The organism is Candidatus Thermoplasmatota archaeon (genome assembly GCA_035540375.1).
Classification (GTDB): domain Archaea; phylum Thermoplasmatota; class SW-10-69-26; order JACQPN01; family JAJPHT01; genus DATLGO01.
This window is the reverse complement of the sequence record DATLGO010000098.1, coordinates 1-54,796: the sequence shown is the minus strand read 5'-3', so window position 1 is coordinate 54,796 and position 54,796 is coordinate 1. Positions and strand designations below refer to the sequence as shown.

At 70.3% G+C, this 54,796-nt stretch carries 60 protein-coding genes and 2 tRNA genes (1 of these 62 cut by a window edge); 31 read left to right on the top strand and 31 right to left on the bottom strand.

The genetic code is table 11. From position 1 onward, the window contains the following. From VM889_11680 to VM889_11655, 6 genes are all read left to right on the top strand, one after another. Nucleotides 1-282 carry the 3' portion of an endonuclease/exonuclease/phosphatase family protein gene (locus VM889_11680; GenBank protein ID HVL49209.1) on the top strand. It extends 504 nt beyond the left edge of the window, so 282 of the gene's 786 nt are visible here — the last part of the coding sequence; the start codon falls outside the window, past its left edge; the stop codon is at nt 280-282. Between the two features lie 186 nt (nt 283-468). Further along, nucleotides 469-1,326, top strand: coding sequence for a complex I NDUFA9 subunit family protein (locus VM889_11675; GenBank protein ID HVL49208.1), 858 nt, complete (start codon nt 469-471; stop codon nt 1,324-1,326). Nucleotides 1,327-1,363: 37 nt separating this feature from the next. Then, nucleotides 1,364-2,056 carry a lysophospholipid acyltransferase family protein gene (locus tag VM889_11670; GenBank protein ID HVL49207.1) on the top strand — a complete coding sequence of 231 codons (693 nt, stop codon included), beginning with the start codon at nt 1,364-1,366 and terminating at the stop codon, nt 2,054-2,056. A 92-nt stretch (nt 2,057-2,148) separates the two neighbouring features. After that, the gene (locus tag VM889_11665) at nt 2,149-2,952 is read left to right on the top strand and encodes a nucleotidyltransferase family protein (protein HVL49206.1); all 804 of its coding nucleotides are present in this window, start codon (nt 2,149-2,151) and stop codon (nt 2,950-2,952) included. Between the two features lie 3 nt (nt 2,953-2,955). Continuing rightward, entirely contained in the window at nt 2,956-3,663 is a 708-nt protein-coding gene (locus VM889_11660; protein ID HVL49205.1) for a metallophosphoesterase, read from the top strand. Nucleotides 3,664-3,725: 62 nt separating this feature from the next. Then, entirely contained in the window at nt 3,726-4,577 is an 852-nt protein-coding gene (locus tag VM889_11655; GenBank protein HVL49204.1) for a hypothetical protein, read from the top strand. Here VM889_11655 and VM889_11650 read toward each other — a convergent pair. From VM889_11650 to VM889_11615, 8 genes are all read right to left on the bottom strand, one after another. Further along, nucleotides 4,570-5,346: a class I SAM-dependent methyltransferase gene (locus tag VM889_11650; GenBank protein HVL49203.1), complete on the bottom strand. Its 777-nt coding sequence runs from the start codon at nt 5,344-5,346 to the stop codon at nt 4,570-4,572. The genes VM889_11655 and VM889_11650 overlap by 8 nt on opposite strands. Nucleotides 5,347-5,369: 23 nt before the next feature. Next, complete coding sequence (locus tag VM889_11645) at nt 5,370-5,561, bottom strand: hypothetical protein (protein HVL49202.1); 192 nt, start codon at nt 5,559-5,561, stop codon at nt 5,370-5,372. Nucleotides 5,562-5,667: 106 nt separating this feature from the next. Continuing rightward, nucleotides 5,668-5,814, bottom strand: coding sequence for a hypothetical protein (locus tag VM889_11640; protein HVL49201.1), 147 nt, complete (start codon nt 5,812-5,814; stop codon nt 5,668-5,670). 79 nt (nt 5,815-5,893) lie between these two features. Further along, nucleotides 5,894-6,865: a hypothetical protein gene (locus VM889_11635; protein HVL49200.1), complete on the bottom strand. Its 972-nt coding sequence runs from the start codon at nt 6,863-6,865 to the stop codon at nt 5,894-5,896. Between the two features lie 103 nt (nt 6,866-6,968). Then, the gene (locus VM889_11630) at nt 6,969-7,676 is read right to left on the bottom strand and encodes a hypothetical protein (protein HVL49199.1); all 708 of its coding nucleotides are present in this window, start codon (nt 7,674-7,676) and stop codon (nt 6,969-6,971) included. An 82-nt stretch (nt 7,677-7,758) separates the two neighbouring features. Continuing rightward, nucleotides 7,759-9,000: a hypothetical protein gene (locus VM889_11625; protein HVL49198.1), complete on the bottom strand. Its 1,242-nt coding sequence runs from the start codon at nt 8,998-9,000 to the stop codon at nt 7,759-7,761. A 300-nt stretch (nt 9,001-9,300) separates the two neighbouring features. Further along, the gene (locus VM889_11620) at nt 9,301-10,347 is read right to left on the bottom strand and encodes an electron transfer flavoprotein subunit alpha/FixB family protein (GenBank protein HVL49197.1); all 1,047 of its coding nucleotides are present in this window, start codon (nt 10,345-10,347) and stop codon (nt 9,301-9,303) included. A 1-nt stretch (nt 10,348) separates the two neighbouring features. Then, nucleotides 10,349-11,314: an electron transfer flavoprotein subunit beta/FixA family protein gene (locus VM889_11615; protein HVL49196.1), complete on the bottom strand. Its 966-nt coding sequence runs from the start codon at nt 11,312-11,314 to the stop codon at nt 10,349-10,351. 175 nt (nt 11,315-11,489) lie between these two features. On the opposite strand from VM889_11615, the gene VM889_11610 reads away from it, so the two are divergent. Continuing rightward, nucleotides 11,490-12,446, top strand: a complete 957-nt coding sequence (locus VM889_11610) for a hypothetical protein (GenBank protein ID HVL49195.1) — start codon at nt 11,490-11,492, stop codon at nt 12,444-12,446. On the opposite strand, the gene VM889_11605 is transcribed toward VM889_11610, so the two are convergent. After that, entirely contained in the window at nt 12,447-13,145 is a 699-nt protein-coding gene (locus tag VM889_11605) for a radical SAM protein (GenBank protein HVL49194.1), read from the bottom strand. It abuts the gene before it with no gap. A 75-nt stretch (nt 13,146-13,220) separates the two neighbouring features. Between VM889_11605 and VM889_11600 the strand changes: the two genes are divergently transcribed. Both VM889_11600 and VM889_11595 read left to right on the top strand, forming a co-directional pair. After that, complete coding sequence (locus VM889_11600) at nt 13,221-13,712, top strand: hypothetical protein (protein ID HVL49193.1); 492 nt, start codon at nt 13,221-13,223, stop codon at nt 13,710-13,712. A gap of 40 nt (nt 13,713-13,752) precedes the next feature. Beyond that, complete coding sequence (locus VM889_11595; GenBank protein HVL49192.1) at nt 13,753-14,508, top strand: alpha/beta hydrolase; 756 nt, start codon at nt 13,753-13,755, stop codon at nt 14,506-14,508. Between the two features lies 1 nt (nt 14,509). Here VM889_11595 and VM889_11590 read toward each other — a convergent pair whose 3' ends face one another. From VM889_11590 to queC, 3 genes are read right to left on the bottom strand one after another with little or no spacing between them, the layout of a single operon-like run. Continuing rightward, the gene (locus tag VM889_11590) at nt 14,510-17,857 is read right to left on the bottom strand and encodes an FtsX-like permease family protein (protein HVL49191.1); all 3,348 of its coding nucleotides are present in this window, start codon (nt 17,855-17,857) and stop codon (nt 14,510-14,512) included. Further along, a complete protein-coding gene (locus VM889_11585) occupies nt 17,854-18,606 on the bottom strand; it encodes an ABC transporter ATP-binding protein (GenBank protein HVL49190.1) in 753 nt (250 codons plus the stop codon). The genes VM889_11590 and VM889_11585 overlap by 4 nt, the downstream gene beginning before the upstream one ends. Nucleotides 18,607-18,664: 58 nt before the next feature. Next, nucleotides 18,665-19,342 carry a 7-cyano-7-deazaguanine synthase QueC gene (queC, locus tag VM889_11580; protein ID HVL49189.1) on the bottom strand — a complete coding sequence of 226 codons (678 nt, stop codon included), beginning with the start codon at nt 19,340-19,342 and terminating at the stop codon, nt 18,665-18,667. Nucleotides 19,343-19,734: 392 nt separating this feature from the next. Between queC and nadX the strand changes: the two genes are divergently transcribed. Both nadX and VM889_11570 read left to right on the top strand, forming a co-directional pair. Then, nucleotides 19,735-20,499, top strand: a complete 765-nt coding sequence (gene nadX, locus VM889_11575; GenBank protein HVL49188.1) for an aspartate dehydrogenase — start codon at nt 19,735-19,737, stop codon at nt 20,497-20,499. Between the two features lie 80 nt (nt 20,500-20,579). After that, on the top strand, nt 20,580-20,882 hold the full coding sequence (locus tag VM889_11570; protein ID HVL49187.1) for a TrmB family transcriptional regulator sugar-binding domain-containing protein: 303 nt from the start codon (nt 20,580-20,582) through the stop codon (nt 20,880-20,882). Between the two features lie 40 nt (nt 20,883-20,922). Here VM889_11570 and VM889_11565 read toward each other — a convergent pair whose 3' ends face one another. Further along, nucleotides 20,923-21,714 carry an NAD(P)-binding protein gene (locus tag VM889_11565; GenBank protein ID HVL49186.1) on the bottom strand — a complete coding sequence of 264 codons (792 nt, stop codon included), beginning with the start codon at nt 21,712-21,714 and terminating at the stop codon, nt 20,923-20,925. 7 nt (nt 21,715-21,721) lie between these two features. Further along, on the bottom strand, nt 21,722-22,816 hold the full coding sequence (gene nadA / locus VM889_11560; GenBank protein ID HVL49185.1) for a quinolinate synthase NadA: 1,095 nt from the start codon (nt 22,814-22,816) through the stop codon (nt 21,722-21,724). A gap of 255 nt (nt 22,817-23,071) precedes the next feature. On the opposite strand from nadA, the gene VM889_11555 reads away from it, so the two are divergent. Further along, nucleotides 23,072-23,830, top strand: coding sequence for a hypothetical protein (locus tag VM889_11555; protein HVL49184.1), 759 nt, complete (start codon nt 23,072-23,074; stop codon nt 23,828-23,830). Here VM889_11555 and VM889_11550 read toward each other — a convergent pair. Beyond that, nucleotides 23,814-24,839, bottom strand: coding sequence for a hypothetical protein (locus tag VM889_11550; GenBank protein HVL49183.1), 1,026 nt, complete (start codon nt 24,837-24,839; stop codon nt 23,814-23,816). The genes VM889_11555 and VM889_11550 overlap by 17 nt on opposite strands. Before the next feature lie 37 nt (nt 24,840-24,876). Then, the gene (locus VM889_11545) at nt 24,877-26,049 is read right to left on the bottom strand and encodes a hypothetical protein (protein ID HVL49182.1); all 1,173 of its coding nucleotides are present in this window, start codon (nt 26,047-26,049) and stop codon (nt 24,877-24,879) included. A 106-nt stretch (nt 26,050-26,155) separates the two neighbouring features. Here VM889_11545 and VM889_11540 point away from each other — a divergent pair, with 106 nt between their 5' ends. Further along, nucleotides 26,156-26,647 (top strand): hypothetical protein, encoded by a 492-nt coding sequence (locus tag VM889_11540; GenBank protein HVL49181.1) that lies wholly within the window; start codon nt 26,156-26,158, stop codon nt 26,645-26,647. Here VM889_11540 and VM889_11535 read toward each other — a convergent pair. Next, nucleotides 26,601-28,262 carry a helix-turn-helix domain-containing protein gene (locus VM889_11535; protein HVL49180.1) on the bottom strand — a complete coding sequence of 554 codons (1,662 nt, stop codon included), beginning with the start codon at nt 28,260-28,262 and terminating at the stop codon, nt 26,601-26,603. The two genes, VM889_11540 and VM889_11535, sit on opposite strands and share 47 nt — an antisense overlap. A 430-nt stretch (nt 28,263-28,692) precedes the next feature. Between VM889_11535 and VM889_11530 the strand changes: the two genes are divergently transcribed. From VM889_11530 to VM889_11515, 4 genes are all read left to right on the top strand, one after another. Continuing rightward, on the top strand, nt 28,693-28,962 hold the full coding sequence (locus VM889_11530) for a hypothetical protein (GenBank protein ID HVL49179.1): 270 nt from the start codon (nt 28,693-28,695) through the stop codon (nt 28,960-28,962). A gap of 40 nt (nt 28,963-29,002) precedes the next feature. Further along, a complete protein-coding gene (gene tgtA / locus VM889_11525) occupies nt 29,003-30,961 on the top strand; it encodes a tRNA guanosine(15) transglycosylase TgtA (protein ID HVL49178.1) in 1,959 nt (652 codons plus the stop codon). An 86-nt stretch (nt 30,962-31,047) separates the two neighbouring features. Further along, nucleotides 31,048-31,566 (top strand): DUF892 family protein, encoded by a 519-nt coding sequence (locus tag VM889_11520; GenBank protein HVL49177.1) that lies wholly within the window; start codon nt 31,048-31,050, stop codon nt 31,564-31,566. Nucleotides 31,567-31,663: 97 nt separating this feature from the next. Beyond that, nucleotides 31,664-32,647 carry a winged helix-turn-helix transcriptional regulator gene (locus VM889_11515; protein HVL49176.1) on the top strand — a complete coding sequence of 328 codons (984 nt, stop codon included), beginning with the start codon at nt 31,664-31,666 and terminating at the stop codon, nt 32,645-32,647. Here VM889_11515 and mptA read toward each other — a convergent pair. After that, a complete protein-coding gene (gene mptA, locus VM889_11510) occupies nt 32,637-33,518 on the bottom strand; it encodes a GTP cyclohydrolase MptA (GenBank protein ID HVL49175.1) in 882 nt (293 codons plus the stop codon). The genes VM889_11515 and mptA overlap by 11 nt on opposite strands. 422 nt (nt 33,519-33,940) lie before the next feature. Between mptA and VM889_11505 the strand changes: the two genes are divergently transcribed. From VM889_11505 to VM889_11490, 4 genes are all read left to right on the top strand, one after another. Beyond that, nucleotides 33,941-34,423: a 6-pyruvoyl tetrahydropterin synthase family protein gene (locus tag VM889_11505; GenBank protein ID HVL49174.1), complete on the top strand. Its 483-nt coding sequence runs from the start codon at nt 33,941-33,943 to the stop codon at nt 34,421-34,423. Next, a complete protein-coding gene (gene nadC, locus VM889_11500) occupies nt 34,420-35,256 on the top strand; it encodes a carboxylating nicotinate-nucleotide diphosphorylase (GenBank protein HVL49173.1) in 837 nt (278 codons plus the stop codon). Before VM889_11505 ends, nadC begins: the two co-directional genes overlap by 4 nt. 39 nt (nt 35,257-35,295) lie before the next feature. Further along, nucleotides 35,296-35,454: a hypothetical protein gene (locus VM889_11495; protein HVL49172.1), complete on the top strand. Its 159-nt coding sequence runs from the start codon at nt 35,296-35,298 to the stop codon at nt 35,452-35,454. A gap of 123 nt (nt 35,455-35,577) precedes the next feature. Continuing rightward, complete coding sequence (locus tag VM889_11490) at nt 35,578-36,684, top strand: hypothetical protein (protein ID HVL49171.1); 1,107 nt, start codon at nt 35,578-35,580, stop codon at nt 36,682-36,684. On the opposite strand, the gene VM889_11485 is transcribed toward VM889_11490, so the two are convergent. Genes VM889_11485 through dut form a run of 4 tightly spaced genes read right to left on the bottom strand, consistent with a single transcriptional unit; the run spans nt 36,685 to nt 38,501 of the window. Continuing rightward, nucleotides 36,685-37,299 carry a helix-turn-helix domain-containing protein gene (locus VM889_11485; GenBank protein ID HVL49170.1) on the bottom strand — a complete coding sequence of 205 codons (615 nt, stop codon included), beginning with the start codon at nt 37,297-37,299 and terminating at the stop codon, nt 36,685-36,687. 3 nt (nt 37,300-37,302) lie between these two features. Beyond that, on the bottom strand, nt 37,303-37,572 hold the full coding sequence (locus VM889_11480; GenBank protein ID HVL49169.1) for a hypothetical protein: 270 nt from the start codon (nt 37,570-37,572) through the stop codon (nt 37,303-37,305). 33 nt (nt 37,573-37,605) lie between these two features. Next, nucleotides 37,606-38,052: a YkgJ family cysteine cluster protein gene (locus VM889_11475; GenBank protein ID HVL49168.1), complete on the bottom strand. Its 447-nt coding sequence runs from the start codon at nt 38,050-38,052 to the stop codon at nt 37,606-37,608. Further along, nucleotides 38,052-38,501, bottom strand: a complete 450-nt coding sequence (gene dut, locus VM889_11470; GenBank protein ID HVL49167.1) for a dUTP diphosphatase — start codon at nt 38,499-38,501, stop codon at nt 38,052-38,054. The genes VM889_11475 and dut overlap by 1 nt, the downstream gene beginning before the upstream one ends. A 1,062-nt stretch (nt 38,502-39,563) precedes the next feature. On the opposite strand from dut, the gene VM889_11465 reads away from it, so the two are divergent. After that, on the top strand, nt 39,564-39,698 hold the full coding sequence (locus VM889_11465) for a hypothetical protein (GenBank protein ID HVL49166.1): 135 nt from the start codon (nt 39,564-39,566) through the stop codon (nt 39,696-39,698). Nucleotides 39,699-39,737: 39 nt separating this feature from the next. On the opposite strand, the gene VM889_11460 is transcribed toward VM889_11465, so the two are convergent. Then, nucleotides 39,738-40,025, bottom strand: a complete 288-nt coding sequence (locus VM889_11460; GenBank protein HVL49165.1) for a hypothetical protein — start codon at nt 40,023-40,025, stop codon at nt 39,738-39,740. Between the two features lie 58 nt (nt 40,026-40,083). Between VM889_11460 and VM889_11455 the strand changes: the two genes are divergently transcribed. From VM889_11455 to VM889_11430, 6 genes are all read left to right on the top strand, one after another. Next, on the top strand, nt 40,084-40,989 hold the full coding sequence (locus VM889_11455) for a hypothetical protein (GenBank protein ID HVL49164.1): 906 nt from the start codon (nt 40,084-40,086) through the stop codon (nt 40,987-40,989). Nucleotides 40,990-41,036: 47 nt separating this feature from the next. Next, a tRNA-Arg gene (locus tag VM889_11450) sits at nt 41,037-41,111 on the top strand. A gap of 70 nt (nt 41,112-41,181) precedes the next feature. Beyond that, complete coding sequence (locus VM889_11445; GenBank protein HVL49163.1) at nt 41,182-42,354, top strand: hypothetical protein; 1,173 nt, start codon at nt 41,182-41,184, stop codon at nt 42,352-42,354. 87 nt (nt 42,355-42,441) lie between these two features. Then, nucleotides 42,442-43,626, top strand: a complete 1,185-nt coding sequence (locus VM889_11440; GenBank protein HVL49162.1) for a hypothetical protein — start codon at nt 42,442-42,444, stop codon at nt 43,624-43,626. A 132-nt stretch (nt 43,627-43,758) separates the two neighbouring features. Continuing rightward, nucleotides 43,759-44,214 (top strand): hypothetical protein, encoded by a 456-nt coding sequence (locus tag VM889_11435; protein ID HVL49161.1) that lies wholly within the window; start codon nt 43,759-43,761, stop codon nt 44,212-44,214. Between the two features lie 55 nt (nt 44,215-44,269). After that, complete coding sequence (locus tag VM889_11430; GenBank protein HVL49160.1) at nt 44,270-44,815, top strand: hypothetical protein; 546 nt, start codon at nt 44,270-44,272, stop codon at nt 44,813-44,815. A 2-nt stretch (nt 44,816-44,817) separates the two neighbouring features. Here VM889_11430 and VM889_11425 read toward each other — a convergent pair whose 3' ends face one another. Further along, nucleotides 44,818-44,940 (bottom strand): hypothetical protein, encoded by a 123-nt coding sequence (locus VM889_11425; GenBank protein ID HVL49159.1) that lies wholly within the window; start codon nt 44,938-44,940, stop codon nt 44,818-44,820. A 111-nt stretch (nt 44,941-45,051) separates the two neighbouring features. Here VM889_11425 and VM889_11420 point away from each other — a divergent pair. Continuing rightward, nucleotides 45,052-45,126, top strand: a tRNA-Arg gene (locus VM889_11420). Between the two features lie 232 nt (nt 45,127-45,358). On the opposite strand, the gene VM889_11415 is transcribed toward VM889_11420, so the two are convergent. From VM889_11415 to VM889_11405, 3 genes are read right to left on the bottom strand one after another with little or no spacing between them, the layout of a single operon-like run. Next, nucleotides 45,359-46,699, bottom strand: coding sequence for a protein kinase (locus tag VM889_11415; GenBank protein HVL49158.1), 1,341 nt, complete (start codon nt 46,697-46,699; stop codon nt 45,359-45,361). Nucleotides 46,700-46,704: 5 nt separating this feature from the next. Next, a complete protein-coding gene (locus VM889_11410; GenBank protein ID HVL49157.1) occupies nt 46,705-47,142 on the bottom strand; it encodes a response regulator in 438 nt (145 codons plus the stop codon). 5 nt (nt 47,143-47,147) lie between these two features. Further along, nucleotides 47,148-48,641, bottom strand: a complete 1,494-nt coding sequence (locus VM889_11405) for an ATP-binding protein (GenBank protein ID HVL49156.1) — start codon at nt 48,639-48,641, stop codon at nt 47,148-47,150. 167 nt (nt 48,642-48,808) lie between these two features. Here VM889_11405 and VM889_11400 point away from each other — a divergent pair, with 167 nt between their 5' ends. Beyond that, the gene (locus VM889_11400) at nt 48,809-50,182 is read left to right on the top strand and encodes a hypothetical protein (protein ID HVL49155.1); all 1,374 of its coding nucleotides are present in this window, start codon (nt 48,809-48,811) and stop codon (nt 50,180-50,182) included. A gap of 2 nt (nt 50,183-50,184) precedes the next feature. On the opposite strand, the gene VM889_11395 is transcribed toward VM889_11400, so the two are convergent. The 4 genes from VM889_11395 to VM889_11380 form a co-directional block, all read right to left on the bottom strand. Continuing rightward, nucleotides 50,185-51,288, bottom strand: a complete 1,104-nt coding sequence (locus tag VM889_11395; GenBank protein ID HVL49154.1) for an ABC transporter permease — start codon at nt 51,286-51,288, stop codon at nt 50,185-50,187. Beyond that, a complete protein-coding gene (locus VM889_11390; protein ID HVL49153.1) occupies nt 51,278-51,991 on the bottom strand; it encodes an ABC transporter ATP-binding protein in 714 nt (237 codons plus the stop codon). The genes VM889_11395 and VM889_11390 overlap by 11 nt, the downstream gene beginning before the upstream one ends. A gap of 149 nt (nt 51,992-52,140) precedes the next feature. Next, nucleotides 52,141-53,838 carry a hypothetical protein gene (locus VM889_11385; protein HVL49152.1) on the bottom strand — a complete coding sequence of 566 codons (1,698 nt, stop codon included), beginning with the start codon at nt 53,836-53,838 and terminating at the stop codon, nt 52,141-52,143. Then, the gene (locus tag VM889_11380) at nt 53,835-53,969 is read right to left on the bottom strand and encodes a hypothetical protein (protein ID HVL49151.1); all 135 of its coding nucleotides are present in this window, start codon (nt 53,967-53,969) and stop codon (nt 53,835-53,837) included. The genes VM889_11385 and VM889_11380 overlap by 4 nt, the downstream gene beginning before the upstream one ends. A gap of 482 nt (nt 53,970-54,451) precedes the next feature. Between VM889_11380 and VM889_11375 the strand changes: the two genes are divergently transcribed. Continuing rightward, complete coding sequence (locus tag VM889_11375) at nt 54,452-54,697, top strand: DUF378 domain-containing protein (GenBank protein ID HVL49150.1); 246 nt, start codon at nt 54,452-54,454, stop codon at nt 54,695-54,697. Nucleotides 54,698-54,796 lie beyond the last annotated feature (99 nt).

Genomic DNA, 54,796 nt, shown 5'->3' with positions numbered 1-54,796 from the left:
ACGGGCGACTTCAATTCGCTTCCGAAGAGCCGCGTGTACCGCATCCTCGAGCGCGCGGGCTTCGTCGACGCCCTCCGTCTCGCGGAGGAGCGCAAGCCCGAGCGCTGGGGCGCGACCTTCCACCACTGGACAGGCCGCGGCCTCTACCGCATCGACTACATCTTCCTGAAGCAGGTCATCCGCGTCCCGCGCCTCGTGACGGTCAAGGAGCGGGAAGCGGGCATGCTTCCGAGCGACCACTTCCCCGTCTTCGCGGACGTGGAGCTCGCGCCGGCGTCGTGACAGCGACACTCCGTGGCATGCGGTGGACACCTTTGCCGGACGTGCTCCGCGAACGGGGGGGCGAGATCCGTCCCTCCCTTGGTGCCGACGTGATGCCATTCCTCCCCGATGCGTGAGGGGATCCGCCCCGTCGGCTGCGGCAAGCATGGCGGAGGGCTTTTCCGTTCTTGCGGCTTCGCGTCCAGCGTGCGCGTCTTCGTCACCGGAGGGACGGGCTTCGTTGGACCCTCGATCCTCGACGCGATCCTGGCGCGCGGCCACAGGGTCACCGCGCTCGTGCATCGGCAACCGCCGCCGGCCCGGCCCGGCCTCTCGACCGCGAAAGGCGACGTCGCGCGCGGCGAGCTTCCGGACCTCGCCGGGCACGACGCCGTCGTGCATCTCGTAGGCATCATCGACGAGAAACCGTCGAAGGGGTTGACGTTCGAGCGCCTCCACGTCGAGGCGACGCGCCACGTCGTCGAAGCCGCGAAACGGGTGGGCATCCGCCGCTTCCTGCACATGAGCGCGAACGGCGCCGACCTCGCGCTGACCCCCTACCAGCGCACGAAACTCGCGGCTGAGCAGGTCGTGAAGGACGCAGGCCTCGACGCGACGATCTTCCGCCCCTCGTTCATCGCCGGTCCCGGCGAGGGCTTCCACGCGAAGCTCGCGCCGGTCATCCGGTACGCGCCCGTGGTGCCGGTCCTCGGCGGCGGGAGCGCGGTCATGCAACCCGTCGCCGCGGGCGACGTCGGCCTCGCATTCGCGAAGGCCCTCGACGAGCCGGTCGCCGTGGGGAAGACCTACTGCGTCGCGGGCCCCGAGACGCTGACGTTCAGGCAGTATCTCGAGCGGCTCGCGAAGCTCATGGGACGGAAGCGCGCCTACGCCCCCGTGCCCGAAGGTCTCGCCCTCGCCATGGCGAAGCTGCCAGGCTTCCCCGCGACGCCCGACCAGCTGCGGATGCTTTTCGCCGGCAATGCCTGCGCGGATGCGCGTTGGGCGGAGGATCTCGGGATCACGCCGACCCCGTGGGAAGCCGCGATGACGGACCTCCGATAGCCGGCCTTTATGTCGCGGTCCCGCCTTCGCGGCGCGGATGCTCCGCTACGACGGGCCGGATTGGCGTGACGTCTCCCTCTTCTACCGGGCGACGTACCGTCTCGGTCGCCGGCCCCTCATCGCCCTCGTGCCGCTCTTCGCGAAGGGCGCGGAGAACATGCCGAGGTCCGGCGGCGTCATCATCGCGCCGAACCACCAGACGTACGCGGACCCGGTCCTCGTCGCGGCCGTGATGCCTCGTCCGTCCTTCTTCCTCGCGAAGGCCGAGCTTTTCCGCAACCGCTTCACGAACTGGTTCTTCCGCTCGAACGGGGCCGTCCCCGTCTTCCGGGGGGCGCGCGAGGGCAACCCGGACGCCGTCCGGTTCGCGCGCGAGAAGCTCGAATCGGGCCACGCCGTCATGGTCTACCCCGAAGCGACACGCGCGGGCCCCGACGCCCTGCTCGAGTTCCGAACCGGCGTCGCCCGCCTCGCGCTCGAGACCGGATGCCCGATCCTCCCGGTCGGCCTCGACCTCTACCGCTTCTGGCCCCACGACCGGACGTTCCCGCGGTTCGGGCGCGGCGCCTGGATCGCGGTCGGCGAGCCATGGACGCCCGCGCGCGACCTCGATGTCGTGCGCGAGGCCGACCCTGCGCGCGCCGCGACCCGCGCCCTCGCGGAGCGCGTGGGCGGCCTCGTCGCGGAATGCCGCGCGGCACGCGCGCGCCGCGACCGATGGAAGCCCTGAGGGCCCGCCTGCCCGCCCGCCTCCCCGGGGCGCGGAGGGCCGATCGCGTCGGCAAGATTGAAACGGGACGGCCGACGAATAAGTGACCTCTCATGGGCGCGCGCAGGCCGGAAACCGGAACGAAGCTCCTCCCGACGCGGCTCGAGCCGCCGCGCTTCAATTCGCGCGAGCGCGAGGCCTATGCGAGGGCGCTCGACGTGCTTTCCGCGGCGAAGGTGGATTACCTGCTCGGGGGCGCGGTCGCGCTGAATGCGCACACGGGCATCTGGCGCGAGACGAAGGATCTCGACGTGTTCGTCCGCCCGGACGACGTCGCGAAGACGCTCGAGGCCTTCGAGCGCCGCGGTTTCGAGGTGGAGACGGTCGATCCCGTCTGGCTCTCCAAAGCCTGGCTCGGGAAGTTCTTCATCGACGTCATCCACCGGAACGCGAACGGAACGGGGCCCGTCGACGACGGCTGGTTCGAACGCGCGCCGCGCATGGAGGTGCTCGGCCGCGTCGTGCCCGTCGTCCCCGTCGAGGAGCTCTTCCTCTCGAAGATGTTCGTGGGAACGCGCGACCGGTGGGACGGCGCCGACGTGCTGCACATCATGTTCGCCGCGAACGGGGTCATGGACTGGGCGCGCGTGCTCGAAAAGGTGGGGGAGCACTGGGAGCTTCTCCTGTCGTACCTCCATCTTTTCGGCTACGCCTACCCGGGTCACGTCGACCGCGTCCCGGCCTGGGTGTTCGACACGCTCGTCGAGCGCTTCCGCGAGCACGCCGGGGAGCGGCAGACGGGGCTCGCGTTCAGGGGCACCATGCTCGACCCCGTGAGCTTCCTCGTCGACGTGCGCGAATGGGGGCTCCCCGACGCGCGCGCCGAGGCCCGCCGCGCGGCGCACGAGGAGGGTTGAAGCGTGCGCATCGCCGCGGTCGCCGACCTGCACGCGCGCGCCGACGACGCCGAGCGGCTCGCGAAGACCTTCGAGGGGGTCGACGACGAGGCCGACGTCCTCGTCCTCCCGGGCGACCTCACCGACCACGGGCGCCCCGAGGAGGCCGAGGCGCTGCTTGCGGCGCTCGACGGCGTCGAGATCCCTATCGTGGCGGTCTTCGGCAACCACGATCACGAGTTCGGCGCCCTCGACGACGTGGTGCGCATGCTCGAGGGTCGCGGCGTGAAGCTCGTCGACCGCGCTTCCGCCGTCGTGGACGGCGTTGGGTTCGCGGGCGCGAAAGGCTTCGCGGGCGGTTTCGCCGAGCGCGTCGTCCGCGCCTTCGGGGAGACGCCGCTCAAGGCCTTCGTCGCCGAGAGCGTCATCGAGGCCGACGCGCTCCGCAACGCGCTTCGGGCCCTCGGCACACGCAAGCGCGTCGCCGTCCTGCACTACGCCCCCGTCCAGGCCACCCTCGACGGCGAGCCCCTCGAGATCGTCCCTTTCCTGGGGACGAGCCGCCTCGGCGCCGCGATCGACGAGGCCGGTTGCGAGCTCGCGCTCCACGGCCACGCCCACGGCGGCGCCTTCTCGGGCGCGACGCCCGGGGGCGTGCCGGTCTACAATGTCTCGAAGCCGGTCCTGGAGCGCTCGGGGCTCGAACGCGGATACGCGGTCTTCACCGTGTAGGCGACCGGACTTTCACGCTCCGCTCCACAAAGGCTTAACCCGCGTCGCCGGACGGGCGGCGGATGCGCGCCCTCCCCGCGCTTCTCGTCGCCATCGCGCTCGTCCAGCTCGCGCCCGCGGCGGACGCGGTGCCGGGGGACGTCGTGATGCTCGAGATCAACGGACCCTCCACCCTGCCGCCCGGCCGCGCGGTCGCGTTCGACGTCAACGTCACCATGTGCGCGACGGCGCTCGCGCCCGGTGCGCGGCAGGTCACGCTCAGCCTCGCCGATCCGCCGGCATGGCTCAAGGGGGTCTTCGAGCCCGATCGCCACCCGTTCGCGCTCGTGCTGCCCAACCAGTGCGGTCGCGCGACGGGCGTCCTGCGCGTGAACGTCTCCCACGACGCGCCCGGCCTCGCGATCTCCAACCTGACGATCCGGGCGGCCGAGGCCGACGGGTCGTGGACGTACGGCCACCAGGAGCACATCTTCCGGGTCGGCTACCGCGGCGCGGTCGAGACGAAGCCGGCGCGCCTCGACGTCGAGGCGCCCCGCGGCGGCTACGCGGAAGCCGTCCTCGCCGTCAAGAACACGGGAAACGCGATCTCTCGCATCGGCGTCAACCAGGCCTCGTCGATTCGCGGCGTGAGCCTCGCGCCCGCACACGCAATCGTGCTCGAGCCCGGGGAGACCGGGAGGCTCTCCATCGGCGTGATCCCGGCGGGCGACGCGCCAAGCGAGATCGAGGCCGGATTCCTCGTGACGACGCAGTTCGCGCTCGACGCGACGCTCTGGGGGGAAGGCGCGTTCGTCTCGATGACCGTTCACGCGCACGGCGCCGCCGCGCCATCGCGCGTGCCCTCGCCCGGCCTCGCGCCGCTGGGGGGCGCCCTCGCCGTCGCGGCCTTGCTCGCCGTCCGGCGACTCAGGTAGCGCGGCGCTTGGCGAGGCCGATGTACGACCACGGCGGCGCCTTCGACTGCCGCACGACCGCGAGATCGAGGCGCTCGCGTTCGACGATCTCGAGAAGCGCGTCGTTGCACACGTCGTCCGACATGAGGACGCCCTCCGGCTTGAGCGCCGCGAGGCCGAGCGCGTACTCGCGCGCCATGTTGCGGTACGTGTGCGCCGAGTCGTGGATGAAGAGGTCGACGGGTCCGACGCCGCGAAGGATGCCCGGGAGGAGCGAGGCGCTCGGGCCGAGCCGCAGGTCCCAGCGGGCGCGAAGCGCCTCCGGGACAAGCTCGCCCACGGCCTCCGTCGCGCCCGCTTCGAGGCCGGGGAGATCGACGCTCACGAGGCGACCGCGGCCGTTGTCCTCGAGCGCGGAGAGGATGGCGTGCGAGGTGACGCCGCGCGCGACGCCCGTCTCGACGACGACCTCGGGCTTGAGCGCCCGCACGATCGCGTACGCGACGCGCGAAAGCTCCAGCGTGCCGTCCTGCCACCGCGGGATGGGACCGGAGCCCTGCGCGCGGTCAACGGGCACGAATGATGCGAGCGTCTTCGCGACGTCCTCCGCGCGCGCCCCCGCCATGCGCGCGACCGCGCTCTCGAGCGGCTCCGTGAAGCGCTCGTACTCCGCGAGGCGCCCCGCGCGGGGGTCGCGCCCTTCGAGCTTGCCGACGAGCCGATGCCACGTCCAGTGCGGGCGGGCGAGCACCTCGGCGAGCAGGGCGCGGTTCGAGCGCGGCGCGGCCATGCGGCGCGCATGCTCGGCCTGGGTCATGAAGGGGACGGGTTTCCGAGCGGTCTGGCCCGGGCCCGCGACGCGTCGGTTTCGAGGCGCGCGCAACAATAGTCCACCGTGTAATCCGGGCATTCTTCGCTCGCGCCCGCGGTGAGGCCCGGGAGCGTGGTCATGAGCGTCAGGACGACGGCGAGCGCGGCGAGAAGGAAGGGTCGGCGGGGATTCATGGTGTCGCGCCTCCGGCTTGGGCGTGGGTCTGGCATCACTTAAGGTCACCTTCGACGATTCTTGTGAAACGCGGGCGGGGGCGTCCTCGGCGCCCCCGTCCGATTCTCAGGGGTTGCACCGGTCGAATTGGCCGATCGCGAGCACCTTGATGCGCGAGGCTTCGTAGCCCGCGGTGCCCCAACCGCCGCAAACGTCCGTGTTCTCCTTCTTGCACCAGGCCTTCGCATCAGCCGACGTCGCGGGCAGGGCCACGCGTCCGCGCGCTCGCGACAACAGGCGTGAGGCGTCCGAAGGCGCGCGGTGGGGAGCGGCGGCGTTTTTCGGGCGCTTGTCAAAAGGACGTCCCCGGCTCCCGCTTGTTTCGCTCCCGCCAGAGCTCGTTCGGAAGAACGGTCTCATGGAATTTCGCGAGAACCACGAAAATGGTCGTCGATCTACCATCCCCCACGTAATCCAGGCGTAGGCGATGGAGTAGTGTGCTCGTGAAAATCCACTCCTCATCCTTGTAGCAGATACAGTTGTTGAGCGGATCGTTCTCAAGCTCGTGAACGACATCGTGAACGCCGACGAAATTGAGACGCCTGTGAAAACCGTCATCGCGCTCGACCGTGAAATGGCCGAAGCCCCAAGCGTCCGTTTGAGTGATGCTGATCGACGCCAGGACCTGCCCGCCGTCTGGGTCGATGGTGAGCCCGTCGAGGACGTGGACGCGCGCTGCAGCAGGAACTCCCGCCCGTGCACCGTGCTCGAAGTCCTTCAATTCGTAAGCTTCGGCGATTCCGCGAGCCACTTCGCGGATGGTTGTTCCCGGCAACCATGAGGAATTGAACCACCATGGGCCGGTCTGGTTCTTCCAATAGAACGTCATCCAGGCTTCCTGATGATGCCACTCATACTCCTCGCTTCGATAATGTTCGATACGCCGAGTCGGAAGGCCGGAAACCTCCGCCCGCGAATCCTTGAGCCCCAGGTACACGACTCCCCTCCCTACACCCCAGTTTGACCCCGAATTGCCCCAGTAGTAATATTGTGATCCGCTGCCATCGGGAAAGATTGTCGTCCGATAAAACGGATTATGATGACTGGAATCGCTCACGAGTTGCGTGCGGCTTGCGAAGGCCAGGCCCTCCGGGTTTTGGACGTGGAGGACGACAGCGCCTTCAGGTTCGAGCCCCGCGAGTTGGAAGTGCACGGTGTAATCCGGGTATTCTTCGCTCGTACCCGCGGTGAGGCCCGGGAGCGTGGTCATGAGCGTCAGGACGACGGCGAGCGGGGCGAGAAGGAAGGGTCGGCGGGGGTTCATGGGGTCGCGCCTCCGGCTTGGGCGTGGGTCTGGCATCACTTAAGGTCACCTTCGACGATTCTTGTGAAACGCGGGCGGGGGCGAGGGCGCCCCCGTCCGACGCTCAGCGGTTGCACCGGTCGAACTGGCTGATCGCGAGCACCTTGAGGCGCGACGCTTCGTAGCCCGCCGTGCCAGAGCCGCCGCAAACGTCCGTGTTCTCCTTCTTGCACCAGGCCTTGGCGTCGGCCGACGTCGCGGGGAGGGCGACGGGACCGTAACCGGTCGCATCCACCGTGTTGATGTAGATGTAGCCGCGCACGAGGGAGTCGTCGCGGACGTTGCGCGCGAGCATGCCGAACGTGTCGGCCATCGCGTAGAACTCGGTCGTGAACGACGGGCGCGTTGGCTTGAAGTCCACGTATGAAGAGAACGCAACCTCCTCGTACGTGTACGGCGCGTAATCGTCGATTGCAACGATGACCTTCAGCTCCGTCCCAGGCTCCCTCTCATACCTGCTCGGCCTACACACCGCCGAGGTCGCCGACGTCATGAGCGCCGGCGGATCCTCGAGCCACCACTCCTGGAAGACCCCCTCGGGGAGCGGCGCCGGCTCGAAGCAACAATCATTCGTCCCAGGCTGTGGATCGCACGCCTCCGCGACCTCGGCGAGCGCGGCCGCGACCGCGGGCGGCATGGCGCCGCCGACGGGCGAGTCCTCAAGCGTTGTTTTCAACTGTTCCACGGCTCCGTCGCAGCCGCCCGGCGCGCTCGCGCCGGCAGGCGCGAGGAGTCCGGAGGCCGCGAAGGCCGCGATCGCGAAGGTCGTCATGGCACGTTGCACGATTGGTTTCATGGTGTTCTCGTCTCCTTGGAATTGATTCGCTCGTTTTCTGGGTTGATGAACGTCAAGCTCAGGGGAGGGTCAGGTCGCCCGTGTCGTGGATCGGTGAGCCGTCCACCTCGACCCGTCCCCGAAACAGGGTCCAGACGGTCAGCTGGGGGATTGGGACGTCGCAGACGCCTTGGTTGCACACGCTGATCGGGGTCCCCGGGATCGAAAGCGGCCCGATCGGCGTGCGATCGTCCGGGTCCAGGTTGTAGTGGACCCACGCCGGGCCGACCTCCGCCCGCGCCGCGAGGCGCACGGGTACGACCCATTCCTCGATGCACACGCCCGCATGACACCCTTGGTCCTCGACGCGCTCGGGCGTCGTGACGTTCAGGGTCGTCCTGCCGAGGCTGCGTTCACCCTCCGGTCCGGAGGGGCTTACCGTGAAGGTCCACGCGTGCACGGCCTCGTTCGGGACGTTGGCGGGAGCGCAGCACGTTTCCGTCACCCGGACCGAGACGCGATGGGGCCCTGGCGCGAGGGGTTCGATCGGAATGTAGGAGACGCGGTAGACGTGATCCTCGATCGTCACCGTCGCAGGGACGACGACGTCGTCGATCCGCATCGTGGCCGCCGCGACGCCACACGGCGTTTCCCGATCGTGGAAGGCGGCGTGGATCGTCGGCTGCCTGCGGGACGTCGACTCGCGAGGGCCCCACGTGTCGAGGACGAGCGGCGCGCCACCGCATGTTTTCACCTCGAACGACCAGCTCGTGGACCCCGAGTTGCGATCCTCCACGGTGTTGGTCGTGCAGCAGATCTCCTCGACCCAGGCTTCGACAAAGTGCACGCCATCGGGGAGGGGATCCGGGGGCGTGTACGTGAGCACGTAGTCCTTGCCGACCGTGGTGGCTTTCGCCGGAACCTCGATGCCATCAAGGAGCAACCGGTGCGCGCCGATGCCGCACGCAGCGTCAGGGTCCCTGAATACGACGCGGATCGTTGGAACGCCGTGCGCGGCGCTCGTGGGCGTCATGGACGAGGGGGCGAGCATCCCGGTTCCGCAAAGGCGAACGAAGAAGTGATGCGTCAGCTCGCCCACGGCGCCGCCGTTCTCGGCAAGGCGAACGTGGATGGTGTGGTGGCCCGCGCTGAATTGACGACTGCCTGAGATCCCGTAGTTGTTCCCGTCCTGCCATTTCTGGGTCGGGAAAAATTGGCCGTTGTCGAGCATGTATCCGCCCTGGATGCCGCAGTGCTCCGGTTCGTCGAGGAACGCGGCGGAAAGGGCGATCGTGGTTTGTCCCGTATATGTGGGGGGCAAGGATCCGCCCACATGGGTCATCGTCGATCCGCAAGACTGCGCCGCGCGCTCGTGGGGGAAATGAACACTGCGGCGAGAAGCAGGAGAAGCGCCAAGCCCCCCAGCTGGAACGGAAGGACGCCGCGCTCAGAACGTTGATCCCCGGGACACGTGGGCCTGGAACGAGACATGTCGCCGGTAAGAGTTTGTCGCCTTAAGTCACAATTGGAGGGAAATTGTTACGGACCGCCGACGCTCTTGAGGGTCGTAGGACGGGGGCGGGTTGAAGGACCCGAGACCGGCCCACCCATGAATGTCCCCCTACTTGTGCGCCTTCCGCCGTCGGATCTCCGCCGCGATCGCGGGCAGGATCTTCGTCGCATCCCCGACGATGCCCACGTCGCTGACCCCGAAGATGGGGGCCTTCGCGTCCTTGTTGATCGAGACGACGAAGCCCGCCTCCTGCATGCCCGCGAGGTGCTGGACCGCGCCCGAGATGCCGGCCGCGATGTAGAGCTTCGGGCGGACGGTGATGCCCGTCTGGCCGACCTGGTGCGTGCGGCCGATCCACCCCTGGTCGACGATCTTGCGGCTCGCGCCGACGGCGCCGCCGATCGCTTTCGCGACCTCTTCGACGTGCTTCAGGTTCTCCTTCTGCGCGAGGCCCATGCCGCCCGCGACGATGATCTCGGCCTTGTCGAGGTGGACGCCGCCTTCGGGGATCTTCTCGAACCGGATGACGCGGCTCTTGTAGCCGCCCGCAAGCTGCGGGGTGAGCTTCTCGATCTCGCCCTTGCGCGCGGGGTCGGGCGTGCCGACCTCGAAGGTGTTGGGGCGCGCGGAGGCGATCCACGGGCGGTGCTTCGGGCACACGATGCCGGCGAGGATCTTTCCGCCGAAGGCCGGGCGGAGCATGATGAGCTCCCACTCGTTCTTCTCCTCGACCTTCTTCATGTCCCACTCGAGCTTCGTCGCGTCGGCCGTGCAGCCCGTGTGGTTGCGCACGGCGATGCGGCTGCCGAAGTCGCGGCCCGTGTGGGTCGCGCCGATGAGGAACACTTCGGGCTTGCGCTCGTCGACGAGCTTCGCGCAGACCTCCACGTAGGGCTCCGTCGAGTACTTCTCGAGGTCCTTGTGCTCCGCGAGGACGACCTTGTCGGCGCCGTAGGAGACGCATTCCTTCGCAAGGTGCTCGACGTTGTGGCCGAGCAGGATGGCGGTGAGCGTGGTGCCGCGCTGGGTCGCGAGCTCGCGGCCCTTCGTGAGCAGCTCCTTCGACACCTTGGCCATCTCGCCCTGGTGCTGTTCGATGAAGATCCAGACGCCGGTGTACGCGGCGCCTTCCTCGGGCGTGGTGACGGCGGGCATCTCAGAGCACCCCCTTGAGGAGACCCTTCTCCTCGAGACGGTCGACGACCTTCTTCGCGATCTCCTCCGGAGTCGCGCCCTCGATGAACTCGGTCTTCTTGCCGCCGACGTCGATCGTGATGATCTTGCCGACGACCGTGGGCGAGCCCTTGAGGCCGAGCTTCGTGCGGTCCACGTCGAGGTCGTTCGACGTGTAGAGGGTGAGCTGGAACTTCTGCTTCGCCATGATCGACCGCATCAGGTTGGGCGCGCGCGGGGCGTTGATGCCGAGGTTGACCGTGACGACCGCGGGGAGCTCGGCTTCCCACGTGGATCGGGCGCCTTCGAGGTCCTGCGTGCAGTGGATGCGCAGGTTCGTCGCGGGGCCGTCGACCTTGCCCGCGGGCTTGCCCGAGGCGTCGACGAGGGCGAGGTCCTTGATGTACGTGACCTGGGGCCAGCGGAGCCACTCCGCGATGCCGGGGCCCGTCTGGCCGGTCGACGAGTCCGTCGTCTCCTCGCCGCAGATCACGAGGTCGACGGCGCCGAGGTACGTCTTGAGATCCGCCTGGACCCACGGGGCGTTGGGCGGGGTGGGCTTGCCGTCGGGCTGCGTCTTCGGCGGGGGCACGTGGCCGTAGTACTCGCCCTGCTTCACCGAGTTCAGCTTCCGGATGCCCGCGGCGAGGGTGTAGGACGTCGGGTAGGTGTCGCTGCCCGCGAACGCGCGGTCCGAGATGAGGACGGCGTCGTCGGCGCCCATCGCGATGCACTCGCGCAGGAAGGGCTCCGCGAACGGAGGGGACATCGAGAGGATCGTGACCTTCGCGCCGTGCTTGTCCTTGAGCTGGAGGGCGAGCTCGAGGGCGTTCAGGTCCGGGGGATTGATGACATTCTGGGCGCTCGAGCGGTCGAGCGTCTTCGTCTCCGGGTTGATCCGGATGTCCTGGGCGTTCGGCACGGGCTTGAGGCAAACCACGACGTGCATGAAAGGGGTCCCCGCGCCCCTCGGATTCCCTGGGGGAACCTGGGGGCACGCTCCGTTAATCCATGACCCTTTTTAACGATTTGGGTCGCCGGAGGAATGCGCGGGGCGACCGCGCGTATTTGCACCGCGGAGACCGTCGCGGGAGGGCGGTCCGTCCGGCCGCGGAGGCTTCCCCATGACGAACCCCACGCCGCTCACCCGACCCCGGTACATGGATGCGATCCGCCTGCGCGACCTCTATGGCGTCACCGGTCCCGTGCCCGTGGAGACCGGCGTCAAGGTCGCGAAGGCCATCCTCGCGGTCGCGGCCGCGGACGGGGACGTCACCGAGGCGGAAACGGCCTGGCTCTTCGGGTCCTTCCGCGCCCTCGGCGCCCCCGATGACGCCGTAGAGGCGCTCCTTAAGTTCGATCCGCGCTCGGCCGACCTCAAGGAGATCCTCGACGAGGAGGTCGCGCCCTTCGCGCGGCTCGTCGTCCACGACGCGATCCGCGTCGCGCGCGCGGACGGCCTCGCGGGGCGCGAGCGGGAGGCCGCCCGGCGCGCGGCCCGCCTTGTGGGCGTCGACGCGGAGGTGGTCCTCGCGATCGAGAGCCTCCTCGCGGTGGACGACGCGCTGCGCGCGGCGCGCGCCGTCCAGCTCGGGGCCGGCGAGCCCGTCGATTTCGGATCGCCCGCCGCGCGGAGCACGCCCAACGTGTTCGTGCGCGAGCGCTTCGGGACGCGCGGAGAGCCCTCCCGAGCCACCGTCGAGAAGCTCGCCCGCGCCGTCCTCGCGGTCGCGAGCGCAGACGGCGCGCTCTCCGTCGGCGAGCGCGGTTGGTTCCGCAGCACCCTTCGCGCGTACGGCATGCTCCCGCCCGCGATCGAGCAGCTCCTCAACCAGGACCCGGGCTCGCACGACGTCGCGGACGCGCTCGACGCGACCCTCCGGCCGCTCGCGCGGGTCGTCCTGTACGAAGCGATGCACACGGCGCGCGCGGACGGCCTCGCCGGGTCGGAGCGCGAGCGCGCGGTGATCATGGCGGAGAGGCTCGGCCTCGACGCGGGCGTCGTCGCGGGTCTCGAAGGCATCATCCTGCTCGAGGACGCGCTCCGCTCGGCGCGCGTGCGCGTGCTTTCGCCCCCGTGATCAGACGCCCTTGCGCTGCGGGCCCCAGATGTGCTTGTGGAGCTGCGTCCCCACGCGCACGTCGAGCCGGTCGGCGACGACCCGCTCCGCGAGCGTACGGAGGTCCCAGGGCGCGCCCGCGAGCTTGAGGCCCATCGGGTTCGGAATGTCCCACATGGGCTGCAGGAGCACGCGGCACGGCACCGGGTGCTTCGCGAGCGTGTCCAGCATGTATTGATAGTCGCGCTCGTCGGCGATGACGAACTTCAACTGGTCGTGGGGACGGAGGAGCGCGAGGTTCGACCAGACGTTGCGCTTCTGCATGTTGCTTGCCGGGCACTTCACGTCGAGGCTCAGGATGAGCCTCTCGCGCGGCGCAAGCGCGGCCGCCCGGTCCACGGGGACGCCGCCCGACGTCTCGAGCACGACGTCGTAATCCTCCGCGAGAAGACGCTCCATGAGGGCGACGCACGCGTCCGGTTGGTCCATCGGCTCGCCGCCCGTCACGCAGACGCGCTTCACGGGGAGGAACTTCCGCACCTCGTCCATCACGCGGTCGACGTCCGACGCCTCGCCGCCGTAGAACGAATATTGCGTGTCGCACCACGCGCAGCGGAGGCTGCACCCGGTCAGGCGCACGAACGTGGTCGGAAGACCCACGTGCGCGCCCTCGCCCTGGACGGAATGGAAGACCTCCGTGATCTGGACGGGCGCGGCCACGGGGGCTCCACGCGGGGCTTCGGGCATGAACCCTTCGGGGCGCGCGTTCATGTCGCCCGCGGGACATGACGGCGCGTGGTCCTCCTCGTCGTGGACGACATGCCTTCCCGCGGCTTCGCGGCGCGCCTTGCGGCGTCCCGCCCCGACGCGGCGCCCCTCGCGCCCGGCGCGAGCCCCGATTTCGCGGCCTTCAGAGAGCGCGTCGAAGGGCGCGTCGCCGCGGCGAGCGGGCCCGTGCGCCTCGCGGGCGTCGGCGTCGGCGGCGTCGCCGCGTGCTGGGTCGCGGCCGAGTCGCCCGCGCGCGTTGCCGCGTTGACCCTCCTCGCCACGCCCCCGACGCCCGAGGAGACCCGGCGCGCGGTCCTCCCCGACGAGCCGGCGCTTGCCGCCTGGGACATGCCGATGGAGGCGCTGACCACCTACAAGGGCCCGGCGCGCGTTGTGGACTTCGAGGACGACCCGTCGCTCTCGGCGACCCGCGCGATGTTCTGGAAGGCGTGGCTGCCGCAGGCTTCGTACGAACGCCGGCCCCGCCGGGAAGCGTTCGACCCCGCCGACCTTCTCTAGGAAGCAGAACCAAGTAGAGGCGCGCCCCATCGCCCCCTTGGTGCCCGCCGTCCCCTTGAAAGGCATCCGCGTCCACTACGAGACCCGGGGCGAAGGCCCCGCCCTCGTCATGCTCCACGGCGCGCTCGCGAGCCATCGCGCCTGGATCGGGCAGGTGCCCGTCTTCGCGCGCTCGCGCCGCGTCGTGACGCCGGACCTCCGCGGGCACGGAAAGACGACGCGGTTCGGCGTCGCGGGGAATCCGTGGGAGCGGTGGAACGTCGGCCTCTTCACGGACGATCTCCTCGCCTTCGTCGACCGCGTCTCGCGCGACGACCCCGTCGAGCTCGTCGGCGCCTCGCTCGGCGGCATCGTCGCCGCGTGGGCCGCGGCGCGCCGGCCCGACCGCGTGAAGAGCCTCGTGCTCGTCTCGACGCCCCCCGGCCCGCAGGAGCGCTTCGAGCGCTGGTTCTCCCGGCACACGCCCGACACGCTCCCCGAGCCGGACCGCCGGCTCATGGCGCTCTGGCACGGCGAACCGTACTGGAAGGACCTCGCGCGCCACGGGCTCGCGTATTTCGCGAAGTCGCGTCCCGAGGTCTTCGCGCCCGCGGAGGATCTGGCGGCGTACAAGGGTCCGGCGCTCGTCCTGCAGGGACGCCACGACGATCTCCTCGAGCCGGGAAGCCTCGACGAGTGGCAACGGCTCCTTCCGCAGGCGAAGACCGAAACGGTCGACGGCGACCACGCGTTCTTCGCGGACGGACGCGCCGGGACCCGGGCGATGAACCAGCTCCTCGGCGCCTTCCTCGCCTGATTCACTCGAGGTAGCGCACGGCCTCCGCTGGCGGCGTGTTCGCGGCGCGCCACGAAGGATAGAACGTTGCGAGAACGGTGGCGGCGTAGGTGAGAACGAGGATCTCCGCGATACCGCGCCACGGCACGCGGAACTCCAGCCCCAGGCGCGTGAACGACTCGGTCGTGACCGTGACCCCGTAGGCCACCGCGATCCCGATCGCGACGCCGGCCGCGATGCCGAGGGTGACCGTGAACAGGATCTCGAGGAGGAAGATCTTGAGGATCGCGCGCCGCGGGTACCCGATCGCGCGGAGCATCCCGATCTCCTGTCGGCGCTCGATCACGGCGCGCGCCGTCACGATGCCGAGGCTCGCGATCCCGACCACGAGACCGAAGCCGAGGAAGAGCTGGAAAAGGGTGACGACGCGGCGCGACTGCTCGACGACGTTCTGCGCCTCCTCCTCGATCGCGACCGCGTTCATGCCGAGGTCCTCGAAGGCCGCCTCAAGCGTCCGCGCGACCTCGACGGGATCGGCGCCGGGCTTGAGCTTGAAGAGGTATTCGCCGCGGACGCGCTGGAAGTTCGTCTCGACGACGTCGGGATGCGCGAAGACGCCGCCCAGATAGAGCTGCTTCTGGATGCCGATCACGCGGAAGCTCTCCGGTCCCGAGGTCGTGTTCATGACGAGCGTCGCGCCGACCGAGTGGTGGCCCGGCTCCCCCGTCTCGTCGAACGTGTAGACGAGCGAGATGATGACGAGGCCCGGGTCCTTGAGCACCGCTTCGTAGGCCTCCCGGTCGGTCGCGTACTCCGGCGCGCGCTGGTCGAGCGCGTAGGCGTTGTTCGCGGCGAAGCCGGGGCCATAGGCGTACACGTAATCCACGATCGGGCCCTGGTAGTGGATGCGCTCGCCGTCGATGGTGATGAAATCGCCGCCGTAGCGCCAGGCGTACACGAGGTCGTCGTGGCGCTCGACGTCGACGAAGGGATCGGGCTCGCCAGGCTTGTTCGCGGCGAACCAGGCGCCGAGGTCGTCGACCGCGAGCGTCGTCTCGGCTTCGACGTCGTAGCCGCCGCTCTGGTCCTTGAGGTCGAGGGTGAACGTCGCCCCGAACACGCTGAACACGACCACGACGAGCACGACGAGCGCGAACATTCCCGTTGTGAGGCCCGTGCGGAGCTTGCGCTCGAGCGGATAGGCGACGGCGGGGACGACGGCCTCGCGCAGGCGCCGGACGCGCATGAGCGCGGCTTTCGAGAAGCGCATGAGCGCGCGCGAATGCACGAGGATGAGGACGACGGCGAGGACGACGAGCACGCCGCGGACCGGAACCATGACGCGGTTGACGAGGCCCTCGGGGCTCGCGAGGAAGAAGAACGACCCGAGGCTCTCGATCGCGATCGCGGCGCCGATCAACGGGAAGACGCGGTCCGCCCGGAACCACCGCAGGAGCGTGAACGCCAACGCGACGAGCGCGACCGGCGGCGCGAGGACCTGGAGGACGTGGTTGTCCGAAACGAATGCGCCGAGGACGGCGAGCACCGAAAGCAGGAGGAACGCGAGCGACCACGCGAAGGTCGACCGCCGGAGCCTGCGCTTCGGCTCCTCGATGCGGCGGATCGCGCGGACGACGTTGAGGCGCGAGACCTTCGCGCTCGCGACCGCGACCGTCGCCATCGTGAGCGCGAAGCCGAGGGCGAAGGCGACGAGGAGGCTCGACGGCTCCACGTGGAAGGGGATCGAGATGAGCGTGTCGGGCGTCGCGCGCACGAGGTCGTTGATGCCCAGGATGAGCACGTAGGCGATCGCGAGCCCGAGGAGGACGCCGATGAACGCGGCCGCGACCGCGTAAAGGACGCCCTCCATGAGGAAGAGCGACACAAGATCGCGCCGCGGCAGGCCCACCGCGCGCGCCATTCCGAGCTCGCTCCGGCGCTCCTCCGCGAGCATGACGAAGATGTTGACGATGAGGAGCACGCCCGCGATGATCGTGAAGGAGCCCATCACCGTGAGGAACTCCTTGAGCATCGTCCCCGCGCGCTCGGCGCGCTCCAGGAAGATGGCCTTCACGTTGCGCGGCGCGACGGCCTTCACGGAGGGTTCGTCGGGATGCGCCGCGGCGATGTCGCGCAGGGCCTCGCGAAGCGCGGCCTCGACCGCGGCGCCGCGGGCGAGCCCCCCCTCGAGGCTGCCGTCGTTCGAGACCTTGACGACATTGATGCGACCCTCCTGCCCGTAGATGCGCTGCGCCTCCTCGAGGCGCATGAACATCGCGGAACCGAGGAAGGAGTCGCCTTTGCCCTCCATCTCGACGACGTCGCGGAGGGTCACGTTCTCCGTCCGCACGCGGCCGTCGAAAGCGCCGTCGGCGAGGCCCGGGGGGATCTCGAACCCCGCGCGCTCGAACGCCGCCGAGGCGTTGCGGAGCTTGCCGAGGTCGTACTCCTCCGCGAGCGTCACGACGAAAGCCCGGAACGGCTGGTTCGCGGCGGCCTTCGCGCCGACGCGGAGCGTCCACGTGCCCTTCTCGAGCCGTTCGTCGGGCGACGTGACGTTGAGGAACGCCGGGCCGTCCGGGTCGCCCGTCGTGCCGTTCACGTTCGCGAAGACCCGGCCCGAGGGCGACGTGACGAAGGGATCGAGATCGACGCGGTCGGCGGCCGGCCCGAACCACGCGAGGACGACGACGGCGCGGGTCGTCGCGGGCCCGACGTCGAAGGTGAAGGTGTCGGTCGATCCCGGGGCGGAGGGATAAGGACAGAGGACGCCGGGGACGGGACAGGCGCCGGCGCCCGCCGCGATCGCGCCGTCGAACACCGTGAGCGTCGGAAGGAGGGGCGTGGGCGGAACGAGGTGGCTGAGCTTCACGCGGTCGCCCGCGCGCGCGTCGAGGCGCTCGGCGAGGACGCGCGAGACGTAGACCTCCCCCGCGCGGAGCTCGGACCCGTCGGTCCTCCGTCCATCCGCGAAGACGAAGGGCTCGAACGGACGGTCGAGGACGGGATCGAGCCCGACGACGGTGACGCGCGGCTCGCTTTGCCGCGTGCGCGGGTTCGACACCGCGCCGTCCTCGATGAGCACGGGCGAAAGCGCGTGCGCCTCGCGCCGGACCGCGGGGTGCGCGGCGAGCTCGTCGTACACGTAGCGGGGGAAATGCAGGTTGCCCTCGATGAGGACGAAGGAGTCCGCGGGGCCGAAGGCGTCGAGCGTGCCCTTGCGGATGCCGTAGGTCACGGAGTCGCCCGACACGAGCGACCCCGAGATGATCGCCGTGCCGACCATGAGCCCCGCGACCACGACGAGCGTCTGCGCGCGCCGGCGGAAGGCGTTCCGGAGGGCCCACCGCGCGAGCGCGAGCGGGTTCATCGGCCCTCCCGGGCGACGGGCTCCTCGCGCACGACGCGGCCGTTCTCCATCCGGAGGATGCGATCGCAGGCCCGCGCGATGCTCTCGTCGTGCGTCACGATGACGTACGTCTGCCCGCGCTCGGCGTTCAACCGCTTCATGATCGAGAGGATCTCGAGCCCCGTGCGGGTGTCGAGGTTGCCCGTCGGCTCGTCGGCCCACACGATCGCGGGATCGTTCACGAGGCTCCGCGCGATGGTCACGCGCTGCTGCTGCCCGCCCGACAACTCGGCCGGCTTGTGGTCGGCCCGGTCGGAGAGCCCGACGACCGCGAGCGCCTCGAGGGCCCGCGCGCGCGCCGCCTCCGGCTCGACGCCCGCGACGAGCAGGGGCAGCTCGACGTTCTCGGCCGCGGAGAGGACGGGCAGCAGGTTGTAGCTCTGGAAGATGAAGCCCATCCGGAGCGCCCGGTAGCGGGTGCGCGCGTCGTCCGCCATCGCGTGGAGCTCCCGCCCTTCGATGAGGACGCGTCCGCCGTCCACGTCGTCGAGGCCCGAGAGGCAGTTGAGGAGCGTCGTCTTCCCCGACCCCGACGGACCCATCACAGCGACCATCTCGCCGCGCGCGATGGACAGCCGGACGTCCACGAGGGCGGGCACCCGGAGGGCGCCCGTGTCGTACGTCTTTGCGACGCCCTCGGCCACGATGATGGGGCCCGCGGTCGACACGGGACCGTCGGAGACTTCCGGACGGCGCGAGAACGGCCACATGGTCAAGCGGCGATGACCCCCGCGACGTATATGAGGCTTCGCGCCGCCCCGCCGCGTTTCAACGCTCGTACGAGACCGGATCCTCGAGGCCCGCCTCGCGGAAGCCCTTGAGGCGCAGCGCGCACGAATCGCACGCGCCGCACGCCCGAGCGCCGCCCTGGTAGCAGCTCCACGTCAGCTCCAGGGGCGCCCCGAGGCGCACGCCCTCCCGCACGATGTCGGCCTTCGTCATCCGGAGGAGCGGCGCCTCGACCCGGACGCCGCGACCCTCCACCGCGCGCTTCGTCGCGAGGTTCGCGAGGCGCTCGAAGGCCTCGAAATACTCCGGCCGGCAGTCCGGATACCCGCTGTAGTCGAGCGCGTTCGCCCCGATGAAGATCGCATCCGCGTCCCGCGTCTCCGCCACCGCGAGACCGTAGCTCAGCATGATCGTGTTGCGCGCCGGCACGTACGTCGCCGGGATGTCCGCCGCCATCCGCGCCTCGTCCCGGCCGGTCGGCACCGCGATCGCCGCGTCCGTGAGCGCCGAACCCCCCAGGCGCCCCAGGTCCAGGTCCACCACGACGTGGCCCGCGAGACCCAGCCGCTTCGCGACCGCCCGCGCCGAATCCAGCTCCCGCGCGTGGCGCTGGCCGTAGCGGAAGCTCAACGCCACCACCTCGAAGCCCCGCGCGAGCGCCATCGCCGTCGAGACCGTCGAATCCAGGCCGCCCGAGAGGAGCGAGACCGCGCGCACGCGGCCAAGCACCCCGCGCTTTCCGCAAGAACGTTTCCAGGCGGCGCGGGCGCGCGATCGGGGGATCGGGATCGGGACCAGGCGTCGGGCGTCGGGCGCCGGGACCGGGACCGGGCGTCGGGCGTCGGGCGCCGGGACCGGGCCCGGGCGCCGGGCGCCGGGACCGGGACCGGGCGTCGGGCGCCGGGCGCCGGGGGCCGGGACCGGGCGTCGGGCGCCGGGTACCGGGTACCGGGACCGGGCTTCGGGCGCCGGGCCCGGGCGTCGGGTCCGGGCCCGGGCGTCGGGTCCGGGTCCGGGCGTCGGGACCGGGTCCGGGCGTCGGGTCCGGGTCCGGGAGCGGGGCCGGGCGCGCGCCGAAACCCTGATTCCCGCGGCGCCGTTCCCAGCGCATGCGCATCCTCGTCGTGGGCGCGGGGTCCATCGGCACAACCGTCGCGGAGGCCGCGCGCGGGATGAAGGGCGTCACCGGCATCGACGTCGTCGACACCCTCGGCGACCGCGCGCGGGCGCTCGCCGCGCGGGTCGGGGGCGAGGCCGTGGACCTCGCGACGGGGCTCGCGCGGGCCGACCTCGTCGTCGAGGCCGCAAGCCAGGCGGCCGCGGCCGACGTCGCGCCGCGCGCGCTCGAGGCGGGCAAGAACGTCGTCATCCTCTCGCTCGGCGCCCTCGCGGACGACGCCCTGCGCGCGCGGCTCGACGCCGCCGCCGCGCGGACGGGCGCGCGCGCCCACCTCCCCTCGGGCGCCGTCGGCGCGCTCGACGCCCTGCGCGCCGCGCGCGAAGGCGGGCTCGACGAGGTGACGCTCACGACGGCGAAGCCGCCCGCCGGCTTCGGTCTCGGGTCGATCGACGCGCCGCGCACGCTCTTCGAAGGTCCCGCGCGCGAGGCGGTCGCGCGATACCCGAAGAACGTCAACGTCGCCGCCGCCGTCGCGCTCGCGGGCCTCGGGTTCGACCGCACGCGCGTGCGGGTCGTCGCCGATCCCGCGCTCACCGAGAACACGCACACCATCGAGGCGAGGGGCGCGTTCGGATCGCTCCGCTTCCGCGTCGAGAACAGGCCCTTCCCCGACCATCCCGCGACGAGCCGGCTCGCGGCCCTCGCGGCCGTCGCGCTCGTGCGGCGCCTCGCCGATTCCTCGACCCTCGCGTGACGAGGAAGCGTCCATCACGCCTCGCGCGAGCGCCGCCCCTAGGCGACATTCCTATGCACGCCCCGGGGGCTCGGCGCGCGATGCACGGCAAGACGTTCTCGCTCAACGAACGAGAAGTGGGCTTCGCGCTCGACCACATCCACGACCTCCTCGTCCACGAGCGACGCGACATCGGCGTCCCCGCGCGGATCCGGGGCATCAGCACGCACACGGGAAGCCGCGTCGAGATCGAGGGCGACATCGTGAGCGTGATCAAGCTCCAGGGCCCCGGAAAGTTCCTGCGCGCCCTCGTGCTCGAGACCCCGAGCGGCCTCTACACCGTCGGCGCGGACCGCGCCGTGAAGGAGGACGTGGCGGCGGAGACCCTCACGCTCCTCATCTGAGCGAGCAACGCCCCGCGGGCCTCGCCCGCGGGCGCTCTTCTCACCGGATGAGATGGCGCGGTCCGGCAGGGCCAAGGAGCGCGCGCGCCGCGTGGCACGCGTTCTGGAACGCCTTGAGGTCCGGGTCGAGCCGCGCCCGCGCGTAGTCGTCCGCTTCGCCCTTGAGGCGGTCGACGAGGATGCGCGTCTGATCGAGCGTCGCCCGCTTGTCGGCGAACGCCCGCATCGTCTCCCGCAGGCGCTCGAGCTTCACGGCCGCGAAGCCCGTGGGCATCGGCGAGTCGACGGTCGAATACGGCTTCACCCTCGCCGGCTCGGCGGCCGGAACGCGCGCGGCGTACGAGGCCGCGGCGCGCCCCGCCGACTCCGCGGAGGCGCCCGTCGACGACGCTCGGCCCGCGGCGAAGAGTCCCGCAAGGGGGCTCGCGCCGTCCTCGCCCGTCGCGACGCCGCCCGCGACCGCGGGGCGCGCGCCCGCCGCGAGGGCGAGACCCTCGATCGGCGCCTCCGCGCGCCAGGCCATCGCGACCGCGTCGCCCGTCGCCGAGGAATCGGGCGCAACAAGCGCGTCCGCGCCGCCGGTCGCGAGGACGACGGCCTTCGCGAGGACGAGATCCGCGGCCTCCGCGCCGAGGTCGAAGAGCGCGAGGCCCGCGACGCGCGTCCCGTCCGCCGACCGGACGAGGTCGAGCGCGAAGGCGGGCGCGCGCGACGGCACGCCCGCGACGGCGCGCCGGCGGTCGACGACGAGGACGGAGGCGCCCGCGGCCCGGACGGCGCGCGCCGCGGCCGCGCCGGTCGCGCCGCCGCCGACGAGGAGGACGTCCGGCATCATGCTCTCACAGCGCGAGCATGCGCTCGAGCGCGAGCTTCGCGCCGGCGCGCTCCTCGGGCTCGGTCGCGATGCGGTTGATCACGCGACCCTCGTACGCGAGCGACTCCGTGACCCAAAGGAGATAGTTGGGGTCGACCTGACGCATCGCGTTGCAGTCGAGGCACAGCTCGCCGCAGAGCTGCACGACGTACTTGTCGGGATTTTCCTTCGCGAGCCTTCGCACCATGTGGATCTCGGTGCCCACGGCCCACTTCGTGCCCGGCGGCGAATCCTCGATGATCTTCGCCATCTCGGTCGTGGAGCCGAACGCGTCCGCGGCCGCGACGACCTCGCGGCGGCATTCGGGATGGACCAGGATCCGGATGCCCGGGTGCTCGCGCTTGATCTCCTCGACGTGACTGAGCTTGAAACGGTCGTGCACCTGGCAGAACCCTTCCCAGAGGATGACGCGCGCGTCGCGCACGGCCTCTTCCGTGAGGCCGCCGAAGTCGCGGTTCCACGCGTTCCAGCGCGCGATCTCGGAATCCTTGACGCCGAGTCGGTGGGCGGTGTTGTGGCCGAGGTGCTTGTCCGGGAGGAAGACGACCTTCTTCCCCGTGTCGAGCGCCCACTTCATCGCCTTGTGGGCGTTCGAGGACGTGCAGATGAGGCCGCCCTTCTCGCCCGTGAAGGCCTTGAGGTCGGCGTAGGAATTCATGTACGTCACGGGGACGAGGGCGTCGGGCCCGAGCACCGTCTCGAGCTGGTCCCACGCGGACTGCACCTGCACCATCTCGGCCATGCCGGCCATCGGACAGCTCGCCTCCATGCTGGGCATGATGACGTTGCGGCGGCCATCCGTCAGGATGTCCGCCGTCTCGGCCATGAAGGTGACGCCGCAGAAGACGATGTGCTTCGCCTCCGTGCGGGCGGCCTCGACGCTCAGTCCGTAGGAGTCTCCGACGAAGTCGGCCCAGCGGATGACGTCGTCCTGCTGGTAGTTGTGTCCGAGGATCACGAGGTCCTTGCCGAGCGCGGCCTTGGCCGCGGCCATGCGCCGCGCGCGCTCGTCGGGACCGACCGAAGCGTAGGACTCCGGCAGGACCTCCATGAGGGACATGTGCTTCGCGAGGCTCGCGGCCCACCGGGAGGCGGGCGAGCGGCGCGGCGCGACGAGCGGCAGCGTCATCGACCGTCGGTAGCTTTGGGTTTCATAAATAAACCCGGAATGCGGTCAAAGCTGCCCGGCAACCGATCGCCGCGGCAAGATTTTCCTGATCCTGGAGGGATCCGGAAGGTTGATGAGCGATCCGGGGCAGGAGACATCCTTGCGCATGCTTGACACGCCTCCCCGCCCGCCCCATCGGGTGAGGGCTTGACCGACGCGCTGCTCGCCTTCGGTGCCGCCCTCTCGGCGGCCACCTGCGTCCTTTACGGTTACGTCGGCTTCCTGATGCTTGCGCGGCCGGTGAGCCCCGAGGCGAGCCTCGCGAACAAGGCCTTCGCGGCCTGGTGGTTCAGCCTCGGGGGCATGACCCTGCTCGACGGGGCGCGCCGCGCGATCGCGGCGGTCGGGATCAGCGATCTCGCGATCCACGTCGCGTTCGTGAACGCGTCCATCCTCGCGCTCGTTTTCGCGCTCGCGAGCATCACCTACTATCTCCTTTACCTCTACACGGGGCGCCGCGGCGTCTGGATCCCGGTCGTCGCGGGTCACGCGGTCATCTACGTCTACCTGCTCTACCTCGTCGTCTTCCTCGATCCCGTCGCGCTCGACCAGCGCACGATCGCCGTGAACCTCGAATACGCGACGCCCGCCTCGGGAGGCGTCCTCTGGATCGCGCTCGCCCTCATCCTCGGCCCGGTCCTCTTCGCGGCCATCGCCTACGGATCGCTCTACAGGCGCGTCGAAAGCCCCCTGCAGAAATACCGCGTGGCGCTCGTCTCCTCCGCGTTCATCGTGTGGTTTGGGGCCGCGCCGATCCTCGGCTTCGCGACGGGGTGGTCGTCGACCGACTGGTGGCCGATCGTGTCGGCCGTCCTGGGGCTCGCGATCCCGATGCTCATCATCCTCGCGTACCGTCCCCCGGCCTGGGTCCGATCCCGTCTCGGCGTCGTCAGCGGGCACGCTTGAGGTTGTAGACGTCCTGCCGCGCGTCGCGCAGCGACGGTTCCTTCGCGATCGCGCCGCGGGCGAGGAGATACCCGACCGCGTTGCGGACGGTGCGCGCGGAGAGATTGCTCTCCTTCACCATCTCGGCCTGCGTCATGCCGCCCTCGTACTCGAGAAGCTTGTAGAGGAATTTCGCGGACGGCGGCGCATCCTTGAGCAGCGGGTCCAGCTCGCGCTCGAGCTTGAGCTTGCCGAGGAGCTGCGCGACGTGCTTCGGCCCGAGCCGCACGAACGGCGCCCCCTTCTCCGCGCGCACGATCTCGACCGTGTCGTTGCGACCCACCCGGATGCGCTCCCTCCCGTCGACGACGAGATCGACGCCCGAGGGGGCGGCCACCTCCGTGACGCGCAGGCGCCCCTCTTGGCTTACGACCATCGGCCGGTTCTGGTCCGACGAGCAGATGGGAACGACGGAGAAGACCTTCGAGTCCGCGAGTACGACGGGCCCGCCAGCCGCGAGCGCGTACGCCGTGGATCCCGTGGGCGTCGCGACGATGAGACCGTCGCCGCGGTCGCGCCAGATGAGCTCGTCGCCGACCCACAGCGTGTGGCGCACGAACTGGCCGGGCGTCGACGCGAGGAGCGCGGCTTCGTTGAGCGCGACCGCGCGCTCGACGCCGCCCACGCGGCAGCTCATGCGGTCGACCTCCTCGACCCACCAGTCGCCCGCGAGGATGCGCTTCACGGAGCTCTCGAACTGCGCGACGGTGACCTCGGTGAGGACGCCGAATCCGGCCCCGCCGACGCCGAGCACGGGCAGGTCGGAGGGCGCCTCGTGGAACGCCGAGAGGAGGAACGCGCTGTCGCCCACGACGATGAGCAGGTCGCCCTTCGCGTCCTTCGCGCGGTAGACCTCCTGCGAACGCGCGCCGGCGCGCTTGAGCGCCGCGAGGACGCGGTCGCCCTCTTCGCGGGCCACGGCGTCGTGCTTCACAAGGACGCTGAGGGTGCCGGCGCGGCGCGGGGGCATCGGGCGTCAAAGCGGGGATCGGGCCTTAAACCCGTCCTCACGTCCCGTCATCCATCTCGATATCGCCCCTAACGGCGACGACGGTGAGCGCGTACGAGAGTTCTGCGTCGTAGCAGCCGTCCTCGCAGGGGGCCATGCCCGGAACGGGGGGCTCGTAGGCGGCGCGCACGAGGTACTCCCAGGCGCTCTGCTGCGCGTAGGGGCTGTCGGTGTTCTTCATCTCGACCTCGCGCTCGAACGTCCACGTCTTCTTGTCCGGCGAGGACGCGTTGAGCTTCATCTCGCGGAATCCCCAGCCGTCCGCGGCCTTCGCGAGCAGGTGGAGATGGTGGACCTTCAGGTTGCTCGGGTTCACGGCCTCGACGACGACGGTTCCGCGGAGCTTGACCGTCTCCATGGGAACGGGCTTGTCGCCGGGCACGACGCCGGGCGGCGGCGCGAGCGGGTCGAGACGCCGGTTGACCTCGGCGCGCGGGCCCTGCTCGCTCTTCGCGACGCCCTTCGCCTCGAGGATCGTCGTCTCGTTCGCGCCCTTCCAGAAGTCGGGGTGGCCCGGGAAGAGCGAGATGTCGCGCATCCGAACGATGTCGATCTTGAGGTTGACCTGGCCGATCGCGAGGGCGGGCGTGCCGGCCGCGGCGAAGAGGAAGAACCAGCGGCTCGTCTTGCCGTGGGGCATGTCCGTCATTTCCGGCGTCAGGTCCAACGTGTAGGTCTGACCCTTCGAAAGCGGGATCCACGCGTCGCTCATGTCCTTCGCGCCCGCGTGGCGGTAGATGAACCGCATCCCGGTGACGGTCGGGTCGTTCCACGAGACCGTGATCTCCATCTTTCCGGCGCCCTCGTAGACGATGGCCCCCTCGGGAAGGCGGACGAAGGCCCCGCCCGCGATCGGCTCCCGGACGAGATACGTCGTGAACACGGTCCAGAACAGGGCGTTCACGGCGTCGAGGTCGAGGATGTCCTCGTAGAGCGTCACGCGCTCCTGCCCGTCCCAATAATCGTGGAGGTGGGGGCGCTCGCCGGCCGAGAGGTTCTGCGGCGTCCGGCCGTCGTCCACCGGGATGTCGGCGGGATCCTCGTCGGCCGTCGTGTTGTCCTTTGCGAGCTTTCCGTCGCCCGCGTCGGGAGCGGGGGCGGCGCCGAGGCACCCGGCGAAGGGCACGGCCGCGACGAGCAGGGCGACAAGGAGCGTCAGGCGGGAGGACACGTGGACACCGCCTGCTCCACCTTGAGGGGACGCCATAAGCTTTCCTCGCAGGTTGTTGAACAATCGGGGCCGAAAGGCCCATCCCGCCCCCCTCCCTTCGCGCCGCATGGCCCGGGACGACGTGTCGCGCTTCCACCTCGAGGACGTGGGCGACGAGGCCCTTTCCTTCGCGCGATGGTTCTTGAAGAGCCGGTTCGACCTCATGGAGAGCTTCACGGCGGAGCTCGCTCGCGCGCCGCGCGAACGCGACGTCGCCGCGCTCAAGCGCCGGTTCCACAAGGCGACGCGCCACGCGAAGCGAGTGCAGCTTGCGCGGCTCGTCGTCACCGTGCTTCTCGCCCTCGGCGCGGTCACCACGGTGCTTGCGGCCGCCGGAGCGGCGCTCTCGCTCCCCCGCGAGGTCGATGCGCCCGTCGAGGCGGGAACCGCCCTTCTCGACGAGGTCGCGGCCCTCGCCGGCACGGCGACCGTGGGCCTCGTGGCGCTCCGGCTCGGCTTCGATCGTTATCTCGACCTGGTCGGGGTCACCGCGACGTTCGTCGCGATGCAGATCACGGCTTCGGCAGGGGCGACCGGTTCCGCGCCATCACGACCGTGAGGGGCGACGTACCGTCCTCGAAGCGCGTCTGCGTGACCTCCACGGTCGCGACACCGTCCTTGAGGCGCGCCTTCGCCGGGAGGACGGGCGCGTCCGGGGAGCCCGTCGGAAGGATCGGGGTTTCGGGGAGCCCGTCGGGAAAAATGTCGCCGAGGGTGAGCTTCGCGAGGTCCCGGCGGGGCCACCCCATGAGCGACTGCGCGGCCGCGTTGCCGAAGAGGATCCTCCCTTCCGCGTCCGCGACGACCACGGCGTCGCGGATCGAGTCGAACAGGCGGCCGATGCCGACCGCGCGGGGGGTCACGCGCGGGAAGATCTCGAGCTCGCGCCGGCGCTGCTCAAGCGAGACGGAATCGGACCACCGCCGGTCGAACGCCTCGCAGAGCGCCTTGACCGTGGTCGGGTTGTTCGTGTGGATCCACACCTCGCCTTCGAGGTTTCCGGTGGGGTTCGACGTCGGACCGACGGAGAAGAGCGCTTCCCGGTCGTCGTAGATGGTGAACCGGCTGAACGCGTCCGGATCGAGGTGCCGCCACTCGATCGCGCCGCTGATATCGGCCCCGAAGCTTTCGATGCTCCGCAAGGCGTCGATCGAATCGATGTTGGTGATGACGAGAAGCGTGACGCCCCCGTTCACGAGCGCGGTCGTGTTCGCCCGGTCCACTTCGGTCAGGATCCGCTGCGGCATCGCCGACGCATACCGGATCCGACGCGCGCCCCGCGCGAGCGAGGCGGCGTGGGCGTCCCGGACGGGTTTCTCGCCCGAGATGATGTTCGTGAACGGACGCTCGGCCCCTTCCTCGATGATGCGGCGCTCGAGGGCGAGCTCCGGCGACTTCGCCCACTGGGGCTCGAGGAGCGCCATGAGCGAGGCGACGACGGCCGCCTGGTCCGTGATGAAGCCGACGTCCTTGCCCGCGACGGGGCTCTCGTCGTCCGGAACGAAGGTGACGACGAGCGCGCGCCGGTTGTCGGCGATGTAGATGCCGACGTTGAGACCTTCGGCCGTCTCCGTCGTTCGACCGCGGATCTCGGCCCGGTTCGCGAATCGAAGAAGGCGGGGAAGCGAATCCGGCGTGATCGGCGACAGCACGCGGATCTTGACGCCGCGGGCGACCACGTCGTTCACGACGTCGTTCAGGTATCGGACCCGGGAAGATCCGCGCGGCGTCCCGAGAACGAAGACCTCGGACTCGGCGCCGCTCATGATCTCGCGGATCTTCGCCATCACGTTGCGGCGGCCGCGGATGACGGAGAACGCTCCGCGGTCTCCGACGTCGGCGTCGCCGAAGATGCGGAACTCCTCTTCGAGCTTCTCGCGACCGAGACGGATGGTGGCGACCGCCGTCTCGTGCTCGCGCGTGAGCGCATCGAGGAACGCGGCGAAGGGAAGGGGCGCGTACTTCTTCGGGAACTCCGGGAGAATCTCCACGAGGCCCTTCGCGTGGAGCTGGTCGAGCACGTGGTAGATCTTGCTCGTCGGGACTTTCCCGAGCGCGGAGACGTCGCGCGCCTCGGTCACGCCGAGGTCGAGGAGCGCGAGATAAGCGCGCGCGGCGTATTCGCTGAGGCCGAATTCCCTGAGCCGAGCGATCCTCGCATCCGTCACCGGCATCGTCTTCACCTCCCACGCAGGGCGGCGCCTGCGCGATCCCGACCCTTGCGATTCGTAAGACAGGTCATAAAGATTGCCGGTCGGAGGGCCCGGGCCTCCATCGCGCAAGGCCCGCGAGCCCGCATCGCCGGCACGAGGCGCCCGCGGGGCCGGCGCTGCGGCGGACGTACGTGTAGCCGCAGCCCTCGCAGGCGACGACGTCCCCGACAACCGGCCGGCCCCGGAGGGACGATCCGGGAACGATCGTCCCGCGCGCGGGCCGGACAGGCCCCACCAACACCATCGAATCGGTCATGGCGAACGGGCGGACGAGGAATTGGCTTCCGTTATCGATTCTGGTTCATTTCCTAGACCTCCCCGAGGCTACCATGGTGGGTTGTTGGACGGGTTCGGCGACAGCTTCTTGTCCGATCCGCGCCTCCGCGGAACCATGAAGGCCATCGTGCGACTCCTCCCGGGTCCGGGCGATCTTTCCCAATCGATGGGCGCGCAGATGGCGCAGGCGCTGTCCGCCTTCGGCGCGTCCCCTGGGGGCCGCATCCCCGTCGACGTGCCCGTCGAGGACACCGCGCGGGAGTTCGTCGTGGAAGGCGCCGTGCGCAGCGAATCGGACGCGTCCGTCGTCCGCTTCTTCGACGACGCGGGGCGCGAGCGCGCGCTCGTCCCCCTGCACCGCATCGACGTCGTCCGGTTCGATTAGCGCCCGAAGCCTATTTCGGGGGCTTCGGCCTCCGCGACGTGTGCGCCCCACCTTCGAGATCGTCGCGCGCGACGGCGCCGGACGACTCGGCCGCTTCAAGACGGCCCACGGCGTCGTGACCACGCCGACCCTCCTTCCCGTCATCAATCCGAATCTCCGCCTCATCGAGGCCTCGGCCATGCGCGCGATGGGCGCCGAGATGGTCATCACGAACTCCTACATCATCCGCAAGAAGGAGGCGCTGCGGGAGAGGGCGCTCGCGGAGGGCGTGCGGAGCGTGATCGGCTGGGACGGGCCCGTCATGACGGATTCGGGCACGTTCCAGACCTACGTGTACGGCGACGGGCTCGACATCGACCCGCGCGAGATCGTCCGGTTCCAGCGCGACATCGGCGTCGACGTGGGCACGATCCTCGACATCTTCTCGACGCCCGACCGGACGCACGCCGAGGCCGCCGACGACGTCGCCCGCACCGTCGTCCGGGCGCGCGAGGCGACCGCGGACAAGGGCGACGCGATGGCGCTCGCGTGCACCGTGCAGGGCTCCGTGTATCCCGACCTGCGCGCGGCCTGCGCGCGCGCCTATCGCGACGACGCTTCGATCGGGGCGGACTTCCACCCGATCGGCGGGGTCGTGCCGCTCATGGAGCAGCAGCGCTACGCGACCCTCGTCGACGCGATCGTCGCCGCGAAGATGAACCTCGATCCCTCCCGTCCTGTGCACCTTTTCGGCGCGGGCCACCCGCTCGTGTTCCCCTTCGCCGCGCTCCTCGGCTGCGACTTCTTCGACTCCGCGAGCTACGCGAAGTACGCGAAGGACGGCCGCATGATCTTCGAGGACGGCACGCGCCACCTCGCCGATCTCGAGGAGATTCCGTGCGCGTGCGCGGTTTGTTCCCGGTACTCGGCCGCCGAGCTCAAGAAGGCCCCAGAGGCCGAGCGCACGGCGCTCCTCGCGGAGCACAACCTGCGCGTCTCGTTCGCGGAGGTCCGCCGCGTGCGGCAGGCGATCCGCGCGGGCGACCTCTGGGAGCTCGTCGAGATGCGCGCTCGCGCGCATCCCGCGCTCCTCGACGCGCTCAAGGCCATCGCGCGCCACGCGGATTGGCTGGAGACGCTCGAGCCCGTCTCCAAGCGCAGCGCGTTCTTCTACGCGGGGCCCGAGAGCGTCGCGCGCCCCGATGCGCGCCGCGCGCGCGAGCGGCTGCTTTCGCGCTGGGACCCGCGCGGGCGGACGGTCGTCGTGATGCCCCCGGGCGCCAAGCCCGCGAGCATGACGTACGCTCCGATCCTCGCGCGCCTCGACCTCGCGCGATGCGCCCCCGCGGTGCGCTCGATGTTCGGGCTCGTTCCGTTCGAGCTCGACGAAGCCTATCCGTTCGCGCAGAGCGTCGAGCCGCGCGACCCGGACCGGGAGGCGTTCGACACGCTTGCCGCCTTCGAAACGGAGTTCGCGAAGCGTCACGGCGTCGCGATCGTCGAAGCCGAGGCCGCGGGGGACGGGTTCGACGGCCCCGCGAGCGCGGACTTCGACCTTCTCCGCGTGCGCGCCGTCGCCGACCACCAGTTCGGCCCCGGCGCGGGCCTCGCGCTTCTCGATGGAAACGCCGAGGTCGGCAAGTCGCGCCGCACGGACAAGATCCGGACCGTCCACGTGGACGGCGAGCACGTCCTTTCGATGCGCGCCGAGGACGGGCACTTCACGCTCAAGCTCGCGGGGGCGAAGCGCCTCCACGCCGCCCTCCCCGCCCCGCGCCTCAGGGTCGTCGTGCACGACGACTCGGTCCCGTTCAACCGCGACGGGAAGAGCGCCTTCGCGAAGTTCGTCCTCGCGTGCGATCCGGCCCTCCGGGCGGGGGACGAGTGCCTCGTGGTCGACGGCGCCGACAACCTCGTCGGATGCGGGCAGCTCACGCTTGCGCCTTCGGAGATTCCCTACTTCCGGAGCGGACCCGCCGTCCACGTGCGTGAAGGTCTGCGGATCCCCGGGCCTCCTTGAGGCGTCCGTGAGACGCGGAAAGCGGGACCCCTCTGCCTCGGATCGTTCCATAAGACCCACAGCCTCCGGCCCCTTTCGGGCGGGCCATGGCGGAAAAGATCTCGTCGCCGGCCGAACTCTTCGCGCACGAACTCAAGGACATCTACGACGCCGAGCACAAGCTCGTCGAGGCGCTCGGAACGCTCGCGAAGGAGACGAAGGATCGCGAGGCGAAGGAAGCCTTCGAATCCCACCGCGAGGAGACGCAGAACCAGATCGGTCGCCTCGACCAGATCTTCGAGATGATCGGAAAGGAGCCCAGCCGGGGCGAGGGTTGCGAGGGCATCGACGGGCTCCTGGAGGAGAAGCGCTCCTTCGGCCGGAAGAATCCCGCGCCCCCCGTGCTCGAGATGTTCAACCTCTCGGCCGCGGCGAAGACCGAGCGCTACGAGATCACCGCGTACGAGAGCCTCATCCGCCTCGCGCGGAACCTCGGCCACGAGGAAGCGGTGGACCTCCTCGAGGAGACGCTCGAGGAGGAGGAGACCGCCCTCGAGACCGTGAACGGCCTCGCCGAGCGCCGTCCCGCCGAGGCGGCCGAGTCGAAGACGACGCGCACGTCGTGAGCGCCCGGGGCGACGATTGAACCTTGCGACCGCAAGGGTCTTATAACGCCAAAACGACTCGTGCGACGACTTGGCACAGCCAAGGGGGCTTCAACTCTTGACGTCGCGCGTCCTCGTCATCGTCGCCGTCCTCGTCGCCTTCGCGGCGCCCGCCGCCGCCGAGGAGATCGGCCTCGGCCGCCATGACTTCAAGGTCGAGGGTACCGACCTCGTCGCGGACACCGACCGCCTCGCCCAGCGCGACCTCGACGCGGGCGCGGCGGCGGACGTCGCCGTGAAGGACGTCGACCTCGCCTTCGAAGGTCCGGCGTGCCGCGTCGCGGACGCAGCCTCGCCCTCGTGCAGCAAAGGCCACGTGGATTACGCGGCCGGCATCGAGATCCGGAGGCTCGAGGTCGAAGCCGACGTCGGCCTTTTCGAGCAAGGCGCCTCGGCGGCCCCCGCGGAGGTCGACGTGGCGTCGGTCCCGGCCCCCGCGGACGAGGGGCTCCCCGCGACCACCGTCCTCGTCGTCGCGGCGGGCGCCGCAGCCTCCGGCCTTGCCGGGTGGCTCGCCTGGCGCGGACTCAAGTTCGGCCTCCTCGGCCTCGGGCTCTACTCCTTCATCAGCGACGACGAGCTCCTCGACGACGAGAACCGCGCCCGCATCTTCGCGCTCATCAAGGCGGAGCCCGGCGTGTCCACGAAGGACGTCGCGAACCGCCTCGGCCTCGCCTGGGGCACCGTCACCCACCACCTCCTCAAGCTCGAGCGCCGCCGCTTCGTCACCTCGCGCAAGTACGGCAAGTACCGCCGGTACTTCGCGAACGGCGCGGCTCCCACGGACGAGCGCAAGGACGTGGTGGCCGTGCTGCGCCTCCCGCGCACGGCCGACGTCGCGGCGCTCATCCGCAACAACCCGGGCATGACCCAGAAGGAGGCCGGCGACCGCCTCGGCGTCTCGTCCTCCACCGTCCTGTGGCACGTCCGCCGGCTCGAGTCCGTCGCCCTCGTCCGCAAGCTCCGGGAAGGCAAGCTCGTGCGCTACTTCCCGACCGAGCGCTACGACACGGCCGCCTCGCAGGCCGCCGCTAGCTCCTGAGCTCCTCGAGCGTCGTCACGCGCTCCGCGTACGCGTTGTGCTTGTGGATGGACTCCTCCGCCTCGCTCCGGGCCACCACGAGCGTATCCGCGGGAAGCTGGCCGTACGCCTTGACGACGCGCGCGAGGACCTCGCGCACGACGTCCTCGACGAACCGGGGATGCGCATGCGCCTGCAGGACGAGCGTGGCCTCGTCGCCGCGCTTCAGGTACTCGAACGTGGGCGCCGACAGGGACTGCTCGCAGATGTCCACGAGGTCGTCCGCCTCGACCGCGCCCGTCGTGAAGTCCAGCACGAGGCTCACGCGGTTGCGCTGGTTGTGCGTCACCGTCGGCATCTCGGGCACGCGGACGCCCCGCTCCTCAAGGAGGTGTCGCGTCCCCTCCATCGCGCAGGGACACGCGGTCATCCCCAAGACCTCGACGCCGATCGACCGGCGCGCCGCGCCGCCCCGCTCCGCGTCCGCGCCGGCGACGAGGTGGTACACCTCGAGGCTGGGCGCGCCGAGCGGCGTGCGGCGCTCGCGGAAGTAGTCCGCCTCGACGCGCACCTCCGCCCGCGTCGCGTACGCGTGCCGCTCGAGGAGCGTCGCCGCGAGGCGCGACGCGAGCTCCTCGAGGCCCGCCGTCGTCTCGCGCGCGAAGGCGTCGATCGTCGCGTTGATCGCCTCGACGTTGCGGCTCATGTGCGTCCCGCGCTGCTCCGCCGGGAGGTCCACCGCCACGTCGAACGTCCCGAGCAGCGTGCGCGCCGCGCGGCCGGGCCGCGCCACCGTGATCGGCTTCGCGACGCCCGTCACGCCCACCCGCGTCAACGTGAAGTTGTGCGGCGCGCGGAAGTTCTGCACGTCCGGAAGGTGGCTCGGGGGCATGGACAACGAGCGCCAAGACGCGTCCACCCCATAAAGCTTGGACCCGGCATCACACGGGGATATGGACCCCGCGCCGGGCGCTCAGACCGGGTGCCGGGACCGGGACCGGGACCGGGCTTCGGGCGTCGGGACCGGGCGACGGGCGTCGGGTGCCGGGACCGGGACCGGGCTTCGGGCGCCGGGACCGGGTGCCGGGACCGGGACCGGGCTTCGGGCTCCGGGACCGGGTGCCGGGATTGGGACCGGGCTTCGGGCTCCGGGACCGGGTGCCGGGACCGGGACCGGGCTTCGGGCTCCGGGACCGGGTGCCGGGACCGGGTCCGGGTCCGGGTCCGGGACCGGGTCCGGGGAGCGCCCGGCCTCGCAGGGCGCGTCGTCCGGAGGGACTATAGCGGACCAGGCGCTAGGCGAACCCGACCTCCATGCCCGAGATCCGAGTCGACGGTTGGCGAAGCGGGATCCGTTTCGACGCGGCGCACGTCATCCCGCACCACCCCAAATGCGGCCGGCTGCACGGCCATACCTACGCCCTGCACGCCGTCGTCGCCGGGGACCGCGGGCGCGACTCGGGCTTCATCGTCGACTTCGGCGACGTGAAGAAGGTGCTGCGCGGCGTCGCGGACCGGCTCGACCACCACGTCCTCGTCCAGACCAAGAGCGACGAGGTCGACGTGAAACGGGACGGCGATCTCGTGCGCGTCGCGATCGGATCCAAGACGTACGCGTTCCCGGCCGCGGACGTGGCGCTCCTGCCCGTCGAGTACACGAGCGCGGAGGATCTCGCGGCCTACGTGCTCGACGAGGTCGTCCGCGGCGTCGCGTGGCCCGCGAACGTGCGCCGCATCGACGTCGGCGTGGACGAAGGCTACGGAAAGGGCGTCTGGGCCTCGCGGGACCTCCCATGACAAGGAGCGACGATCTGCGGCGATTCCTCGAGGAGGACCTCGCGGACGCCGGCGACATCACGAGCCTCGCGACCCTTCCCGCCGACCTCCCGGCGGAGGCCATCATCCTCGCCCGCGGAGACATCGTCGTCGCGGGCGTCGAGGAGGCCGTCGCCGTCTTCGAGCGCCTCGGCGTTTCCTGCGACGTCCTCTCGGCCGACGGCGCCCGCGTGTCCGCGGGCGCGCGCATTCTCGCGGTCGAGGGCGCGGCGCGCGCGATCCTCGCGGGCGAGCGCCTGGCGTTGAACCTCCTCATGCGCATGAGCGGCATCGCGACCCTCACCTCGGAGATCCAACGCCGCGTCGCGGCCGTGAACCCCGCCTGCCGCGTCGCGGCGACCCGCAAGACGACGCCCGGCTTCCGCGCCTACGAGAAGCGCGCCGTCGCCCTCGGGGGCGGCGAGCCCCATCGCTCGGGCCTCCACGACGCGTTTCTCGTGAAGGACAACCACCGCGCGTTCCTCGGCGTCGCGGAAGCCGTGCGACGATGCCGGGCCTACGACCCCGCGAAGACCGTCGAGGTCGAGGTCGAAAGCCTCGAGGACGCGGTCGCCGCGGCCGCCGCGGGCGCGGACTGGATCCTGATCGACAACCAGACGCCCGAAGTCGCCGAGGCGTGGGCGAAGGCCGCGCGCGCGGCGAAGCCGGACCTCAAGGTCGAGGTCTCGGGAGGCCTCACCCCGGAAAACGCGCACCTCGCCGCGCGGGCCGCCGACCGCGTGAGCCTCGGATGGCTCACCCACAGCCCGAGGGCCGCGGACCTGACCCTCGAGATGCGACCGTTCGCCCGTTGATCCACAGGCGTCAAGGGCGACCCCGCGGGCGGCCGGCGCATGACGGAAGCGGACGATTCCCCGCCGCGCGTCACCCTTCCGCGCCCTGTGGGCGTCGCGGGCCTCCCCTACGGCCGCAACGAGGCTGTCGAGCTCGCGAACCTCCAGGAGATCCAGCGCTGGGTGTGCCACATCCGCGCGAACGTCGGCCGGGCGTGAATCCGCAGGCTTTAGGAGCGCGCGCCTCCATCCGGGCGGCGCCGCCGGGTCGAGGCGACCCTTCGACGTCCGCAACGAAAGGTTCTTGAGGCGTCGAAAGGGAAAATCGGCCAGGAAGCCCGCATGTCCGTCCGCGCCCTCGTCGCCCTCCTCCTCGCCGTCGCCCTCCTCGCCCCCGTCGCCCAGGCGCGGGACCACAAGGACGACGACGACCGGGACGACGACCGCCCGCGCAAGGCGGACCGGGAGACCCGCCCGAAGCCCTGGCTCGGCGAGTTCTCGACCGCGCCGGGCGACCGGAACGTCACGGGCGAATTCGTCCGCTTCAACTGGACCGATGCCGGCATCACCGGCTACGCCGTCGGGTCGACGCCGTGGTTCGACGTGGCGATCGACGGCTCGCGCCACGACGCCCGCGAAAGCCGCGGCACGGCTGCGCGCGGCGCGTCGATCGACGTCGAGACCGCGCGGTACTCGCTCAAGGCCCACGACCGCCCGAAGGGGCAGCTCGTCGTGAGGACGGACGGCGTCGCGTCGCTCAAGCTCGCGGCCGGCGTTTCGATCCACGCGCTCGAGAACGGGGTCCGCCTCTCGACCGAGCACCACACCGCGATCCTCACCGCGCGCGGCGACGGCCTCGACGTGCAAGGCGACGTCGTCTCCGCCGAGGGCGGCTTCACGTTCTCCACGCTCGGGCGCCCTTCCGAGCACCTCGACCCGGCGGAAAGCCAGATCGCGGGCGCGCTCGCCGACAAGCGGCTCGGCGCCGAGGTCGCCGTCGTGAAGGAGAACGGCGCCGTCCGCAACGACGTCGTGAGCTACCGCAACGTGACCGTCGCGACGACGACGGGCGACGGCAAGGTCACGTTCACCATCGACGGCCACGGTTTCGACGGGCGCGTCCTCGTCTTCCGGGTCGATCCGGCCCTCGTGGGGAACGCATCCATCGAGAACCTCCGCCTCACGTTCGACGGCGCGCCCATGACCCTCGCCTCGAACCTCACGGATGTCCTCAACCCGGACGACGACGGCCTCATCCCCGAGGCCTGGCTCGTGAGCGACACCGAAGGCTACCAGCTCATCGCGTCCGTGCCGCACTACAGCGTCCACGTCCTCTCGCTCGAGGGCCTCATCCGCGAGGCTCCGCCGAGCGTCGTGGTCGGCCTCGTCGCGGGCGCGCTCATCCTCGGCGTCGGCACGCTGGTGCTCTTCCGCCGCCCGAAGGCGTGATCACGCGGCGCCGAAGAGCGCCGCGACGAACACGTGCAGCCGGTCGAGGCCGCCGCCCGTCCCTCCGGTCTTGGCGGGCCTCGGCTCGAGGCCCATCCAGACCTCGGCGAACCGGTCGACGACGTCGTCGAGGAAGGTCGAGCGGTGCGCGACGAGCACCTTCGCGACAAGGTCCGGGTCGGCGATCGTGTAGCGGTTCTCCCGGCCCGACTTCTCGACCTTTGCGAGGCCGCGCTCCACGAGCTTCTTCAGATGGAACGACAGCGTCGAGGCGGATAGCTCGAAGCGCGCCAGGATCTCGCCGTGGCTCGCGCCGGGAGAGAGGAGAAGGTGCGCCGCGATCTGGCGCGGGACCTTCTGCCTCAGGAGCGCGAGCACGTCCTTCTCGGCGCGGCCGAGTCCGCCGCTCGTGAAATAACGCGTGTAGCGGGCGTCCTCGCGCGTCGCGAGGAGGCCCGCCTTCACGAGGTAGTGCAGGTGGTACTCGAGCGTCCCCATGGGGATCGCGAGATCGCGGTGCAGCTCGCGCATGTGGGAGCCGGGCACGCGCTCGACGTGCTGGTAGATGCGACGGCGCGTCTCCAGGGCGAGGGCGTCGGCCGTCTCCTCCGGCATGGCTCACCTCAACGCGACGCTGAGATACAGGAATCCGAGGACGAGGAAGTCGAGGCCCACGGCGGCGAGGTCGGCCTCGCGCGCGACGACCGCGCGCCACGTCGAGAGCCCGCCCGCGACGGCGAGGACCGCGAAGGCGCCGCCCGCGGCGAGCATCTTCGCGGAGCGGAGGCGCGCATAGGACAGGAGCGACACGGCAAGGAGCGCGAGCGAGAAGCCGAAGGTCGCGACGGCGAGCGCGACGGCGGCGTTCAACGCGAGGGCGTCGGCCACGCGCCCGGAGACGCGCCACCGGGCTTGAAGGTTCTACTTCGCGCGGCGGCCCGCTTCCTTGAGGACGACGTTGTAGAGCGCCCGCAGGCGGCGCTGCCCGTCGGGGGGGATCGAGAACGCGGCCCGGTGGGGGCACTCGTCGTCGCGGACCATCCGGCCCTCGGGCGTGAGCGCGAGGGGGTAGTGGCGGCATCCCTGCGGACGGTCGGCGTAGACCCCGCACGTCCACCCCGGCTTGTGGTCGGGATCGGCTCCCTCGGGCGCGCCGCCGGTCTTCGTGAGGAAGACGCAGTGGTGACCCTCGTCGGGCGCCGCCGCGGGGACGTTCCGGAGGCTCGCGAAGCCCTCGCCGTCGATCTCGACGAAGCGCTCGCGGGCGTGTCCCTTCGCTTCGAGCCGCGCGATGTCCTCCTCCGTGAGGAGCATCTCGGTCTCCCAGCAGCACTTCGAGCAGCCGCGCTCGAGGCACGGGAGGCCCATCAGAGCGGCCTCCCGACGCCCGTCGAGCCGAAGCCGCCCGCGCCGCGCTCCGAGGCCGTGAGCTCGAGGGCCTCGACGAACCGGACGCGAGGGATCGCGCGCAGCGCGAGCTGCGCGATGCGATCGCCGGGCTTCACGTGGAAGTCCGCGGCGCCGGCGTTGTGGAGGATGACCTTGACCTCGCCGCGGTAGCCCGCGTCGATGACGCCGCCGAAAGCGTCGAGCCCGTTCTTGAGCGCGAGGCCGCTTCGCGGCTCCACGAACGCGCCCCAGCCCTCCGGCACCTCGAGCACGAGCCCGGTCGGGACCGCGACCGTCCCGCCGCGCGGGATGCTCGCGGCCTCGGAAGCATGGAGGTCCCAGCAGGCGTCGGAGGGGTGCGCCTTCGCGGGGAGCGTCGCCGCGCTCGTGAGGCGCTTCACGCGGACGACGAGGTCGGCGGAGGTCATCGCGCCGCGAGGGCCCCCTGGCGTCATGAAGGTGATGTGGAGGGAACGATGGAGGTTCAAAGCATGCTATGAGGGCAGGGCGATGCCTCGGCTCGGCCCTCAAGGATCAACCTTTCATAACCGCCTTCAGAAGATATATATATACAGCATTTCGGAATTTATGAAGTTGGTCGTTGGCGTAGCGCTCATGCTATTCGGCGCTTTCATTGTCCCGTCAGGCGAAGTCAAGGCGGAACCCATCACATGGGTCAAAGCATGCGGAATGAACATTCCTGCGGCCTGCGATGGCGTATTCGCCTTCGAGAGCGGATACATCCATTACCTCGACGTCAACGTCTCAGACTGTCTTTGCACGGTGATTGCGAAAGCATTTTGGACGGGAGATGTAGTCGTCTACACACCCGCTTGGGTGATGTGCGAAAACAGGGGCGACAACACCGAATGCGGCTCAGCCCCGGGGATCGGATACTGCGTTCCGAATACGCCATGCCGACCCACAGCTCTCAATCTCGCTGCGGCTGCAAGTGCCAATTCAAAAGGCAAATATGACGGCGCTTGGCGCGCTTGCATCGGAAATATCGGGGGATTCCAACCGCTCAAGTCCGTAATCACTTCTGAGGTTGACCCGCTCTGTGGGGGCACTCCTACGAACTGCGACCATGCGACGATCGACGAATTGCAGGAGGCAGTCATGTCAGGGAATGCTGACGCGGTTCTGGTGGTACTCACATCTGGGGGTTGCTGATGGAGCGCCCCATCCCCTACACTTTCTGCTTGGCATTGTTGATCAGTGGCTGCATTTCGCCGACCGCTGAGATGCCCGATCAGAGCGAGGGCTCTGTCGTTTACCTACGGAATAATGGAACCGCCGAGATCGGGCCAACGTATCGCACAGCTCTGGGCGAGAGAGTGATCATGGTCAAGATCTGGACCACGAAAGGGAATGAAACAAATCTGACGTTCAGGGCTGAGTGGGCGAGCGGTGCGACCTATCAGATGGCTATCGCACCCTACGGCAATTACCCTTGCCGTGAATTTGTGTCCGCCACGGGAGGAAGTCCGTTGACCATCGAGTTCTCGCCCGTACAGGGACATCAGCTCGGCGTCTGCATCGTGGCGAGCGACATGCGAGGCGTTCCCGCGAGCGCCCCCGAGACGATCCGATGGTCGCTCGTCGTCGGCGCGAAGAAAGGCTGATCGGCTTCGCCGCCAGCCTCCGTCCGTCAATGGCGCCCTTCACAGGAACGCCGGGTCGTCCTCGGGCCTCGGCGGCGGAGGCGGCGGCTTCGGCCGGCGCAGGCGCCCCGCGAGCGTGAAGGGCGCGCCCGAGAGCGCGAGGTACGTCTCCGCGCCGAGCGTCTGGACCGTGAGGACGCCATGCGCCGCGAGGCGCTTCAGCGCGAGGTCCGCCTCCGCGGGCCTCAGACGCAGCGCGGTCTCGACGGCGCGGCGCGTCGCGCTCTCGCGGTCGAGCAGGAACTCGAGGATGCGCGCCTCGACGGTGCCCGCGCGGTACTCCGGCATCGCGCCCCGAGCGGCGGGCGCCCCATTGAATTTATGCCGGGACGCGCCTCGACGGGGCGTGGGCCAGCTCGCCGGTCGCCTGAAGGAGATCCTCCGCGGCTACGGCGTCGGCCCGGAGGCCTCTGGCGGGCGCGTGGACGCGCTCGCGGCGCTCGAAGCGAGCGACCCGAAGCGCGCGCACGAGGTTTACCTGGAGCTTCGCCGCGAGGCCGCCTTCGCGCGGCTCGACGAGCTGCGGCGCGCGGTGCTCGCCCGCGGCTGGATCGTCGAGGTGATCGCCGATCCGCCGCCGGGCCTCGACGTGGGCGAGATCGACCGCGAGATCCGCGAGATGGAGGCCGCCGAGCGCGCGGCGCGCGCGATCGAGGCGGCGCTCGCGGAGGCGCGCGCCGTCGCGGCCGGGGCGCGGGAGCGGCTCGTCGCCCTCGACTTCGAGCCGTTCGCTCGGGTCGCGTTTCCGGACCTCGCGCGCGCGGTCGGCGCGGCCGAGGACCTGCGCCGACGGGCGGCGCGCGAAGGCCGCAACCAGGCCCGCTACCGCGCCGCGCTCGCGCGCGCCGCGAAGCTCGGCGTCGCGCCCGTCCCGGTGCCGGACCTCCGCTCGGCCGCGGTGCCGGATCCGGACGCCTGCGCCGCGGCGCTCGACGACGTCGAGGCGCGGCTCGACGAGGCCGAGCGCCTCGAAGCTGCCCGCGCCCGCGCGCGCCGCCCCCTCGCCGACCCCGCGACGTCCGAGCACGCGCGCGAACGTCGCCGGGCGCTCCTCGACCGGATCGAGGCGGCCTCGCGCGGCGCGGACCGGCGCGCGGCCGTCGCCGCGCTCGCGGCCCTCGAATCGGAAGCGGAGTCGCTGCGCCGCGAGGCGGCGCGCCGCGCGTCGGAAGCGGCCCGCGCCCGGCGGCGCGGCCTCGCGGGCCCGGAGCGCGACCGGCGCGGCGGCGACCTGCAGGACATGTACGGCTGAGGGTCGACCGAAAGGTCATTGAACCGAGACGGAATCCCCGCCACGTTGCGCTCGTAGCCTAGCCCGGATAAGGCACCGGCCTCCTAAGCCGGGGATCGGGGGTTCGAATCCCCCCGGGCGCGTCTGTCGATGGGCATCGACCCATCCACACTTTTTATATACCGTCCCGCGAGCTTGGGAGCGGTCGTCCCCATGTCCCAGCGTCTCCTCGCCGTCCTCGCGGTCCTCGCCTTCACCGGCGCGTCCCTTGCCGGCTGCCTCGGGGACCCGAAGTCCGCCGGCCCCGCGGCCACCAACGAGACCGGAGGCGACGGCGAATCGCCGCTCGACCTCGTGAACAACACGGACAACGGCGTCACGCCGCGCAACGCGAGCCTCGACCAGATGCCGCACAACCACGACTACTGGGAGGGCAAGGAGCGCATCACGCTGCTCGACGACGAGGCGAAGGTCTCGATCCTGAGCCAGCAGACGTTCTGGAACCTCGCCTCCCGCAACCCGAGCCTCGGCGGCACCTTCATCCAGCTCCCCGACGGGGCGATCGTCTTCGAAGGCACGGGCCTCGTCGAGGTCACGTTCAGCTGGGACGACAGCACCATCACCTCGCTCTCCTACCGTTACCGCACGTCCGCCGCGCCGCAGTTCAGCGACCTCGCGCCGGTCGAGAACAAGAAGACGATCGTCATCGAGGTCACGCCCGAGATGACCGACGAACCGCACGCCTCGTCCTCCCGCTGGGCGTTCAACCTCGTCGCGGGCGCGAACGGCTCGCCCGGCGTCGCCGAGGGCCTCGTCCACGTCAAGATCGACATCGTCCGCATGGACGCGATCGAGCTCTTCCCGGCGCATCCCGATTTCTTCGCGGGCGCGCACCACCTGCTTGTGATGGACGCCGAGCACACGGTGAAGCGCGCGGGCGTCATGGGCAGCCTCGTCGGCGGCGTGAGCGGCACGCCTCCCGCGGACGATAGCTTCGCCCCGGACCACGTCATCCCGAAGGAGACCATCACGATCCTCGTGCGCGGCGAGATTACGGGCGCCACGACGCAGAACCCGGTCGCCGACACGAAGAAGGTGGAGCTCCACTACCGCCCCGCCGACTCGGCCTTCCGCTTCCGACCGGCCAGGCTCCTCTCGGCGGAGGGCAACGTCTACCTCTGGAAGATCGACGTCGAGCCGAAGCAGGGCGACTCCTACTACGCGAAGGAGAGCCTGTGGCGCTTCCTTCCCACGATCGACGAGCGCGTCGGCGGGACGTTCATCGACTGCCGCGTGAACTGCTTCGACTCCTCGGTCTCGGGCAAGTTCACGGCCTACGCCTACACGGCGAAGGTCGACAAGAACGCCTGGCCCTCGGGAAGTTGACGGTTCGCGCGGGCGCGCCGGAACCGACAACGATCCCTCCACACGATTTATAACCCCACGCGAGGCCTACCGGCCGAGGCCTCGACCATGCTGCCGCGGACCTTCGCCCTCGCCACGCTCGCCCTGCTCGTCGCCGGCGCCCTCTCGGGCTGCCTCGGCGGCGGCGCCTCGGACGTCCCGCCGCCCGCGACGAACGACACGCGCACGCCCGACCTCGCGGACGACGTGAACCTGACGGACGACGGCGTCACGCCCAGGAACGCGAGCCTCGACCAGATGCCGCACATGCACGACTACTGGAAGGGGCAGGAGCGCGTCACGCTGTTCGACGGCGTCGTCGACACCTCCGTCGCGTCATGGACCACGTTCTTCACGCTCTTCTTCGAGACCCGCCCCGGGCTCGGCGGCGCGTTCCTGAACCTTCCCGACGGAGCGACGGTGTACGAAGGCACCGGCGTCCTCGAGTTCACCGCCTCGTGGGACACCGCCACCGTCACGGGCCTGACGCTGCGCTACCGTCATGCGGCGAGCCCCCAGCTCAGCCCGCCCATCGCCCTCGCGAACAAGCAGACGCACCCGATCGAGGTCACGCCCGAGATGGTCGACATGCCGCACTCGTCGTCGTCCCGATGGTTCTTCGTCCTCGAAGGCGGCGCGCCTTCGGGCGCGGGCCTCGCCCACGGGCCCGTGAACGTGAAGATCGACATCGTGAAGATGCGCGACATCGAGAAGTTCCCCGGCCACCCCGACCAGTTCGAGGGGCTCGAGACGCTCGTCATCCACGACGAGGACGCCACGATCAAGGCGGACACGGCCGCGGCGGGAACCCAGAACTACGTCGCGAAGAAGAACGATCCGCCGGGCATCGTTCCCCAGAAGCTCGTCCCGATGGAGGCGCAGCTGCTCACCGTCACGGTCGAGCTCAAGGCGTTCCGACCCACGAACCCCGCGCAGCAGCCGAACGAGCTGCAGCTCTACTATCGCAGCGCCGACACCTTCCGCTACCGGCCGGCGGAGCGCCTGAGCGGCGACGGCAAGACGTTCACCTACGCCATCCCCGTGGAGATGAAGATGGGCGACGGGTTCTACGCCGAGGAGAGCGCATGGCGCTTCTATCCCGTCGTGTTCGACAATGCGGCCGGCCAGCCGATCCAGATCTACTGCCTGCTCGGCTCCTGCTTCGACTACGAGATGGACACGCACGTGACCATCACGGCCCACAAGACGTGGCCCGAGGGTGTCGCGATCAAGGGCACCCCGTCGAAGCGATGAGCGAGATCGGGTCGATCGACGACGCGGCGACACGGCTGCGCTCCTCGTGCTTGAAACCCGGACCCGCCGCGGTTCCGTCAGCCGTCCGTCCGCGACGCGGTTAGGCACCGCGCGGTCGAGCAACGACTCGCGATGCTCGAAGCGTTCAAGGGCGACGCCTTTCTCGCGAGCCCCTTCCGGGTCGAATGGATGACGGACATCCCCCGCGAGGTCCGGGACGATTGCGAGCGCGGTCTCGCCGCGAAGGCCGCGAGCATTCTGCGCGCCGCGCGGTTCGCGCACCTGCTCCACGACCGCGCGGCGACCGAGATCGAGATCAAGGTCTGGATCGAGACCGGCTTCGATCCCGCCTTCGTGGGCCTCCATTGGGAGCGGCGGCTCGCCCGGTTCTCGATCCACCTTTTCGACGCCTCGGGCCGCGAACGTCTCGCCGCCGTAATCTTCGACGCGATCCCCTGCGTCACGGCCGCGGAGTCGGAGGCCGAAACCGCGCTGTTCCTGGGCGCGGCCCTCGGCGCGCTCGCGGACGCCCCGGGCGGCCTCGACCACCAGGCTCTCATGGCCTCGATCGATCGCCTGTACGAGTGAGCCATCGAGGCGACCGCGAAAGGGCTCATGCCGGGGGCGCGCGCGGCCTACCGCCATGGCCGAAGCACCCGGAACCACGCCGCACGCGCGCCTGCCCGACGAGCATCGCGAGAAGCTCGCGAAGGCTCTGCAGGACGGCCTCGCGGGACGCAAGGCGCTCATGCGGGCCTACGAGATGGTGAGCGAGCGCGTGAGCGACCCGGCCGCGAAGTCCACGCTCAAGCGCTTCGCCCAGGAGGAGAAGGAGGAGTACGAGGCCGGCGCCGAGATCACGAGACGTTACGGCGGAGACCCCGGCGGCGTCACGAACATCAAGAACGAGGTCGTCGCGTTCCTCGGAAAGGGCATCTTCATGAGCGGCGAGAAGCCGTACGCGGACGCGCGCGACTTCGCGATCCTCTGCGGGATGGAATCCGCGGGCCACGTGGCGGCGAACGCGATGAAGCCCGTCGCCGAGCGCGTGGGCGACCCCGCGTGGAAGACGGCCGTCGAGCAGTCGATCACGCGCGCCGAGAGCCACATCGAATATTTGCGGAACCGCGCGATCGAGGCGGGGAACCAGGCCATCCCGGGCCCCGGACCCGGTTCGTACGGGCCTTAGGGTCAGTGCCCGGCGACGTTCGCCGTGAGGCGGGCGGCGCAGAGCGCGTGGAGGTGGAGGTCGGTCGCGAGAAGGCGCGACGTGGCCTCCACCCGGATCGACCGGTGGCAGAGATCGCAGCGCATGCGTTCCAGGACGCCCGGGGCGCGCTTAGACCGCTTGTCGAACGGGCGTTGTCCAAAGGGCCCTCCGCGGCCGAGACCCTTATAGGCGAGCGATCCTTTCCGCCGCCTGCGGGGCTCGTAGCCTAGCCAGGATAAGGCGGCAGCCTTCGGAGCTGTTCTTCAGGGGTTCGAATCCCCTCGGGCCCGTAACAAGCATTGGGCGGCTGCAGCGCGAGTGCCAACGAGCGGCGACGACGGCCCTCAGGCCGTCGGAGTTCGGAGCTGTTCTTCAAGGGTTCGAATCTGCCCGGGTCCGCTCCCTCGCTGCGCTCGGTCGCGGTCACGGGCGCTCCGCGGAGGCGTGACTCCGCGGATCCCCTCGGGCCCGTGACAAGCACCAGGCGGCAGGCCGCGACAGGCAAGCGGCTTCAGGCCTCGGCTACTTCTTCCCCTGTCCCAGCGCCTCCGCCATCTCCGCCGCGGTCGCGAAGCGGCGTCGGGGGTCCTTCTCGAGCGCCCGGGCGACGACGCGCGCGAGGGCGGGGTCCACGCTTTTCGGGAGCGCGCGCGGCTTCGCCTCGAGGATGGCGCGCCTCAGGCCCGCGCGGTCGAGCCCGTCCACCGCGAACCACGGCGATCCCGCGAGGCACTCGTGGAGGATCGCGCCCGCCGAGAAGACGTCGCTTGCGGGCGTGAACGGCGCGCCCGTGACGGCCTCGGGCGAAGCGTACGCGGGCGTGCCCGCGCGCGGGTCGTCGGGGCCGTCGAGGTCGACGTACGTCGCCGAGGGATCGGCCGCGAGCGCGAGGCCGAAATCCGCGATCTTCGCGCGGCCGTCGGCCGCAAGGAGGATGTTCGCGGGCTTGAGGTCGCGGTGCAGCACGCCGCGCTCGTGCATGTGGGCGAGGCCGGCGAGGACCTCGAGGAGGATGCGCGTCGCCTCGTCGGCCCCCATCGGGGCGCCGAGGCGCGCCGCGAGGGAGCCCTTCTCGACGTGCTCCATCACGATGAAGGGGATGGACCCGGCGGTGCCGAAGTCGTGGATGCGCACGACGTTCGGGTGGTCGAGGCTCGCCGCGAGACGGGCCTCCTTCATGAATCCGCGCACCTGCTCGTCGCGGTTCGCGAGGGCGGGCCGCAGGGCCTTGAGCACGATGCGCCGCGCGAGGGATTCGTCCTTCGCGAGGAACGCGCTTCCGTAGGTCCCCTCCCCGAGGAGGCGCTCGAGACGATAACGCCCCGCGACGAGCGCCCCGGGTTCGATGCGGGTCTCGGCCTCCGGCCGGTCGCGCGCGCCGAGAAGGCTCATGAGCAGATTGTGCTCGGCTTCGAGGATGTCGAGCTGACGGCGGATCTCCGTGCGCGCGCCGAGACCTCCGCCTTCGCGGCTCGCGAGGGACGCGAGCTTCCGCTCGATCGCGTAGCGGGCCGAACGAGCGAGGGCCCGACCGTCGAGCGCGCCCTTCACGAGATAGTCCTGGGCGCCGCTGCGCATCGCGGCGAGCGCGGAGGATTCGTCGACGAGGCCCGTGAGGATCACGACCGGCACCGTCGGCTCCGCCTTCTGGATGCGCGCGAGACCTCCGAGGCCCTGGCTGTCGGGCAGCGACAGGTCGAGGAGGACGATGTCGATCCGGCCGCGCTCGAGCCTCGCGATCGCCTCGCCGAGCGTCTTCACGTGCTCGAGCGCGAAGGCCTCGCCTTCGGCCACGTCGTCGAGCGCGGCGCGGACGAGACGCGCGTCGCCGGGATTGTCCTCGACGAGCAGGATCCGGATCATTCCGCTCACGAGGAGGGGAGTTTGACGACGCTCAGCCAGAAGGATTCGATCTGCTGGACGACGGTCATGAACTGGTTGAGATCGACGGGCTTCGTGATGTAGCAGTTCGCGTGGAGGCTGTAGGTCTTCGCGATGTCCTGCTCGGCTTGCGACGTCGTGAGGATGACGACGGGTATCCGACGCAGGTCGGGATCGGCCTTGATCTCGGAGAGGACTTCGATGCCGTTCTTCTTCGGCAGGTTGAGATCGAGCAGGATGAGGTCGGGCCTCGGCGCGTTCGCGTAGGCGCCCTTGCGGTGGAGGATCTCGAGCGCCATGGCGCCGTCCCCGGCGACGTGGAGGTTGTTCGCGACCTTCCCCTCCTTGAGCGCCTCACGGGTGAGGCGCACGTCGCCCGGATTGTCCTCCACGAGGAGGATTTCGATCGGCTTGCCGTGGTCCATGGCTATCAGGCCCCTGATGGATCCGGGAGGAGGAACAAAAAGGTCGCGCCTTCGCCGGGTTTGGATTCGACCCAGATGCGCCCCCCGTGGCGCTCCACGATGCGCTTGCAGATCGCAAGGCCGATGCCGGAGCCCGGATAGGTCTCGCGGCTGTGGAGCCGTTGGAACAGGACGAAGATGCGTTCCGCGTACTCGGGGTCGATACCGATGCCGTTGTCGCGGACCGCGATCCGCCACGCGCCCTCGTCGCGCTCCGCCGAGACGGAAACCTCCGGCGCTCGACCGGGCGCCGTGAACTTGAGGCCGTTCCCCACGAGATTCTGGAGAATCTGGACCATCTGGGACGGGTCGGCGCGGACGGTCGGCAGGGGCGTCGCGACGACGAGCCTCGCGCCCTTCTCCTCGAGCGTCTTCGCAAGCTGCCTGCGGACCGTATCGACGGTGGCCCCGAGATCCACCTCCATGAAGGGGGCGTTCGATCCACCGACGCGGGAATAAGAGAGAAGATCGTTGATGAGCCCCTGGAGACGCCGGGCTCCGTCGACCGCGTACTCGATGAACTCGTCCGCGTCCTTGTCGAGCTTGCCGCGGTAGCGGCGCTCGATGAGCTGCACGTAGCTCGCGACCATCCGGAGAGGTTCCTGCAGATCGTGGGAGGCGACGTAGGCGAACTGCTGGAGGTCCGCGTTCGAACGCTCGAGTTCGGCGGCCTTCGCGGTCACGAGGTTGGTGAGGCGCACCCGTTCGGTGATGTCCCGGAATACGACGACGCATCCCACGCGCTCCCCGTCGCGCTCGATCTGGGCCGCCGTCACCTCGGCCGGAAACGTCGAGCCGTCGGCGCGCCGGTACGTCACGGGCCCGTTCAGGGGGCCCGTCGCCCCTTCGCCCGCGACGGCTTCGAGCGGGTGGCCGACGAGGTCGGATGGGGCGCAGCCGAGAAGCTGCGCGGCCGCGCGGTTCGCGAAAGTCACCCGGTTTTGTGCGTCGAGGCCGTAGATGCCTTCGCCCGCGGCTTCGAGGATGGTCTCGAGCTGGCTCTTGAGCGCCGTCACTTCCGCAAGCCGCGCCTCGCGCTGGAGGGCCCGCTCCCGCTCCTCGCGAGCCCGCTCCTCCTCGAGCACGCGCACCCGCCGCCGTTGGCCGCCGACGAGAACGGCCATCGTCGGCGCCGTCGCGATGGTGACGAGGAGCCGCTGCATGTCCGCCTCGTCGAGGTGGTCGAGGCCCGGGCGGAAGCTGAGGCTCACGAGCATGTACAGGATGACGAGACCGGCGCTCACGAGACCCCCGAGCCGCTCTCCCGCGAAGGCCGAGAAGGCGACCGCGAGAAGGAGCACGGCCACGATGCCGCCGACGTGCTCCCCCGTCACGAAGCGGCTCACAATCTCGAGCGCCGCCACGAGGAGGATCGTGACGACGAGGCCCGAAACGGGGACGCCGAAGAGGCTCCGGCGCAGGCGTGGAACCCGACCCGCGGACCGTACGTCGTCAGCCATGCGCGCTCCTTGGTTTCACCGCCATGGATCATGCTCCCCTATGAACGTCGCGACATGCACCGATCGCGCTGCCGGGCGCGGCCGGGCGGTCGACGAGGGGCGCAGCAGGACGGGGAACCGTCCATGCGGCGGGAGGATTCATCCGCCGCGGCCTTCGAGCGCGAGCGATGCGCCGGGCCACCCCGTCCGCCCGAACGCGTGCCGCCCTCCTCGCGCTCGTGTTCATCGCACCGGGTTTGCTCGCGTCGGTCGCGGCCCAGACGCCGGGCGGCGGCGCGGTCGTGCCCGTCCAGGTGCCCGTCGACCGGACGGGCGGGCCCGATCTCCGGGTGTTCTCGCCTTTCGGGAGCATCCCCGCCTCGTCGCGCGCGACGGTGCTCTTCGCGGTGGACAATGCGGGCCCGGGGGAAGTGCGCAACGTCGTGGCCGCCTTCACCACCGCGCCCGAGGTGACGCCGGGCCAGGGCGTCCTCCTCGTCGGCGCGGACGGCATCCGGAATCTCGGCACCATCGAGGAGGACCGCAGCAAGCTCGTGGGGGTCACGCTCGCGACGCCATCGGCGCCCGGCGGGGCGCGGCTCATCGTGACGCTCACGTACGACGATGCCGGGGGAACGCGGCGCACCACCGTGCGGGAGGTGGCGGTCCTCGTCGGCCCTCCCGAGGACGACATCCTGCGGATCGAGCACCGCTCGCCCGCCCTCTCCGCCGGATCCGAGGAGACGCTGCGGTTCCTGGTCTCGAACCCGTCGGACGAGCGCATCGCGGACCTCGGCCTCGTCCTCGACGTCGCGGGCGCGACGTTCCCCACGGGTCAGTCCGGCGCCGCGGGCGCCACGCCGGCCACGACCTTTCCGGGCGGCTTCCCCACCACCACGAACCTCGTGTTCCCCGCGGACGGCGGCGACATCCTCCGCGACGAGACGCTCGCGCCCGGCCAGGAGGTCGCGGTCGACGGACGCGTGCTCGTCGGTCTCGCGGCGCCCGACGTCTTCCCGTTCAGCGTCACCGCGACGTACGTCGTCGACGGCGTCGCGCGCTCGCAACGCTTCGACTTCGCGGCGCGCATCGCGCCGTCGGTCAAGTTCCGTCTGCTCGAGGTGCGCGAGGAGACGGCGGGCGACGGCCTCGTCCTCACCGGAACGCTCGTGAACGTCGGCACGGGATCCGCGTGGAATCCACGGGTTCGCGTGCCGGAGGGCACGGCGTACGAGGCGACCGAGCCCAAGCTCGTCGAGGACCTCGAGGCGAACGAGCCCGTCGGATTCCGGATCGCGACGTCGCGGGCCCGCGAAGCGCGACCAGAATCCGCGATTGTCGAGGTGGAGTGGAACGACGATTTCGGCAACGTCCGCACGACGCCCGTGGAAGGCGAGCCGAAGCTCCTACCGCCGCCCGCCGCGCAACCCGCGATCCTGCAGGCCGTGCAGAGCCCGTGGCTCTGGACGCTCGTCCTCGGCGCGCTCCTCCTCGCGGTCGTCGCGGCGCTCGCGTGGCGGCATCCCGAGGCGTTGCGGCTCCGGCGCGGCAAGGGCGCTTGACGTCAGCGCTGACGCCCGAACGACCAGGCGCCCGCCGCGAAGAACACGCCGGCGAAAACGAGCAGGATCGCGAGGTCGCCCGCGACGCCTCCGACCCCGGCTCCGTGATTGATGACGGCGCGCAGCGTGCGCACGGCGTAGGTGAGCGGCACGACGGCGCTCGCCCACCGGATGAACTCGGGAAGCGCCTCGAAAGGGGTGAAGATGCCCGCGAGGAACATGTTAGGGAAGACGAGGAGCTGCACGGCCTGCACGGCCTGGTATTCGCTCTCGGCCACGCCGCTGATGAGGATGCCGAGGCCCATGCCCATGAACCCCACGATGGTCGTCACGATCAGGCCGAGCGCGAGGCTTCCCCGGACCGGGATCCCGAACACGAACGTCGCGATGCCGAGGACGAAAAGCGCCTGGAGCACCGAGAAGGAGCCGAACGCGATGGTGTAGCCGAGGACGACCTCCGTGCGCTTGATCGGCGCGACGAGGATGCGGTTCAGCGTGCCCATCGTGCGCTCCTTCACGACGGCGACGACCGTGAGAAAGGCGCTCAGGATGAAGATCGTGAAGCCCGCGATGCCGGGCACGAAGAATTCGAGGCTCTCCGGATCGTCGCCCCCGAACACGACCCGTTCGTCGACGTCAAATGCGCCGCGCGTGTCGAACTCCTCCTCCAGCGCGTCCGCGAACGCTTCGAGGAACTCGCCTTCGGCGGCCGCCGTCACCGACGGATTGGTGTTGTCCTTGTAGATGACGAGGTAGGCCGTCCGGTCCCCTCCGCCGGCCTCGAGATTTCGCGTGAAATTCAAGGGGAAGACCACCCCCATCCTCACCTCCTGGCGTCGCACCGCCTGCTCCACGGCGAGCTCGGTTTCGAAGGGCACGACCGCAATGACCTCGTGGTCGAGGTGCTCCATGACCTTCGAGGCGAGGGTGCCGCGATCGAGGTTCGCGACGGCGACCCGCGCGCCCGTCACGTCGCCGCCGAACGCGTAGCCGAAGATGGCCATGATGAGGAGCGGCTGGAGGATCAGGATCGCGACCGTGCGCTTGTCGCGCGCGAGCTGCCGCAGCACGCGCCGCGTGACGACGAGCGCGCGCTCAGCGTTCAAGACCGAGCCTCCGGAGGATCACGAGGAAAGCGCCCTCGAGCGAGTCGGTCTCCGTCTCGCGGAGGAGGGCCGCCGGGGCGCCTTCGCGGATGATGCGGCCCCTCCACAGCAAGCCCACGCGATCGCAGCGTTTCGCCTCCTCGAGGTGGTGCGTCGTGATGAGGAGCGCGGCGCCTTCGCGCGCGAGCGCGTTGAAGCGGCCCCAGAGTTCGGTCCTCAGCAGGGGATCCACGCCGACGGTGGGCTCGTCGAGGAAGAGCGCGCGCGGCTCGTGCAGGAGCGAGACCGCGAGGCTCACGCGGCGCCGCATGCCGCCCGAAAGCGTCGAGACGGGACGGTCGCGATCGTCCCAGAGACGCACGAGGCGCAATAGCACCGGGGCGCGCTCGGCGACCGGAGCGTCGTAGAGGCCGCCGAAGAACTCGAGATTCTCGAGCACGGACAGGTCCGTGTAGAGCGCCTCCTCCTGCGGCATGTAGCCGACCTCCGCCGCCCGCGCGCCGGGCCGCTCGCCGAGCACCGTCGCGTCGCCCGCGGTCGCCCGGTCGAGGCCCGTGAGGATGCGGATGAGCGTGGTCTTGCCCGAACCGTTCGGGCCGATGAGGCCGTAGAGTTCCCCTTCGGGGATCGCGATGTCGAGGCCGTCGAGCGCCTTGACGTCGCCGAACCGCTTCACGACGGCGCGCGCAGCGATGGCGGCCACGCTCAGGAGGCGAGCGTCCGGACGCTTGGGGTTTGTCCCCTGCCGTGCCTCACGCGTGCGGGATCGACGCGGCGCGCGCGCTCGCGGAAGGAAATGAAGAAAAGAGAGGGCGCGGGGGCGCGAGGGCCCCCGCGCGTTCGACGAAGCCTTCAGTTGGCCTTGTTCGCGGGCTCGAACGGCAGGATGGTGTCGACGTCCCACACCGAGTCCTTGACCGTCACGGCGCCCTTCTTGTAGTTGATCACGATCGGGTCGACCTTGATGTCGAAGGCGACTTCGTTGCCGATCGGGAAGAACACGCTGAAGTCGGCGAACCAGAGGCCGATCGCGAGATCGTTCTCGTTGCACGACGCCGTGCCCTTGATGACGCCCTGGGGGTCGTCCGGGAGGTACCAGACGGTCGGGTCGTTCATGAAGGGGTCCGTCACGAGGACCGGCACCGTGCCCCAGCTGCCGCCCGCGGGGGTCAGCGTGATCTGGGCGCGCTTCGTGAGGTTTTCGCCGTCGCAGCCCTCGGGGAAGAAGCCGAACCACTCGCCGGTGTCGTCGTTGTAGTTGTTCGGCTCCATGTTCCAACCGTAGTAGTAGCGGTTGTCCTCGGAGCCCGGGTTCTCGTTCTCGGGCCAGGCGTCGTTCACGTACTCGCCGATGATGCCGTCGCCGTTGATGTCCTTCCACACGCCGGTGTAGAGCGCGCCGCCCCAGAGGCCGGGGGGCGACGACGCGTCGTTGCCCTTCGGGCCGCCGAAGGCGAAGCTCTCGTAGTAGCCCGAGATGACGCCGGTCGTCACGATGTAGCGCGACGTGAAGTCCATCCAGGCGTGGTAGTCCTGCGTGTAGTTCTCATAGCCGACCTGGCCCGCGCTGCTGCGCGGGTCGTCGTACTCGGCCGGGAAGGGCGCGAACGCGTAGTTCACGGGCTCGAGCGCGGCGACGACCGGCTCGGGCGGCGTGGGCGTGTTCGTGATCGCGAAGTTCACCGGGGGCAGCGAGTTAACGGTCGGCGCGAGCGTGGCACCGTAGAGCGCCTCGACGGGGCCGGGGGCGACCGCGCTGTACACGTCCACGTCCAGGAGACAGTTCGTGGCGACCGTGCACTCGAACGGATCGCTGTTGCCGGAGGGCGTGAGGGTCGCGTTGACGAGCGTCTTCCAGGTCAGCTTCTGGAAGAGCGAGCCGTCGTACCAGACCATGTAGAACGGCGAGTTCCACTGGCCGGGGCGCGTGTTCTCGGGCGGGAGCCAGCTCCAGCGGAAGTCCGGGGTGTTGGGGCCGGGGCGCGAGTTCGAGAAGATGTCGTTGTGCATGCCGGGCTCGATGAACGACACGATCTCGCCGCCGTAGGTCGCGTTGTCGGGACCGATCGGGCCCGAGAGGAGACCTGCAGGGTCGCGCGCCCACTCGTTGGTTCCGTTCGCATCGTTGCGGGGAACGCAGCCGCCCGTGTTGGCGGAGCAGATGTTGCGCGCCTCGAGGATGCCGTCCCCGTCGGTGTCGTTCCAGAACCCGTAGTGCGCCCAGTTGAGCGACGCTCCGGGCAGGATGATGTCCGACCGCTCCATGTTCTCGCCCGTCGCGGCCTCGTACATGCGGACCGGACCCGCGAAGTACGCCGTCGCCGGGATCTGGGGCGCGTAGACCGCATCGAGAATGCGCGTCCACGTCGTCGGAATCACGTCGAGGTTGTTCCTCTGGTTCATGTTCGCATTCAGGGCCAGACGGTTGGGCTCGTTGATCTCCTCCCAGACATAGTTGCGGGACGCCGTCGGCAGGACCTGCGCGACGGCGGGGGCGGCAAGCCCGAGAGCGATCACGGCCACTAGCATGGCTGCAACGAATTTCTTCACGTTTCCACCTCTTTTCTTGCGCGGCGCTCCGCGGGATCGCGGAGTTTCGCGGCACCGTCGTGGACGCTCGGGAGAATCGGGCGTGTGACGTGCGCGCCCTCGACGAGGGCGATCGTCGGACGTCGGACCATGGATGCCTCCCACACGCCTTCCCTCGGGGGGAGCGTGGCCAGCGACTGGCGACCTTGACAAGGACTGACGTGTCATAAGGTTTCCCGGCCTCGTGTATGTGGTTTCCATCGCAGGCGGGGGCGAACCCGCCGCTCCGGTGCCCGCGCGGGATATGTCACCGCAGGGTGCAACCGGGGGTGACACGGCGCGCTGCCGGGGAACCTGTCCTTGCCGCGGAGGGGAGCGTACGCGCCCGGACTTGCGGAACAGCCCACGGGTCTCGCACAGACGCCCTCCTCCGACCTCTTGAACGTCCGCGCGTGACTCGGGCGGGTGACATCCTGCCCCCAGCCGCGCGGCGGCGGGGCGCGGGGGTGCGCGCGGCGGGGCGACGCCCTCCCCCGCACCCGCCGGTTCCGCCCTTCGCCCCGCGAGGTCGGCGGCGGCCGTCCGACGACCCGGTCAGAACCCTCTTGACGGCTCGCCGCGCGAAGGCGGGACCATGGCAGAACGGCACATGAATCCGGTCGACCTCATCGCGCTCGTGCTCGTGATCGTCGGGGCCCTGAACTGGGGCCTCGTGGGCCTGTTCGACTTCAATCTGGTCGCGGCGCTTTTCGGCGTGGACAGCCTGATCAGCCGTACGCTCTACGTGCTCATCGGCCTCGCGGGCCTGTACGCCATCTGGACGGCCGTCAAGGCCGGCCAGGACATCCGCCACGTGCGGCCCGGCGCGAAGCATGTGTGACGAGGTCGTCGGCCCCTCGGGGCCGACGGCGGGCCGGGTCCGGCGGCGGCCACCCAGGGGCGCGCGCCTGCGGGATCCCGGCCCTTCGCCCCATGGGGC

Excerpts from the sequence above, each read along its gene's own strand:
- VM889_11670 (HVL49207.1), top strand. The coding sequence starts at position 1,364 with ATGCTCCGCTACGACGGGCCGGATTGGCGTGACGTCTCCCTCTTCTAC.
- VM889_11665 (HVL49206.1), top strand. The coding sequence starts at position 2,149 with ATGGGCGCGCGCAGGCCGGAAACCGGAACGAAGCTCCTCCCGACGCGG.
- VM889_11655 (HVL49204.1), top strand. The coding sequence starts at position 3,726 with ATGCGCGCCCTCCCCGCGCTTCTCGTCGCCATCGCGCTCGTCCAGCTC.
- VM889_11650 (HVL49203.1), bottom strand. The coding sequence starts at position 5,346 with ATGGCCGCGCCGCGCTCGAACCGCGCCCTGCTCGCCGAGGTGCTCGCC.
- VM889_11645 (HVL49202.1), bottom strand. The coding sequence starts at position 5,561 with ATGAATCCCCGCCGACCCTTCCTTCTCGCCGCGCTCGCCGTCGTCCTG.
- VM889_11635 (HVL49200.1), bottom strand. The coding sequence starts at position 6,865 with ATGAACCCCCGCCGACCCTTCCTTCTCGCCCCGCTCGCCGTCGTCCTG.
- VM889_11630 (HVL49199.1), bottom strand. The coding sequence starts at position 7,676 with ATGACGACCTTCGCGATCGCGGCCTTCGCGGCCTCCGGACTCCTCGCG.
- VM889_11620 (HVL49197.1), bottom strand. The coding sequence starts at position 10,347 with ATGCCCGCCGTCACCACGCCCGAGGAAGGCGCCGCGTACACCGGCGTC.
- VM889_11615 (HVL49196.1), bottom strand. The coding sequence starts at position 11,314 with ATGCACGTCGTGGTTTGCCTCAAGCCCGTGCCGAACGCCCAGGACATC.
- VM889_11610 (HVL49195.1), top strand. The coding sequence starts at position 11,490 with ATGACGAACCCCACGCCGCTCACCCGACCCCGGTACATGGATGCGATC.
- VM889_11590 (HVL49191.1), bottom strand. The coding sequence starts at position 17,857 with ATGAACCCGCTCGCGCTCGCGCGGTGGGCCCTCCGGAACGCCTTCCGC.
- VM889_11585 (HVL49190.1), bottom strand. The coding sequence starts at position 18,606 with ATGTGGCCGTTCTCGCGCCGTCCGGAAGTCTCCGACGGTCCCGTGTCG.
- nadX (HVL49188.1), top strand. The coding sequence starts at position 19,735 with ATGCGCATCCTCGTCGTGGGCGCGGGGTCCATCGGCACAACCGTCGCG.
- VM889_11570 (HVL49187.1), top strand. The coding sequence starts at position 20,580 with ATGCACGGCAAGACGTTCTCGCTCAACGAACGAGAAGTGGGCTTCGCG.
- VM889_11565 (HVL49186.1), bottom strand. The coding sequence starts at position 21,714 with ATGCCGGACGTCCTCCTCGTCGGCGGCGGCGCGACCGGCGCGGCCGCG.
- nadA (HVL49185.1), bottom strand. The coding sequence starts at position 22,816 with ATGTCCCTCATGGAGGTCCTGCCGGAGTCCTACGCTTCGGTCGGTCCC.
- VM889_11550 (HVL49183.1), bottom strand. The coding sequence starts at position 24,839 with ATGCCCCCGCGCCGCGCCGGCACCCTCAGCGTCCTTGTGAAGCACGAC.
- VM889_11540 (HVL49181.1), top strand. The coding sequence starts at position 26,156 with ATGGCCCGGGACGACGTGTCGCGCTTCCACCTCGAGGACGTGGGCGAC.
- VM889_11535 (HVL49180.1), bottom strand. The coding sequence starts at position 28,262 with ATGCCGGTGACGGATGCGAGGATCGCTCGGCTCAGGGAATTCGGCCTC.
- VM889_11530 (HVL49179.1), top strand. The coding sequence starts at position 28,693 with ATGAAGGCCATCGTGCGACTCCTCCCGGGTCCGGGCGATCTTTCCCAA.
- VM889_11520 (HVL49177.1), top strand. The coding sequence starts at position 31,048 with ATGGCGGAAAAGATCTCGTCGCCGGCCGAACTCTTCGCGCACGAACTC.
- mptA (HVL49175.1), bottom strand. The coding sequence starts at position 33,518 with ATGCCCCCGAGCCACCTTCCGGACGTGCAGAACTTCCGCGCGCCGCAC.
- VM889_11505 (HVL49174.1), top strand. The coding sequence starts at position 33,941 with ATGCCCGAGATCCGAGTCGACGGTTGGCGAAGCGGGATCCGTTTCGAC.
- nadC (HVL49173.1), top strand. The coding sequence starts at position 34,420 with ATGACAAGGAGCGACGATCTGCGGCGATTCCTCGAGGAGGACCTCGCG.
- VM889_11495 (HVL49172.1), top strand. The coding sequence starts at position 35,296 with ATGACGGAAGCGGACGATTCCCCGCCGCGCGTCACCCTTCCGCGCCCT.
- VM889_11490 (HVL49171.1), top strand. The coding sequence starts at position 35,578 with ATGTCCGTCCGCGCCCTCGTCGCCCTCCTCCTCGCCGTCGCCCTCCTC.
- VM889_11485 (HVL49170.1), bottom strand. The coding sequence starts at position 37,299 with ATGCCGGAGGAGACGGCCGACGCCCTCGCCCTGGAGACGCGCCGTCGC.
- VM889_11475 (HVL49168.1), bottom strand. The coding sequence starts at position 38,052 with ATGGGCCTCCCGTGCCTCGAGCGCGGCTGCTCGAAGTGCTGCTGGGAG.
- dut (HVL49167.1), bottom strand. The coding sequence starts at position 38,501 with ATGACCTCCGCCGACCTCGTCGTCCGCGTGAAGCGCCTCACGAGCGCG.
- VM889_11460 (HVL49165.1), bottom strand. The coding sequence starts at position 40,025 with ATGCCGGAGTACCGCGCGGGCACCGTCGAGGCGCGCATCCTCGAGTTC.
- VM889_11445 (HVL49163.1), top strand. The coding sequence starts at position 41,182 with ATGTCCCAGCGTCTCCTCGCCGTCCTCGCGGTCCTCGCCTTCACCGGC.
- VM889_11440 (HVL49162.1), top strand. The coding sequence starts at position 42,442 with ATGCTGCCGCGGACCTTCGCCCTCGCCACGCTCGCCCTGCTCGTCGCC.
- VM889_11435 (HVL49161.1), top strand. The coding sequence starts at position 43,759 with ATGCTCGAAGCGTTCAAGGGCGACGCCTTTCTCGCGAGCCCCTTCCGG.
- VM889_11430 (HVL49160.1), top strand. The coding sequence starts at position 44,270 with ATGGCCGAAGCACCCGGAACCACGCCGCACGCGCGCCTGCCCGACGAG.
- VM889_11425 (HVL49159.1), bottom strand. The coding sequence starts at position 44,940 with ATGCGCTGCGATCTCTGCCACCGGTCGATCCGGGTGGAGGCCACGTCG.
- VM889_11415 (HVL49158.1), bottom strand. The coding sequence starts at position 46,699 with ATGATCCGGATCCTGCTCGTCGAGGACAATCCCGGCGACGCGCGTCTC.
- VM889_11410 (HVL49157.1), bottom strand. The coding sequence starts at position 47,142 with ATGGACCACGGCAAGCCGATCGAAATCCTCCTCGTGGAGGACAATCCG.
- VM889_11405 (HVL49156.1), bottom strand. The coding sequence starts at position 48,641 with ATGGCTGACGACGTACGGTCCGCGGGTCGGGTTCCACGCCTGCGCCGG.
- VM889_11400 (HVL49155.1), top strand. The coding sequence starts at position 48,809 with ATGCGCCGGGCCACCCCGTCCGCCCGAACGCGTGCCGCCCTCCTCGCG.
- VM889_11380 (HVL49151.1), bottom strand. The coding sequence starts at position 53,969 with ATGGTCCGACGTCCGACGATCGCCCTCGTCGAGGGCGCGCACGTCACA.
- VM889_11375 (HVL49150.1), top strand. The coding sequence starts at position 54,452 with ATGGCAGAACGGCACATGAATCCGGTCGACCTCATCGCGCTCGTGCTC.